The sequence below is a fragment of the Pseudomonas agarici genome (assembly GCF_001543125.1).
Taxonomy (GTDB): domain Bacteria; phylum Pseudomonadota; class Gammaproteobacteria; order Pseudomonadales; family Pseudomonadaceae; genus Aquipseudomonas; species Aquipseudomonas agarici.
The window spans coordinates 1,392,109-1,449,779 of the sequence record NZ_CP014135.1 but is presented as its reverse complement, the minus strand read 5'-3'; the positions used below and the strand labels follow the sequence as shown (position 1 = coordinate 1,449,779).

At 58.2% G+C, this 57,671-nt stretch carries 47 protein-coding genes, 1 pseudogene and 1 riboswitch (2 of these 49 only partly in view); of the genes and pseudogenes, 22 read left to right on the top strand and 26 right to left on the bottom strand.

Annotated features, from left to right (window positions below):
- The 3 genes in view from AWM79_RS06295 to AWM79_RS06285 are tightly spaced (at most 18 nt apart) and all read right to left on the bottom strand, a layout consistent with a single transcriptional unit that may run on beyond the window.
- A protein-coding gene (locus AWM79_RS06295; RefSeq protein WP_017133824.1) for a DoxX family protein crosses the window boundary here: on the bottom strand, nt 1-311 show its 5' portion. The gene continues 94 nt to the left of window position 1, outside the view; 311 of the gene's 405 nt are visible here — the first part of the coding sequence; the start codon lies at nt 309-311; its stop codon lies beyond the left edge, outside the window.
- Between the two features lie 18 nt (nt 312-329).
- Nucleotides 330-1,004 carry an alpha/beta hydrolase gene (locus tag AWM79_RS06290; protein WP_060782429.1) on the bottom strand — a complete coding sequence of 225 codons (675 nt, stop codon included), beginning with the start codon at nt 1,002-1,004 and terminating at the stop codon, nt 330-332.
- A gap of 1 nt (nt 1,005) precedes the next feature.
- A complete protein-coding gene (locus AWM79_RS06285; protein ID WP_060782428.1) occupies nt 1,006-1,839 on the bottom strand; it encodes a DODA-type extradiol aromatic ring-opening family dioxygenase in 834 nt (277 codons plus the stop codon).
- 228 nt (nt 1,840-2,067) lie between these two features.
- Between AWM79_RS06285 and AWM79_RS06280 the strand changes: the two genes are divergently transcribed.
- The 4 genes from AWM79_RS06280 to xopG all read left to right on the top strand — a co-directional run bounded on the left by AWM79_RS06280 (nt 2,068) and on the right by xopG (nt 5,416).
- Nucleotides 2,068-2,982: a LysR family transcriptional regulator gene (locus tag AWM79_RS06280; protein WP_060782427.1), complete on the top strand. Its 915-nt coding sequence runs from the start codon at nt 2,068-2,070 to the stop codon at nt 2,980-2,982.
- Nucleotides 2,983-3,279: 297 nt separating this feature from the next.
- Entirely contained in the window at nt 3,280-3,882 is a 603-nt protein-coding gene (gene wrbA, locus AWM79_RS06275) for an NAD(P)H:quinone oxidoreductase (RefSeq protein WP_060782426.1), read from the top strand.
- A 377-nt stretch (nt 3,883-4,259) separates the two neighbouring features.
- A complete protein-coding gene (locus AWM79_RS24885; protein ID WP_156430086.1) occupies nt 4,260-4,727 on the top strand; it encodes a type III secretion system chaperone family protein in 468 nt (155 codons plus the stop codon).
- Nucleotides 4,728-4,744: 17 nt separating this feature from the next.
- Nucleotides 4,745-5,416, top strand: a complete 672-nt coding sequence (gene xopG, locus AWM79_RS24165; RefSeq protein ID WP_082712582.1) for a XopG/HopH/AvrPtoH family type III secretion system effector — start codon at nt 4,745-4,747, stop codon at nt 5,414-5,416.
- A gap of 366 nt (nt 5,417-5,782) precedes the next feature.
- On the opposite strand, the gene AWM79_RS06270 is transcribed toward xopG, so the two are convergent.
- Both AWM79_RS06270 and AWM79_RS06265 read right to left on the bottom strand, forming a co-directional pair.
- Nucleotides 5,783-6,631: a hypothetical protein gene (locus tag AWM79_RS06270; RefSeq protein WP_017133830.1), complete on the bottom strand. Its 849-nt coding sequence runs from the start codon at nt 6,629-6,631 to the stop codon at nt 5,783-5,785.
- 101 nt (nt 6,632-6,732) lie between these two features.
- Nucleotides 6,733-9,090, bottom strand: a complete 2,358-nt coding sequence (locus tag AWM79_RS06265) for a YadA family autotransporter adhesin (RefSeq protein WP_017133831.1) — start codon at nt 9,088-9,090, stop codon at nt 6,733-6,735.
- A gap of 28 nt (nt 9,091-9,118) precedes the next feature.
- Here AWM79_RS06265 and AWM79_RS25545 point away from each other — a divergent pair, with 28 nt between their 5' ends.
- Nucleotides 9,119-9,472: a hypothetical protein gene (locus tag AWM79_RS25545; RefSeq protein WP_244159621.1), complete on the top strand. Its 354-nt coding sequence runs from the start codon at nt 9,119-9,121 to the stop codon at nt 9,470-9,472.
- Here AWM79_RS25545 and AWM79_RS26040 read toward each other — a convergent pair.
- The 11 genes and pseudogenes from AWM79_RS26040 to shc form a co-directional block, all read right to left on the bottom strand.
- Nucleotides 9,418-10,065: pseudogene (locus AWM79_RS26040) on the bottom strand (hypothetical protein); the annotation flags it as partial. The gene AWM79_RS25545 and the pseudogene AWM79_RS26040 sit on opposite strands and share 55 nt — an antisense overlap.
- Before the next feature lie 209 nt (nt 10,066-10,274).
- Complete coding sequence (locus AWM79_RS06255; protein WP_156430085.1) at nt 10,275-11,246, bottom strand: hypothetical protein; 972 nt, start codon at nt 11,244-11,246, stop codon at nt 10,275-10,277.
- Between the two features lie 36 nt (nt 11,247-11,282).
- Complete coding sequence (locus AWM79_RS06250; protein ID WP_143063248.1) at nt 11,283-11,759, bottom strand: type III secretion system chaperone family protein; 477 nt, start codon at nt 11,757-11,759, stop codon at nt 11,283-11,285.
- A gap of 356 nt (nt 11,760-12,115) precedes the next feature.
- Nucleotides 12,116-12,457, bottom strand: a complete 342-nt coding sequence (locus tag AWM79_RS06245) for a hypothetical protein (protein WP_017133835.1) — start codon at nt 12,455-12,457, stop codon at nt 12,116-12,118.
- 219 nt (nt 12,458-12,676) lie between these two features.
- The gene (locus tag AWM79_RS06240; RefSeq protein WP_017133836.1) at nt 12,677-13,399 is read right to left on the bottom strand and encodes an alpha/beta hydrolase; all 723 of its coding nucleotides are present in this window, start codon (nt 13,397-13,399) and stop codon (nt 12,677-12,679) included.
- 70 nt (nt 13,400-13,469) lie between these two features.
- Complete coding sequence (locus tag AWM79_RS06235) at nt 13,470-14,381, bottom strand: site-specific integrase (protein WP_026013390.1); 912 nt, start codon at nt 14,379-14,381, stop codon at nt 13,470-13,472.
- Between the two features lie 158 nt (nt 14,382-14,539).
- Nucleotides 14,540-14,770, bottom strand: coding sequence for a DUF465 domain-containing protein (locus AWM79_RS06230; protein WP_017133838.1), 231 nt, complete (start codon nt 14,768-14,770; stop codon nt 14,540-14,542).
- A 74-nt stretch (nt 14,771-14,844) separates the two neighbouring features.
- Nucleotides 14,845-16,992, bottom strand: a complete 2,148-nt coding sequence (locus tag AWM79_RS06225; protein WP_060782425.1) for a hypothetical protein — start codon at nt 16,990-16,992, stop codon at nt 14,845-14,847.
- Nucleotides 16,979-18,181 carry a DUF3142 domain-containing protein gene (locus tag AWM79_RS06220; protein ID WP_060782424.1) on the bottom strand — a complete coding sequence of 401 codons (1,203 nt, stop codon included), beginning with the start codon at nt 18,179-18,181 and terminating at the stop codon, nt 16,979-16,981. The genes AWM79_RS06225 and AWM79_RS06220 overlap by 14 nt, the downstream gene beginning before the upstream one ends.
- A 64-nt stretch (nt 18,182-18,245) precedes the next feature.
- On the bottom strand, nt 18,246-19,292 hold the full coding sequence (locus AWM79_RS06215; protein WP_074861969.1) for a squalene/phytoene synthase family protein: 1,047 nt from the start codon (nt 19,290-19,292) through the stop codon (nt 18,246-18,248).
- 8 nt (nt 19,293-19,300) lie between these two features.
- Nucleotides 19,301-21,268 carry a squalene--hopene cyclase gene (gene shc, locus AWM79_RS06210; protein ID WP_060782422.1) on the bottom strand — a complete coding sequence of 656 codons (1,968 nt, stop codon included), beginning with the start codon at nt 21,266-21,268 and terminating at the stop codon, nt 19,301-19,303.
- A gap of 388 nt (nt 21,269-21,656) precedes the next feature.
- Between shc and idi the strand changes: the two genes are divergently transcribed.
- From idi to AWM79_RS06170, 8 genes are all read left to right on the top strand, one after another.
- Nucleotides 21,657-22,223, top strand: a complete 567-nt coding sequence (gene idi, locus AWM79_RS06205) for an isopentenyl-diphosphate Delta-isomerase (protein WP_017133843.1) — start codon at nt 21,657-21,659, stop codon at nt 22,221-22,223.
- A gap of 11 nt (nt 22,224-22,234) precedes the next feature.
- A complete protein-coding gene (locus tag AWM79_RS06200; protein WP_017133844.1) occupies nt 22,235-23,170 on the top strand; it encodes a polyprenyl synthetase family protein in 936 nt (311 codons plus the stop codon).
- A gap of 20 nt (nt 23,171-23,190) precedes the next feature.
- Nucleotides 23,191-25,110 carry a 1-deoxy-D-xylulose-5-phosphate synthase gene (gene dxs / locus AWM79_RS06195; RefSeq protein WP_060782421.1) on the top strand — a complete coding sequence of 640 codons (1,920 nt, stop codon included), beginning with the start codon at nt 23,191-23,193 and terminating at the stop codon, nt 25,108-25,110.
- Nucleotides 25,107-26,039: a 4-hydroxy-3-methylbut-2-enyl diphosphate reductase gene (ispH, locus tag AWM79_RS06190; protein WP_017133846.1), complete on the top strand. Its 933-nt coding sequence runs from the start codon at nt 25,107-25,109 to the stop codon at nt 26,037-26,039. Before dxs ends, ispH begins: the two co-directional genes overlap by 4 nt.
- 25 nt (nt 26,040-26,064) lie before the next feature.
- Entirely contained in the window at nt 26,065-27,039 is a 975-nt protein-coding gene (locus tag AWM79_RS06185) for a terpene synthase family protein (RefSeq protein WP_017133847.1), read from the top strand.
- A gap of 78 nt (nt 27,040-27,117) precedes the next feature.
- Nucleotides 27,118-28,101, top strand: coding sequence for a terpene synthase family protein (locus AWM79_RS06180; protein WP_060782420.1), 984 nt, complete (start codon nt 27,118-27,120; stop codon nt 28,099-28,101).
- Complete coding sequence (gene ispG / locus AWM79_RS06175; RefSeq protein ID WP_017133850.1) at nt 28,101-29,405, top strand: flavodoxin-dependent (E)-4-hydroxy-3-methylbut-2-enyl-diphosphate synthase; 1,305 nt, start codon at nt 28,101-28,103, stop codon at nt 29,403-29,405. The genes AWM79_RS06180 and ispG overlap by 1 nt, the downstream gene beginning before the upstream one ends.
- Before the next feature lie 15 nt (nt 29,406-29,420).
- Nucleotides 29,421-30,593 (top strand): 1-deoxy-D-xylulose-5-phosphate reductoisomerase, encoded by a 1,173-nt coding sequence (locus AWM79_RS06170; protein WP_060782419.1) that lies wholly within the window; start codon nt 29,421-29,423, stop codon nt 30,591-30,593.
- Here AWM79_RS06170 and AWM79_RS06165 read toward each other — a convergent pair.
- The 5 genes from AWM79_RS06165 to AWM79_RS06145 all read right to left on the bottom strand — a co-directional run bounded on the left by AWM79_RS06165 (nt 30,570) and on the right by AWM79_RS06145 (nt 39,145).
- Nucleotides 30,570-32,819: an ATP-dependent DNA helicase gene (locus tag AWM79_RS06165; protein WP_060782418.1), complete on the bottom strand. Its 2,250-nt coding sequence runs from the start codon at nt 32,817-32,819 to the stop codon at nt 30,570-30,572. The two genes, AWM79_RS06170 and AWM79_RS06165, sit on opposite strands and share 24 nt — an antisense overlap.
- The gene (locus tag AWM79_RS06160) at nt 32,816-34,468 is read right to left on the bottom strand and encodes a VRR-NUC domain-containing protein (RefSeq protein WP_060782417.1); all 1,653 of its coding nucleotides are present in this window, start codon (nt 34,466-34,468) and stop codon (nt 32,816-32,818) included. Before AWM79_RS06160 ends, AWM79_RS06165 begins: the two co-directional genes overlap by 4 nt.
- A gap of 107 nt (nt 34,469-34,575) precedes the next feature.
- On the bottom strand, nt 34,576-36,021 hold the full coding sequence (locus AWM79_RS06155) for an aminotransferase-like domain-containing protein (RefSeq protein ID WP_017133855.1): 1,446 nt from the start codon (nt 36,019-36,021) through the stop codon (nt 34,576-34,578).
- An 11-nt stretch (nt 36,022-36,032) separates the two neighbouring features.
- Nucleotides 36,033-37,523 (bottom strand): hypothetical protein, encoded by a 1,491-nt coding sequence (locus AWM79_RS06150; RefSeq protein ID WP_060782416.1) that lies wholly within the window; start codon nt 37,521-37,523, stop codon nt 36,033-36,035.
- Nucleotides 37,524-38,122: 599 nt separating this feature from the next.
- Nucleotides 38,123-39,145: a zinc-dependent alcohol dehydrogenase family protein gene (locus AWM79_RS06145; protein ID WP_060782415.1), complete on the bottom strand. Its 1,023-nt coding sequence runs from the start codon at nt 39,143-39,145 to the stop codon at nt 38,123-38,125.
- Between the two features lie 335 nt (nt 39,146-39,480).
- On the opposite strand from AWM79_RS06145, the gene AWM79_RS06140 reads away from it, so the two are divergent.
- Both AWM79_RS06140 and AWM79_RS06135 read left to right on the top strand, forming a co-directional pair.
- Nucleotides 39,481-40,395: a LysR family transcriptional regulator gene (locus AWM79_RS06140; protein ID WP_017133858.1), complete on the top strand. Its 915-nt coding sequence runs from the start codon at nt 39,481-39,483 to the stop codon at nt 40,393-40,395.
- Between the two features lie 32 nt (nt 40,396-40,427).
- Nucleotides 40,428-41,051 carry an HAD family hydrolase gene (locus tag AWM79_RS06135; protein ID WP_060782414.1) on the top strand — a complete coding sequence of 208 codons (624 nt, stop codon included), beginning with the start codon at nt 40,428-40,430 and terminating at the stop codon, nt 41,049-41,051.
- Nucleotides 41,052-41,115: 64 nt separating this feature from the next.
- On the opposite strand, the gene gltS is transcribed toward AWM79_RS06135, so the two are convergent.
- On the bottom strand, nt 41,116-42,327 hold the full coding sequence (gene gltS, locus AWM79_RS06130; protein WP_017133860.1) for a sodium/glutamate symporter: 1,212 nt from the start codon (nt 42,325-42,327) through the stop codon (nt 41,116-41,118).
- 662 nt (nt 42,328-42,989) lie between these two features.
- On the opposite strand from gltS, the gene mexE reads away from it, so the two are divergent.
- The 4 genes from mexE (at nt 42,990) to AWM79_RS06110 (ending at nt 50,181) form a co-directional block, all read left to right on the top strand.
- Nucleotides 42,990-44,243, top strand: coding sequence for a multidrug efflux RND transporter periplasmic adaptor subunit MexE (gene mexE, locus AWM79_RS06125; RefSeq protein WP_017133861.1), 1,254 nt, complete (start codon nt 42,990-42,992; stop codon nt 44,241-44,243).
- Between the two features lie 12 nt (nt 44,244-44,255).
- Entirely contained in the window at nt 44,256-47,435 is a 3,180-nt protein-coding gene (locus tag AWM79_RS06120; protein WP_060782413.1) for an efflux RND transporter permease subunit, read from the top strand.
- Nucleotides 47,432-48,859 carry an efflux transporter outer membrane subunit gene (locus AWM79_RS06115; RefSeq protein ID WP_060782412.1) on the top strand — a complete coding sequence of 476 codons (1,428 nt, stop codon included), beginning with the start codon at nt 47,432-47,434 and terminating at the stop codon, nt 48,857-48,859. Before AWM79_RS06120 ends, AWM79_RS06115 begins: the two co-directional genes overlap by 4 nt.
- Nucleotides 48,860-49,125: 266 nt before the next feature.
- Nucleotides 49,126-50,181 carry a tetratricopeptide repeat protein gene (locus tag AWM79_RS06110; protein ID WP_060782411.1) on the top strand — a complete coding sequence of 352 codons (1,056 nt, stop codon included), beginning with the start codon at nt 49,126-49,128 and terminating at the stop codon, nt 50,179-50,181.
- A 52-nt stretch (nt 50,182-50,233) separates the two neighbouring features.
- On the opposite strand, the gene AWM79_RS06105 is transcribed toward AWM79_RS06110, so the two are convergent.
- The 4 genes from AWM79_RS06105 to AWM79_RS06090 form a co-directional block, all read right to left on the bottom strand.
- A complete protein-coding gene (locus AWM79_RS06105; RefSeq protein ID WP_017133864.1) occupies nt 50,234-50,611 on the bottom strand; it encodes a response regulator in 378 nt (125 codons plus the stop codon).
- Between the two features lie 44 nt (nt 50,612-50,655).
- Nucleotides 50,656-51,861 (bottom strand): hybrid sensor histidine kinase/response regulator, encoded by a 1,206-nt coding sequence (locus AWM79_RS06100; protein ID WP_060782410.1) that lies wholly within the window; start codon nt 51,859-51,861, stop codon nt 50,656-50,658.
- A gap of 127 nt (nt 51,862-51,988) precedes the next feature.
- Complete coding sequence (locus AWM79_RS06095; RefSeq protein ID WP_017133866.1) at nt 51,989-52,804, bottom strand: CheR family methyltransferase; 816 nt, start codon at nt 52,802-52,804, stop codon at nt 51,989-51,991.
- Nucleotides 52,804-56,274 carry a response regulator gene (locus tag AWM79_RS06090; protein ID WP_017133867.1) on the bottom strand — a complete coding sequence of 1,157 codons (3,471 nt, stop codon included), beginning with the start codon at nt 56,272-56,274 and terminating at the stop codon, nt 52,804-52,806. The genes AWM79_RS06095 and AWM79_RS06090 overlap by 1 nt, the downstream gene beginning before the upstream one ends.
- A gap of 254 nt (nt 56,275-56,528) precedes the next feature.
- Here AWM79_RS06090 and AWM79_RS06085 point away from each other — a divergent pair, with 254 nt between their 5' ends.
- The 3 genes from AWM79_RS06085 to AWM79_RS06075 all read left to right on the top strand — a co-directional run.
- Complete coding sequence (locus AWM79_RS06085; protein ID WP_017133868.1) at nt 56,529-56,885, top strand: response regulator; 357 nt, start codon at nt 56,529-56,531, stop codon at nt 56,883-56,885.
- 142 nt (nt 56,886-57,027) lie between these two features.
- A riboswitch (cobalamin riboswitch) is annotated at nt 57,028-57,252 on the top strand.
- Nucleotides 57,253-57,349: 97 nt separating this feature from the next.
- Nucleotides 57,350-57,535, top strand: a complete 186-nt coding sequence (locus AWM79_RS06080) for a CbtB domain-containing protein (protein WP_017133869.1) — start codon at nt 57,350-57,352, stop codon at nt 57,533-57,535.
- A gap of 30 nt (nt 57,536-57,565) precedes the next feature.
- A protein-coding gene (locus AWM79_RS06075) for a CbtA family protein (protein ID WP_060782409.1) crosses the window boundary here: on the top strand, nt 57,566-57,671 show its 5' end (the start). It continues 596 nt past the right edge of the window; 106 of the gene's 702 nt are visible here — the first part of the coding sequence; it begins with the start codon at nt 57,566-57,568; its stop codon lies beyond the right edge, outside the window.

Below are 57,671 nucleotides of genomic sequence, written 5' to 3'. Positions count from 1 at the left end.
CAACCGCCGTTGGCATTGGTGAAGCTCCAGCCATTGCCGAAGTGAACGGTGGATGCGACGAACAGTTGGACCACGGCCACAGCGGCAATCCAGCGGGAGTACACCCCCAGAACGAGCAGCAGACCACCGATGACTTCGAATGCCATGACCGGGTAGGCGAGGAAGCCCGGAAAGCCTATGGACTCGAAGAACCCCGCAGTGCCGGCAGGCGTGAAAACAAATACCTTGGTCAGGCCGTGGGCAAGGAACATGATGCCCAAGGCCAAGCGCATTACGAGCGCTGCATATGGAGCAGTGCGAGAATCGATCATGATGGAGACTCCTGATATTCAGTTGGACAAAGAAAGAGTTTTTGTTAGCCACGCCGAGAAATCAGCCAACTCCTCGGCAATGATCTCGTGTCCCATAGCGTAGTAGTGCGTCTGATGGGCAACACCTATGCGCTCAAGCCAAGCATCTGCTTCGCTGGCCCAGGAAACCGGTAGCACCGTATCGGAATGACCATGAGCGATGAATGCCGATACAGCTTTAAGTTTTTCCGGCTCCGCGATGAGAGGGCCGATTTCCCTCAACATCCGGCCACTGAGCAACGCAAAGCCTTTCACTAGCTCAGGCGCTGTCAAGCCCAGGCTCGAACTCATGATTGCACCTTGGCTGAAACCGGCGATGACCGTAGGCAGCTGGGGTTGTCCCTTGATAAAGCGCGCCAACAACTGGCGGCTCGCCTCAGCCTGTTCCTGATTGAACGAAGGGCCATCGTTGGTGAAGGTTACCTGATACCAGGCAAAGCCCTGTGGGCCGAGCTGCAGAGGTCCGCGAAGGAGTAACACCTCCAGATCGTCCGGCAGCGCAGCAGCCAGTGGTGCCAGATTGGCCTCGTTCGATCCAACCCCATGGAGCAACAACAGCCGCGCCTTAGGGGTAGAGCTAGAGCGTGCCTTCCTGAAGATAATGCCCGATTCAGGCTCGCGCTCCGGATCGGAAAAGAGGTACTGATTCACCATGCTATTCATTACCTGTGATCATTGGAACGGGCTCCAAAACGTTTTTTCCAGGCGAGGTAAAAAGGTAGCTGTCCATCGACAGCACCCCATAGGTAATGCCCCCTTCGAGTACCTGGGTATCGTACTGTTCGCCTGCTGCCCCTAGAGCAATGAATAACGGCAAGAAGTGCTCGTCCGTCGGGTGCGCCCGCTCGGCGGAGGGGGCGTACTGCCGGTAGTCCAACAACTGGTCGGTGTTGCCGCTCTTCAGGGCTCGCGCAGTCCAATCGGCGAAACGCTTCACATAGTCAGCTCCATGCGTGGAATTGCCGCGAAACTCATAGAGGTTGTGAGTGAGGCTGCCTGAAGCCACGATGAACACATTCATCTGTCGCAGGGGCTTTAGGGCTTGACCGAGTTTCCAAGCATCCCGGGTGTCCAAGGTTGCAGGCATTGACACTTGAACTACCGGAATGTCTGCGTTGGGAGCCAGGTACAGAAGCGGCACCCAGGCGCCATGATCCAGCCCTCTGACAGGATCGAGCTGGGACTTCCAGCCGGCTCCCTGCAGCAAGTTGACAATGTGCTCAGCCAGCTCTGGGGCACCGGGCGCAGGGTATTGCAACTCGTACAATGCGTCGGGAAACCCTCCAAAGTCATGGATGGTTTTCGGGGCGGTGCTCGCGGTCACGCTGACTTCATCGCGCGTCATCCAGTGTGGAGACAGGACCACGATGGCGTCGGGCTTCGGCAGTTCGCGGCTGAGCTCGGTCAGCCGTTTACCGGCGAGACCAGGCTCGATTGCGAACATCGGAGCACCGTGAGACACAAACAGCGGCGGGTAGAGTGTGCTCATGGAATGATCTCCAAAATGAGTGACTTGCTCAGCCAAGCGGGAGCAGGGGGGTCAGGATCCGCACTGAGATATTCAGGCTCAAGATAACGGGCGTTAATCAGGCCACCGATATCATAGCCAGCTCAATCGCTTAGGTTGCTTGGCGCTTCAATAGGTTCATTTTGATAGGTTGATCAGATGGGATAAATAAGCTCAAATGGGATGAATTGTTCCACCAGGAGAGACAGTTTGGACAGAGCTTTGGAGATGCAAGTTTTCTGCACTGTTGTCGAGAAGGGCAGCTTCATTGGTGCCGCAGAGCCGCTTGGGATGTCCAAGGCCGCCATTTCTCGGTATGTGAGCGGCCTGGAGGAGCGCCTTGGGGCACGGCTGCTTCACCGCACAACGCGGCGTTTATCCATGACAGAGGAGGGGCGGCAGTTTTTCCAGCGCGCCAAGGAAGTCTTGGTCATGATGGATGCCGCTGAGGAGGCGGTTTCCTCAGCAAGCCCCGAGCCCAGCGGTGTGCTAAGAATCAATGCGCCGCAGAGCTTTGGCGTGCTGCATCTCTCCTCTTTATGGGCCGACTTCATGAAGGCTCACCCCAAGGTCGAACTCGACATCAGCCTGAATGATCGTATCGTTGATCTCGTGGAAGAAGGATTCGACCTGGCTATCCGAATCGCTCGACTGGAGAATTCCTCGCTGGTGGGGCGACAGCTTGCCAGCACACGAATGTGCCTATGTGCCGCCCCCAGCTACTTGGCGACGCACCCTGCGATCAAAACGATTGCAGATATTTCCGAACACGGCGTGATCGCATACACGAACTTTTCCAGCGGCAACGAATGGTTCTTCGATGGAGTAGGAGGGCGTGAAAGCGTGCGCACCCGATCAATCGTTCGCTGCAACAACGGCGATACGTGTCGCAGCATCACGCTGGCAGGCGAGGGCATTTCGTTGCAGCCAAGCTTCATGGTGGCACAAGACATACGTAAAGGGGATCTCGTAGAAATTCTGCCCGAATACCAATCCGTGCAACTTGGGATCTATGCCGTCTACCCCACTCGCAAACACTTGCTGCCTAAGGTGAGGGCATTGGTTAATTTCCTCGCTGAGCGATTCTCCACGCCGCCCTGGGAAAACGCTGCTTCACCATCGTAGAGCGCCAGAGCGTCCGCACACACGAATGGCTGACGAGTCACCGAATTATCAAAAAAACTGATTGATCTACAGCAAAATTTACGCTTTTAGTTTTGTTTTTTTGAAAGGATGATAGCTAAAGGCTTCTGGGCAACCTGGAGAACCGACATGATCGAGCTACGTTGCTCCTGCATCTGCGTCGACACCAGGTAACAAATTTCGTTTAACGACAGAGGTTCCAGCATGGGGTGGCTCAGCGATTTACTAGCCAAGGTTGTTGGCAGTGACAATCAAACTCCACACAAAGAGGAAGTAAAGATGGCAAAGTTATTGGTACTTTATCACTCCATGTACGGTCATATTGAGACCATGGCTCATCAGGTCGCCGAGGGAGCCCGCAAGGTGCCGGGCGTAGAGGTCACCGTCAAGCGTGTACCGGAAACCATGGATGCCGAAGCATTCAAAGCTGCCCACGGCAAAATCGACCAGCAGGCAGCGATTGCCAGCCCGGACGAGCTGGGTAACTACGATGCAATTATCTTCGGTACCCCAACACGCTTCGGAAATATGTCGGGCCAGATGCGCAACTTCCTGGATCAGACCGGCGGACTGTGGGCAAAAGGCGCATTGGTTGGCAAGGTTGCCAGTGTGTTCACCTCGACCGGTACCGGTGGCGGCGAAGAAATGACCATCGCCTCGACTTGGACCACCTTGGCTCACCACGGCATGATCATCGTTCCTCTGGGCTACAGCACACCTGCATTGTTCGATATTTCACAGGTTGGCGGCGGCACCCCATATGGTGCTTCGACCATCGCTGGTGGTGACGGCTCGCGTCAACCGGATGCTCGTGAACTGGACATTGCTCGTCACCAGGGCGAGTACGTTGCCAAATTCGCTGCCAAACTGGCAAACGCGTAATTCCGAGGCGGCATCGGATCGTGTTCGATTAAGGTGACGCCTTCGAACTTCTGGCTGCACACTAACGCTACCGCCTTTATTGGGTAGCGTTAAATATTTCATGGTTAGTCGTTGCACTCGTTAATCCCGCTAATTCGACCCATTCAAGCAGGCAAGGGCGACACTCCCACAGGAATGCTTTCTGTCGGAGTGATTGGACGAGCTCCCTGAAAGTGAGCAGCAGGCAGTTACCCTCGTAGCACTTAATTTAACATAATATACATTATGCGTACTTAAATGCACGGATCTGAGGGCAGCCCTAACGCTAACGACACTGAGGGAAATGGAACTAATTTTCGGGAGCGACCACTCACGCATCTAAATTTGAGAGATTATCCATGATTAATCATGAATATTATAAACAAGCCGTGCACGATTTGTTCCGAGCGTTGAAAAGAGAACCTCCGCTTATAGCATCCGAAACGGAAGTAAAAATTTCTTTGCGGTGCGGTGTGGACGTCCATATCCAACAAATTAACGAACACATAGCGCTAAGCTCATCTATCGGTCTTCCTGAAAAATATACGGCAGAATTTCTTTTAGAACTTTTACAAGCAAACCTAGATATAGATAATAACCCTACAATTGTGGTAAGTGCGCTCGCCCAAGATAACGAAATCGTCGTTTGGGGGAAACAGCTGCTGCAACTCTCTTTGGGAGGAAATTTTACAAATTTTTTCGGTAGGTTTTCTTATTGCACAGATTTAATATATAGACGCTCTACGCATATTTCCCACAAAAATACAAAAGCGATGCCGCGAATTCATTCGCTCAACCAGATGGCAGGCGAAGGTAAATTTAATTAAATCAAAGGCTTTATATAATGCGCATTCAAAGCCAAATCTCACCTCATATTACTATCGAAGCTATAAGCCAATCTCATATCAATAAAGCTGAAACAGCCTTGCAACGGCTAGCAAGCAAACCCAACGGAGCCTGCTTGCTTGATGAGATTAAGCGATTCAGTAAAAATGGTAGATCGTTACGAATTAATGTAGTCGATGCTACGATTAATACATCGGTTCGGGCAGCACTTACTACAAAACAAGCTAAAGCTCACAATCTCCCCGTTGATGATTTAAACCCCAGAAGCTATTCTAAGGCGGTAGCTTTAGCGAATAAGAAAGGCTTTTTAAAAGGTGAAGGGACTTCAGCTATTATCGACTGGAACCCTGCTCAATATCCGGATATAGCTAACGATGGCAGGCCTCGTTTGGTAGAAAATGAAGAGCTAGCTTTTGTTTCTCTGGCGCATGAGATAGTGCACGGATATCGCATCATGAAGGGGACGTTTACTGGAGGTCAAACAAATCGTTATTCTCCAGGTACCCCCGCCGCCGCTGAGGAAGCCAGAGCTGTTGGAATTGGTAAGTATTCGGGAGAGTCGCTTAGTGAAAATGGCGTTCGCCAAGAGCATAATCTACCACTCCGTGCGTATTATCGTGCGGCCTCCCCCGTAATCGAAGATGATTTAAGTAACATGAGTGTTGGTTGATGTAGTCGTGCTGACTACAGCTTTTCCTATCTGCTGGCGCTTTGTCGACTGGAACATAGGAAAATTTATTCCTACTCTGTTTTTTTGTTTAGCTCAACTAAATAGTCATTTAGTTGAGCTAAAATTAGATATTCGGATTTTTACGGCGAAATTCGATTGGGCGCCGGAGACTGATCTGAAATTTAGCTGCTAAATCGACAACGTGTTGAGCCAAAACTACGGCGAATCGAGCCATGTTAGTATCCAATGATGTGCGACTGGAGGAAACTTTCTGCCAACACCCCCTCCTCCCCTTACTCCTATCAGTGTATCAATAGGAGTAGCCACGTCCTCGTGCTGACGTGCCGCAAGCGCCACCTCAACTCATTACATTAAGCCAGTTTCAAAATAAGCGGCATCCAGAAAATACGTCTTGCCCAACAGCTTACCTCCCCCATACCAAGAGGTACGATTGAAGCTCAGGTTTAGCCCGTCGTACCCATACTCAAAAAGATAGCCGTTGTTACTGCGGAACTTGAAGTTGCTATCGGAGTATTCAAGCAAAATAAATTCGATACCCTGACCGCTGCCGTAGAGTTCCTTAACGCGCCTCAAGTAATCCGGGGCGATTGCAGTAAATAGTTTCTTTACGTGCAGGTTGTATTGATCAAGTGTAAGTCCCGGAGTCTTTTCCAGCTCACTGGCAATGAGTGCGAATAGGTCTGTGTCAGCTCTGGCGACAGCAAGTTGTACACTGAGAAAAAGATTGAGTTTCTTTGGGTCAACAACCAGTGTTTTGGGTTTGGTAATCCCGGCAGCTTCGGGTTTCGCTTCGACCATGAATTCGCTGGTTTTCGGCAAGGTCATGGCTGATGTGGCTATATAGGCGGCACAAGCGGTCATTCTCGAAGGTAGGTCCGGATTCACCAGCAATGAAAGCGGGTGGCCTTGTGCTGGGATGTTGTTGAGCTCGATACCTTGTTGATGCAGTGTCTGGTTAACCTGTTCCTGCGAGCTTTCTCCACGGGCCAGTGCACAGACTTGGCGCATCACCAGGTCATTGCGCTGGCCTGCGACGGTCGGTACCAGGGCCATTACTGCGCCCTGAATGATAGGCAGTGCTGGCAACGCCACATTGTGTGAGGCGGTTTTTTCAGCCCGATGGAGGGACGAATCATCGCAACCAACCAGAAAGATCAGCGGCAAAACCCAGCCGGGCATCTTCAGTAATGACATGACACGGGTCTCGTGTGGGAACGTATAAAACCAGGCTGGCACGGGGCAGCCTGGCCGTCAGCTTTAAACAATGTTTGCAATGATGCGAACGCTCCGGCTACCTACCACTGGTAGCCCACGCCGATACCAACCCCTGCATCCCTCCGCGTGTTGGTCGTGGCCTGCAGTTTGGAGACCCAACGGCCATTGTCGGAGATTCTCGAAACGCCAAACGACAGCGCCGATTGCCCGCGATAGCTGGCCCCAGCGATTGATGTCATGCTGGCACCGGGCGAGTAAGGCTGGGGCAAGCTCGCCATGGCCATCGCACCGGCAATACCCGCACTCAAGATGTCGTCTTGTTTTTTCAGATCGCGCTTGAGCTCGAAGTAACGCTGGTCGGTATAAGCATTGGTGTTGTTGGTGATGTTGGACACGCTCTTGTTGAGCTGGTCTAAGTTCACCGCATCGGTCCCTTGGGTTGCAGCCGCCACGTTGGTGATCTGCCGCTCATTACCAGTAGCGCCTACTGAGACACTGTTGTCACGATCGGCCACCGAGTTGGCTCCCAGCGCAGTACTGTTTTTCCCACTGGCAGTAGCGCCGTTACCCAAGGCAACCGAGTTTTCACCGGTTGCCTTGGCATTGGTGCCCACTGCCGCGCTGTTGTTGCCGGATGCCACCGAGCCGGCACCGCCCGCTACCGCATTGACGCCGGTTGCGGACGGCTTGGCGGCAGCGGAGGTATTGTTCACTTGGAACATGCCATCGGTACCGTTCTGGACCTTGGATATATTGTCCTCTACCTGGGTGACCCTGTTGTCCACATTGGTGATGGCACTGCCGATGTTGCTGATGGAGTTGTTCACATTGCGCAGTGAGTCATCCGTGTACTGCTTGGACTGCGCCACTGCCCCATCGAGTTGCCTCACGTTGACTGCATCGGTGGGCTCCTGACCATCGGCGACGTTACTGATCGTGCGGGTTTCACCAGTGGCGGCATTGCCCACCGAAACAGTACCCACAACGTTGTTGTTGCTGGCATTAGAGTATTTACCGGTATAGGGCGCCTGTGCACCGCGTCCGTTGTCGCTGGCATTCTGGCCAAGTGCCACGCTACCATCCGCGCTGGCAATGGCGCCGCTACCCATCGCCACTGAACCTGTACCCGAAGCTACGGAAGCGTTGCCTGAGGCCACCGAAGAGGCGCCTGATGATTGGGCATTAGGCCCAATGGCTATCGAATCGGCACCGCTGGCCACCGAATCGGCCTGGGTGGAGTTGGCGTGGAAGTATTTCACGCCGCCGCCATTGGTGATGTTATTGATGTTGCCTTCAATGGTGGTGACGCGTCCGCCAAGGTTGGTGATGTTGGTGGTGTTCTGTGCCACCTGGTCACCGACTTCCGTCAATTGCGCGACGTTGACCGCATCGTTGGCGGCAGAGCCCGCTGCTACGCCGGTAACTTTGCGATTGCCGAGGGCGGTACCGACCCCCAGTTCTCCGACCGAGGTCTGTGGAGCCGTGAGGCCATAGGCGGCGTAGGCGTCCTGGGCGCCTACGGTGGTGATCGAGCTGGAACCCAGCGCAATGCTCATGGCGTGGCTGGCCATCGCCCCCGCGCCGAGGGCCAGGGACTGTTCACCCTGAGCCTGGGCTTCGGAACCAATGGCGATGCCGGAGGCCAACTGCACCTGCGTGTTTCGACCGATGGCAATGCCGCCAGGGGCGGCTTGAGCGACGGTGGCCTGGTTGCCGATACCAATGCCGTTGTCGCCATTGACCACAGTCGCCGGTCCTACGGCTATAGCTTCCTGGCCTACTGCCAGCGAATCTTGCGGATTGGCTGAGTTGGTGTGAAAGTACCGGGTACCCGTAGCACTAAGGGACCCAATAGCACCGCTCAGTTGGCGCAAGGTCACGGCATCATGAGCGTCCGTTGCGTCTGCTACGTTGGTGATTTGCCGGTATTCACCGCTTTTACCGACGGACACGGCACCCAAAAGCGTTGCGTCGGAGGTGTCATAGCGAATGATGCCGTTACCCACCGGAATCTGGCCAGTGCCAGGGGCGATGGCCCGATCCGACACCGAATCTTGGCCCAGTGCCACACCGCCCACCACTTGCACGCTGCTCCGGTTACCCAGTGCCACGCTGCCATCGGTTGTTGCTGCCGCACCAGCTCCAGCCGCCAGGGATTGGGCGCCGCCCGCTAACGATTGCGGACCTACCGCGACGCTGTCAAGGCCGCTGGCGGCGCTGTCTGCCAGGCTCGAATTGGCGTGAAAATACTTAATACCCGCGCCGTTGTTGACGATGTTGTTGAGCGTGGTGCCGACAGCCTCTACCGCGATGTTGGTGGCAAACAACTGGCTGCCATTGACCGCATCGGTGCTGGTACCTGTGACTTGGCCAGCCGCGACGTTGCTGATCTGTCGTTCGTTGCCCGAGCTGCCAACACTCAGAACGCCGCCTGCCACAGGAGCGCCGCCTGCAAAGGTGTAGGTGGTGCCGTTGATAGTCGCATCGGGCGTTGCTTTAGCAGCTGCAACGGTTGAGTTATTGCCCAACACAACAGCACCGTCCAGACCTGCCGCAACATTGATGTTGTTGCCTAGCGCAAATGCATTGTTGGCACTGATGATGTTGTTGTTACCCAGCGAGTATGAGCCTGCACCCGTGATCGTCGTCGGGTCGCCAATGGCTCCTGAGTTTGCCCCGCTGACGTTATTCCCGCTACCGATGCTGATGGCGTTGGCAGCAGAAGCCGTTGAACCATTGCCTATTGCGATGGTGCCCAGTTGGCTCGCGGACGCTCCATTGCCTATGGCTGTGCTACTGGCGCCCGACGCCGAAGTATGACTACCTATTGCGACAGCATTACTCTGTGCGGCATTAGCCAGCACACCTAACGCTGTCGCAGAAGCGGCGCCGGCGCCGCTCTGAGCGCCGATCGCTATGGCGTCGGTACCCGTTGCCTGGGCTCCCTTTATATTATTGCTGCCGATTGCAATAGAGCCTGTACCTGAAGCTGTTGTGGAGTTCGCGACAGATAGGGCTGTTGTGCCATTACCGCCTGCTCCGCCAATCGCAACAGAGTTCAGCGCTGTCGCGTTACTACCAAAGCCCAAGGCAGTAGAGCCAATACCCGTTGCAACGGTCTCAAGGCCGAAGGCGCTACCCCATTTCGCCACACTGCTATTGAAGCCAAAAGCCGAGCCGCCATCACCGCTTACCGTGGCAAATGAACCGTATGCAGAGGCGGCGCTAAGCGCATTACCGTTAGCGTTGCATCCTGCCACTGTCGAATAGGTTCCACTGCCATCGGTAGGCCCGGCCGTATTTACGCCAGTAGTAAGTCGACCCACCGTCACGGCAGGTGCTACTGCTCCGACACAGCTTCCGTTTGGAGTAATGGTGTTAGCCCAAACAGGCTGGACACTGCTCAACGCCATAGTAGTGCTCGTTGCAACCCAGAGCCCCACCTTTTTAATATTGCATGACTGTCCAGCAGAAGATGCTAATTCCGAGGCTACCATCTTCCAGCCATGACGGCTAATACACCAGACAACACGATAAAATCTATCCATTTCTCGCTTCCTTACCTAAGTCGGACACATTTCAACCGGCATAAATCCCATTACCCATCCGCTTTCAGAGATATCTAAATCCCCTTGAACCGCCCATACAGATCCGGGTGAGTCTGAACCTTCTGTTCGTACTCACGAACCACCGCAAGTTTTCCGGCCAACTGATTGCTGCTCATCCTGTCAAAGGATTCTGGATGTTGGTGACCGTCGGTGTATTTCATGCTCGGGTCGGCAGATAGTGTGCGCACATCGTAAAAAAACTGGCCTTCCTCCTTAAGACACTCAGCCAACTCCTGGACCAACGCAGGACCGATTGCCGGAAACCCCTGGGCCTGCATGCGTTGATTGACCTCCACGCTCGACATCGGCCGTATGCCACTGAGCACAGCCTGCGCATCGGGATTACCCGAGCGGCTATTAAACTGCTTCTTCACGACCAGATCGTTGGGATTGATAAGTGAATTGCTTAGCGTCGTCGCGACGGGGATACTCGGCCATGCGTCGACCAATGCCACGTTTTCACTGCTTTCGCGCGGATCGCCGAGCATCACCAGGATGTGGTCGTTCCTGTACGAAACATGGAACACTGGCGTATTGGCGCCGCGCGCGGCAAGCAGTGTATAAGCGATGTCAGCAAACTCCTGGCAGTTACCGCCTTGCAGGGTTGCTGCTGCTCTTGCGCTGTTGTAAGTCCTGTCTATCTGGGGATTTTGTTTACGAAACTCTGGCTTAAGTTCACGAGTCAGGTGCCCACGGGAATAACTTTCACCTTGAGAGCTAAGCACCGACAGCCACTGGTTGCCGGCGCCGTGGGGCAATAGGCGTTGTGTGTGTCTCTGCACCTTATCTGCCAGATGCAAGTTCTCTAAAGTTCTCGGTTTCACTACAACCACTGCATGACTGTACCGGCCCTGCATCCGCAAGCTCGTTTCGGGCATGGCGGCATGTACCGTGGAGGGCTGCGCAGGCGCCACCGGCGCTGGACTGTTGTATTGATTGTGATGAGCGTAGCCGCCGCTGTGAGACGGAATACCATTGTTGTTCATGATAATGAATACCTAGGATATTGGATGAGCAGGTTTTTACGCAGACACAGCCAGCCGCTTGTTCACGGTTTCGGTGTAGTGAGCAAAACGTTCATAAAGGCTGATCAGTTGATCGGGCGTCAATCCTTCCCACGCTACACGAGCCCACAGCACAATCTGATCACCTACGCTATTGGCAGCAATCACAACGGGTGGAGACAGCGGGTTCATGACATTGGCCTGGAGTAATTCCAGCAGTACTTTCCCCGCATCTTTTGGCGCGACTTCAAACGGCAGACTGCTGCTTAGCGTCAGCGTGCCGAGTGGGTAATTGTGCAATTCAATCGAACGCTGGGAGCGCAGCATCAGCTCAAAAGCCTCTTCATGCCCGCTCACCGAAGGCGCCATTCCCAGGTATTTGAACAGCGGCTTCAACACATCAGTAAAGGTCGGTTGCATCACTCGTTTCTCTTTGGCAAAGCGCTTGTAGCGGCTTAAAACGAGTGAGTGGCAATGGGCTTCAAGAGGTTCCATCGATTAGCTGCATAGGCGAATCAGCAGGTGCCCGCCTCCCTTTTTGCATGAGTAAACCCATATAGCATGAATATAAAACATGACTAAATGTAACAATTATTTAGTTGAGTTATGTCCTGGCGGGCCGGGGCGATTAGTTCGTTAGCCCAAGTTCGAGCACGAAAGCTGGGGCTGGAAAATAGCTATGGGACTGAACAAACAATGAGATGGCGCGATAGATGGGTATCGGCGTATGGGCGGCGCAGGCCATCCGTCCGAGCACTCGACGCAAATTCAACCTCGATAAGCCTTCGGCCTTGGCTCATCAAATGTGTCATCGATTATGGAGCCGGCGCCCCACGACCTCGCCGCTGCTGTTACAGGCAGTCCTGCGCGGCGCGTTTGAACTTCGAGGGCTCGAAGGTAGACGCCAGCAGCTGGCGCTCGTAGACGAACACTTTCCCTCCGCTCGGAGCCTTATAGGCCTCAAGCACATTGTCTGCCGCGAATTTGCTGGCGACGACGATCTTGTAGTGTCGCTGAGTCTGCGACACCATCGGGTTGAGGGCGTTTTTCTGCAACTTCGGTACAACGCATTCCTTATACTGCTCCGGTGTCTTGCTGGTCTGTAAGGTCAGGGTCGGATCGTTGGGTGCCGAGGCACACGCAGAAAGCAGCAACGAGGCCAGGGCCAGAACAGGGAGAAGTAGAAAGCGCATGGGCGGTTCCTGAAAAAAGACAGTGGGTCATTTCGATGACGGCGATTGTCCGGGTTTTCCAGGAAAACAGAATTTGCAATGTTTAATGGTCACTATCATCAGAACCGATACAAGCCCCTGTAACATCAGCGCATCGAAACCAGCAAAGAAACAGGCGGACCCGGCTTAATCGCTGGCAATGTGCCTCGCTTGTTTGCCAAAGCGCAGTCGAAAGTCTTGTCAGGGTTTCAACGAGGTACTGATCCAGTTTGCCAGGTCTGTGACTTCGGGACCGTTGATGGTATGCCCGACACCGGGATAGGAATGGAACCGTGGCTCGATGGACAGGCTCTTGAGGAACGCCTGGGCATCGCTTGCCCCTGTGTAGGGAACCTGCGGATCGGCGGTGCCATGAGCGATAAACACACTCAGGGACTGGTAGCTCGACGGTGTCTTGACCTGTGTCCTGACCACCGGTAGCAGCCGCCCGCTCAACGCCGCCATACCGCGCAGCACTTCTGGGTGTCGCAACGCGACCTCGTAGGTCATCATCGCCCCCTGACTGAAACCGACGAGGAACACCTTATCCGGCTGGGTATGGTACTTCTCGGTGACCCGCTGGATAAAATCGGTCAGCGCCTGGGCACTGAGCTTAAGGTCATCGCTGTTGCCGTCGTACTGAGCTATACCGGTACGCTTGTGAAACCACTGGTAACTGCCCGAGTCCAGCTCCAGGCGACCGCGTACCGATAGAACGGTGTAGTTGGCCGGCAGGTTGTCCTTGATGCCGAACAGGTCCCGTTCGTTGCTGCCATAGCCATGAAGGAAAATCACCAGCGGCTGGTCTTGGGTCTCGAGGCTGGTCTGCTCGAGGTAATTCAGCGGCATATCCGCGAGCAACTTGGATTGCGCCTGTGCCAGGGAGCAAGTCAGCAGCAAGGCAAGGACAAGGGGTCTGAACATCTTCGCTCCTTTTTGGAGTGGTCAGTCTGTGGGGTGACTGGAGCTTAACACCGCCCACCCCGTCGGACCTTCACAACAGGAGGCGGTCGGTGACATTGCGCCGCTCGTTGTCGTCACGCGTGTCGTAGCCTGCCGTGGTAGCGATATTGGCGTGGTGTGCCAGTTTCTGGGCAATCGACACGTCGTATTCCTCGATCACTCTGGTGATAAACGAACGCCGGAAATCATGGGGCATGATCTCGACGCCGACTTGCCGCCCACGTTGCTTGGCAATGTAGTAGATCGCGTGTTTGGTCAGACGCTCGCGAGTAATGTGGTGGCCGCGCCGAATGCGGTTGAACAGAAAGTCATCGTCGGCGACTCCTTCGGGCAATTGCTCGCGACGAAACTTCAACCAAATGTCGAGCTTGTCGAAGGCCCAGGCCGGGGCGAACTTGATCAGTTCGCGATTGCCCTTGCCCATGACCCGCAGGCTACGCTGGGCCATATCGACTTGACGCAGCTCGATGTTCACCGATTCGGACTTGCGCATGCCGCTGCCATAGAGGATCGCAATGATCGCTGCATCGCGCAGACCCTGAGGGCGTGGATCGGCGGCACACACGTCCATCAGTTCACGGATCAGCGTGCGCCGCAGGTTGCGCCCCGGGCTCAGGCGCGAACCGCCGGTTGCCTTGACCGCGCGGATCTTCATCAGTTGCTCGGGGGTGATCAGGTCCTGCTGCCAGGCCTGGTTCATCACCCCACGAATAGCGTTGACGTACAGCGAGGAGGTATTGGGAGCAAAGCCGTCTTCGCGCAAGGCCGCCACCAGCGCGGTGATATGCGCCGGTTGTAGCTGGTGCCAGGGAATCTCGTCGATTGGCGTGTCGTCCAGACCCAGGCGATCCGCCGCATCCTGCAGCACATAACGCATGGTCTGTCGGCTGGAAGGCGCCAGGCGCGCCAGGTAGAGTGTGACCGGTGGAAGGACTTCCGCCAGCGGGTTGACGGGCGCAATCAGAGATGGAGAAGACAAAACCTTCGCTCAGGCGGGACATGAATCCCGCAGTATAATCCACTGTGTGATTATACAGTACCGTTGAACTATAGGGAGACCGACGTTCCCGCGCCCGAGCGAGGGAACGATCAATGTCAGGTTTATTGAGTGCTAAGCTGCTGCACGATCTTGTCCTTCACCAGCAAGCGCTTCTCCTTGAGCCTTTTCAGTTCATCATCTGCCGCCAGGGCCGACTCGGCTGCCAACACACGTTTGTCAATATCTTCATAGTCGTTGAGCAACTGATTGAGTTTGTTGTCCTGAGCCCTACTCTCCTTGATCTGCTCCCGGGTCAAGTTCAGGTCTGCGAACAAATCGTGCTTAACCGGCATATCGTCACCTCTTGTGGCTGATGGCTGTTCAGGGCGTTGCCCTTAAGCAATAGCACGCCCTGAGCTCGATTGCTTCACCGTGTGGCTTTACGACGACGAACCCACCGCCACGCTACACCACCGAGCAATACCAGGGCGGCCACCGGGAGCAGCGCCTTGTAAGGTCGCAATGCCGAACGCACGCTATTCAATGGTTGGGTCAGGTAGCGTTTATTGGCCTCATCGAACTTTGGCTCCTGGCACTGCTGGCCGAAATTCGCCGCCCAACTGACATACGGCCCCTGCTCGACATAACGCTGGTAATAGCGGATTTCTTCGTCGCTACCCGCCACCCAGCCAGCGGCGTTGCAAAGCACCGCGGCGAAGGCCTGGCTGCTGCGAGGCAACTGATCGGCGGCGTGGTTCGCCAGGTCCGCCGCGATCCAGCGATAATGATAACGCTGGTTGGGCCTGGCTTCGCTGCCCTGTTGGCGCCGCACCTCCGCTGTTTCCAGGAATGGTCCCGGTTTCACCTCCAGTTTGCCCAGGCTATATCCGCCGCCCAGCCAGCGATAATCCGGCGACATCTCGTAACCGAGTATCTCCATCCCCGACTTGCGCGCCAGGGTCGCCGCCGCGAACAGCGACTCGGCCCGGCCAGTAGCGGTCCAGCGCGATGCGGCGTCCTGGCGGGCCTTGCCGTATGCGTGGGCAGCAGCTTGCAGTTCCGGGCTTTCGAAGTAGGCCGGTGCTTCATCGTAGCGACCTTCACGCAGCAAGCGTCGCCCCAATAGTTCGCGCAATTGCGCGGCTATCGGGCGCAGGACATAGTTGTCCCGATCTTGCGCCTTGGCCAGCGGCGGCGCAGCTACCTGGGTATCGACATAGATCTTTAGTTCATCAAGAGTCAGGACCCGCTCGGCCACAGTTGCCGCATCGGGCCAGTAGATGTCCTGGCTACGATAGAGCTGGTCGAAGGCTTGCAGGTAGTCGCCGCGATCCAGGGCCAGGATCGCGCTTTCACCCTCGACCCGGCAGCCGGGCTGGACATTTTCCCAGGCCCCGTCCGCGTTACGCCGTGGCCCCCACACCTCGTCCTTGGGAAACGCCTCGGCTGCCTTGGCATAGGCGGCAGCTGCCTGGAGCTTGTCGCCGTCGCGCAAGGCCAGCTTGGCCCTCACCCACCAGGCCAGGCCGCCGTCACCGGCGTGATCGAGATAGGCTCTGGCGGCGACGAAGTCACCCTTCTGATAACTCAGCGCCGCCAGGCGATCGGCGTTGTCGAAACTGGCGGTGACACTCGCTAGCAGCAACCGGGTCAGGCGTTGCTCCTGCGCCGGCTGCTCGTCGAAGAACCAGCCGACACGACTCAATAGGTAGGCGGTGAACAGCTTCTGCACCGTTGGGTACTTCAATTGCTCCAGCAACTGCTCGTCCGCCAGCGCCACCAGTTCTCGGGCCACCTGCTTGAGCGAGCTATAGCCTGTACCCGCGCCCAAGCGGCTCTGACTGGCGTACAATTGGACCGCGCTTTCCCAGTCGCCGTTGAGTTTGGCCAGCCGGGCTTCTTCCCCGAGGCTGGCAATTCCCAGCTCCAACGGGTCGCTGAAGTCCTCGGCACTCAGTTGCCGCGCCTGCTGGAAGGCCAATCGCGCCTGGGCCCGCAGCGCCGCCGAGGTCACTTGCGGATCGACACTGGCCTCGATGCTCAAGGCCACCAAGGCGCGTCCCAGGGAATAGGCTGCCCAGGTGCTGCGCAGTCCGCGCTGATCAGCCGGTAACGCGAGAACTTTGCGAAAATACTGCGCTGCCAGGGCTTGATTGCCAATGTCGAAGGCCACCGCCCCGGCGATATACAGGCGTAATTCGTCAGGCAGCTCCCGCCCTAGAGCCTCCACCTGTTGCGGGTCCTGCAACGCCCGCAGCTGCGCCACCTTAGCCCGTAGGTTTTCCGGCAGTTCAGTAGCCTCGACCTTGTCGCGCTGCTCACGGTAGGGCCGAGTGCTGTCGTCACTGTCCCAGGAGGGTTGCAGCGTGGCGTCGGTGGCAGTCTTGAGACCGGCCATAGCCTGGCCGAGACGGCTCACCTCAAAGGCGAAGTTGGTTTCCGGCAGCTCGGCCAGGGATTGTGCGCGATCGTCGAGCAAACGTAACGGGAAGTCCGGACCGCAGGCCAGAGCCGATCCGAGCGGCAGTCCGAGGGACAAGCACAGCAAGTGCCGGGGCCAGTTACGGGTAGACATTCCAAGCTCCTTGATCGATTCGGATACAGCGTGCCCAGCCGAGCACGCGCTGGCCCCCAGCGGCAATGCGCGCACTGGATCGGCGGGTAAAGATCAGATGTCGTGGCGTTTGCTGCAAGGTGTAGCCATTGAGTCCGTCGACGCCATCACATTGCTCAGCCGTGAGTTCAATGCGCTCGGGTAGCGCTCGATCGAGATTGCCGACGTTCTCCAGTCGTATGTCATAGAGGCCGTCCTGGGCCAACAGTTCAACCCGCCACTGACTCGCCAGGGCATCGCCGCGAGCCACCGCCTGTAAGGTGGATAGGCTCCAGGCACGACGGTCGCCGGGCAACGGCAGACGAAACCAGATCAGCCCGGCCAGGTGGGCGGGTGGTTGGGTTCGCAGCTGTTTGGCCAGGGTCACCAGTTGCTGCGGATCGGCCAACAGTTCGCGGCGCTCACCGCCACGGCTCAGCGGCGTTTCGCTTTCCACCACAGGTGCGCCTTCGGCGCCGGGCAGCAAGGCCACGCCATAAGCCGGCAGTGCCAGGTAGAAAGGTTTATCGCTGATCTGCCCCCAGCGCTCGGCCCATTCCCTGGCCAGCCCCGGATTAAACAAACCGAGCCTCGGATGACTGACCGCATGAACCTGCAACACACTGCTGTCGACCGCCTGCAACAAGGCAGGTAGTTGGGGGCTGTCGAGCCAAGCAGGCAAGGCGGTAATGCTCAGTTTCAACGAAGACGGTAAGTGCTGGCGCAATTTCCACAGAAAGTCAGTATAGCCCGATAGGCGTGCACTGGCGCTGTCATGGTCGATTTCCAGTCCTGTCGGTACCACGCCCGCCGCCCGCCAGTCCGCCAGCAGTTGTGAAATCTGCGCGCGCGCCCTGTCTGGATCGAGGGCCGGCAATTGGCCGTCAAGGCGCACCACCGCGATGACCGGACGGCCATCGGCTTTGAGCTGCGCCAGATTGACCAGTGCCCTGCTCCACCCGGCCTTGGGTTGGACCTGCAACGCCAGCACCCGCAGGGTGGAAAAGTCTGCCCGGCTCTGGGCCAGGGCCTGCTCGTGGGCTGGCCGCCACTGGCGTTGCCAGACATAAAGTTGCTGGTCGAAAGGTGTGGGCGGCTCCGGCTGACAGCCACCAAGCAGCAGGAGCAAACCCACCGGAATTAGCCCGCGAGCAAGAAAAGTGACGGACATACGAGCCTTTATCGAACGCAACGAAGCTATTTGTCGGCCGCCATAGTACCTGAAGAAACCACGCTCAGAGATGGGCCAGCGGCAGCCGCCGTGCCGCCCGTTCGAACAGCTGGCGTAACCCGGCATCATCAGCGCTCATCGACTGCAAGGTGATAAAGGTTGCCGTCGCTAATGTGCGTGACACCTTCACTTGTGATCCGGCCTGGAAATCTGGACGTCGATGCAAGTTGCGCAGCGTCAGTATCGCCAGGCCAATGGCATGCAGGCAGAAAAACCTCAGGCTGGAATGTCGTGGCGCGATCAACAACGCATAGTCCATGGCGCGACGTAGATGGGCATGGGCGAAGCCGATCAGTTCGATCATCGCCGGCCCATAACCCGGCTGCGTATTCGGGTGCAATGACAACAGGCTTACGCCGTGCCTCTCGAACAGGTCCCGTGGCAACCGGCATATTCCGACCTGACGGTCTTCCCATTGATCCTTGAGAATATTGGCCAATTGCAAGCCTTCGCCAAAAGACAACGCCAGTGACAACATCCGCTCCCGGTGAACCGCGTGTTCCTGATCGAAATCCACCAGCAGCTCGGTGAACATGACCCCGACCACGCCAGCGACGTAGTAGCAATAGCGCTCCAATTCACCCAAGGTCGCCAGCCCGACAGGACCGGTAAGCCGATAGAACTCGGCCATGCCCGAACACATGGTAGTCAGGCATCTCAAGATAGCCTCCCGTTGAACCGTGCTCAGGGTATGGAATACTTCCAAAATCAACGGAAATTGGCGTAGCAAATCTCTTTCCGCTGGCGAACTGGCCTCGGAAAGCCGTAGAGACAGCTCATCGCAGAACTGCCGGGCATCAATATCACCGGCCATCGTTTTCAGGTATTCGGCGCCATAGTGCAATTTATCGACAACAGGCAGCGCCGGTTCGTCTTCAATGGTATCGGCGATACGACAGAGCAAATAGGCGTTGGTCATGGCCTTGCGTAATGGGGGGGGCAACGCCGGAATGCTGAGGGCGAAGGATCGGGACACGCGGGGGAAAATCGCCTCTTGATAAGCAAGGGCGCTTTGCGGTGTCGATATTTCAGTAGCGCTAGTCAGCGTCATGGTCAGGCTCACGGGATAAGATTACGATAACGCGCCAGCGCCCACAGCGGAAAATATTCGCTGTAGCCGTGATAACGCAAGTACATCACCTTCTGCACTGCGGCCCCAGTAAAGCCTGACTCGGCCCAACCGCCCTGATCGCGCTGTGTCGCGATCAGGTAATCGGCCCCGCGCGACACCGCCGGGTGCCCGACGGCTCCGGCCGCCATCAGTCCGAGCATGGCCCAAGCCGTTTGTGAAGCCGTGCTCGCCGCGCGATAGTGCCCAACGTCGCTCACCTCATGGGCGCCGGCGCTCTCGCCCCAGCCTCCGTCCTGATTCTGAATCGACACTAACCACCGAGCGGCGCGTTGCATACGCGGGTCCTGATGGTCGACACCGGCGGTGTCGAGCGCACACAACGCCGACCAGGTACCGTAGATATAAGTGACGCCCCAGTGGCCCAACCAGCTACCATCGGATTCTTGCATCGCCCATAGACAATCGACTGCATCGCGCACCACCCTGGCCTCTTCCGCATCTTGCTGAAAAGGCGCCAGCAATGACAAGCAGCGACTCGTCACATCCGCTGTCGGCGCGTCGGTCATGGCGGCGTGATCGGCAAACGGCAGATCGTTCAGGTACTCGGCGGTATTGTCTCTATCGTATGCGCCCCAGCCACCATTGCGACTTTGCAAGCCGGCCACCCAGCGACAAGCCCGTCGGGTCGCTTCCAAGCCTGCCTTGTCGGCATTCAACCGGCTGGCGCGATGGAGGGCTGCCGCCACCACGGCGCTATCGTCGACGTCGGGATAACGCTCGTTACGGTACTGAAACGCCCAGCCGCCAGGAGGCAAATCAGGCGCTTGCTGCGCCCAATCGCCGTGCACTTCGAGAATCTGTAGCGTGCGCAGCCACTGCGCGCCTTGCAATGCGGCACTGCAACCACGAAGGGTCTGTGTCTCCAGCAACGCGTGTAGCGCCCACGCGGTATCCCACAAAGGCGACTCGCTGGGTTGGCAATAGGCCTGTTCCTCCTCGATCACCAGCAGCTTGTTGCTCGCCTGCCGGGCCATGACTCGCATAGGGTGTTCGAAGGGAAAACCCACCGTCTCGTACATCAGGCTCGCCAGCATCGTTGCGACATGCAGTCCGCCCAGGCCACTTTCGCCGTTCAAGCGCTCACCGACAAAGGTCAGCGCCGTATCGATGGCCCTTTGTTTCAGTCGTTTGGGCCATGCCTTATCGAACAGGCCCAGTAACCTGTCCACTGCCCACAAACAGGCAAACCGCGCCGGTTGTTGGTGGGGCGCTCGCGGCGGCAATCCCAGACGTGACGGCAAATGGATAAACAGTTCTTCCAGGCCGGTATTCTGGAGGTTTTTTGCAAGAGGGCGCTGATTGCTGATCACCAATAGCGGAACCAGAACAAGCCGTGCCCAGGAGGCCATTTTTGCTAGGTGAAACGGAAACCAGCGCGGTGCCAGCAAGAGGATGACGGGCATGGTCGGCAGTGCCCGCCAAGGCACCAGGCCAAACAGCGCGAGCATAAAGCGAGCAAAGACATTCGAGCTTTCGGCGCCGCCATGGGCGCGAATCGCCGTACAGGCCCGGCGCATATGCGGCGCGTCCGGAGCGTCTCCCAGCAGTTTCAAGGCAAAATAAGCCAGCACACTGCTACTGACATTGATCGGGCCATCGGCATCAAGCGGCCAGCCGCCCTCGGGCAGTTGGCGAGCGCGCAGATAACCGGCGATTTTTACCTCGACCTCACACTCTATGGCTTCGCCAAGGTAGCGTGCGGCCAGAAGATAGTGGGCCGTGGTTGCCACGTCGGACTCCAACGGATAATGCCAATGGCCCTCAGGGAGCTGGCGTGCCAGCAGTGCATCAGTGGCTCGATCGACAGCCTCCGTCAGGTCAGCGTTCGATGTTGCCCCGGACGATTGCCCGACAGCGATTGAAAGGTTGTCGCGAGGAAAGGGCTGGTTGTGCATTGACTGTCTACCCGCTCGCGGGACCGCGAGCCATCAAGCCGAAAAGACTCGTCCAATCTCGCGACAACCGTTTCCTTGGGAAAAGCCGGAAATACAACCAGAGGTACCGAACAAGCGCCAGGTCATGACGGGCGTAATGGCGAAAAAGAGCATCACACCCCAACGCTCGCAAGTGTTGAAGCTCAATCGGGTTTTGTCAAATGAGTGCATCGCCAGCCGGCCGACCTGCTCTTTCGATGAACGGACAAACCGAATGTCCGTCTCCCCTTGCGCTGGGACAACGCTGATCTAATGTCTATCAACACAGGTCAGGAACATCTGAGTTGCCTTCTCACCTACTCTGGTCCGCAGTTCCGTCCAGCGATACCGTTAGCCTGGAGTCTGAGTCATGGAAGAAACCCTCATCTTGGTCGATGAGGATGATTGCGAAACCGGCAGTGCGCATAAGTTGTTCATCCATCAACAAGGCCTGCGACATCGGGCTTTCTCGATCTTCATTTTCGACAAGCACGGCTGTTTGCTGCTGCAACAACGTGCCCTCGGCAAATATCATTCGCCAGGATTGTGGACCAACACCTGCTGTGGTCATCCACGCCTGGGCGAACAGACTCATGCCGCCGCGCAACGGCGACTGTTCGAAGAAATGGGGTTGGCCTGTCCACTGATGAAAGTGGCGTCCCTGCTCTATCGGGAACAGGTCTCGAACGATCTGATCGAGCATGAGTTCGATCATTTGTTCGTCGGCACCAGCGATATGCCACCCGTCGTCAATCCCGATGAAGCCCTGGCCTGGAAGTGGATGCTGCTGTCCGACATCCCAGGGTGCATCAGCGCCGAGCCGGAACGGTATACGGTCTGGTTCCGCAGAATCTTCGAGACCTACACCCTCGCGAGTTTGCGGGCCTGGCACCAACTGGCGATCGCGGCCCCTTCGACCAGCCATCTGGCGCTCTAGAGGTTCACCTCATGACACAGAACGCGCACGATGCGTTGGCGATCTCGTTGCCGACCGAGAACGCCCTGCCCGCTTTTGAAGACTGGTGGCCACTGATACTCAATGGAATCGAACAGCAGCTTGAAGATGAGTTGCCGTCGCCGGGAGTTCCACCGTCACGCTTGCATGAGGCCATGCGTTATGCAGTGTTGAATCCGGGAAAACGTCTGCGTCCCCTGTTGTGTCACGCCAGCGGCACGGCCTTTGATGCACCGGCCCAGGCCTTGGATATCGTCGGCGCCGCTTTGGAAATGGCGCACGTCGGTTCCCTGGTGTATGACGATCTGCCGGCGATGGACAACGATCACCTGCGCCACGGGCGCCCGACCCTGCACATCCAGTTCGACGAAGTCACCGCCATTCTGACCAGTACGGCCCTACTGGCGCAGGCATTCACCGCCCTGAACTATGTGCCGCTACCCGCCGCTCGTAAAGCGCTGTTGATGGCAGAGTTCGCGGTCGCAATAGGCTCGCAAGGCATGTGTGGCGGACAAATGCTCGACCTGAGCAGTCAGGGCGTAGCGCTCGACAGTACGGCCCTGGAGCACATGCACCAAATGAAGACCGGCGCGCTGATCCGCGCCTCCGTGCGCATGGGAGCACTCTGTGCCCAAGCGAGCGTTCCCAGCCTCAATGAACTAGATCGTTACGCGGCGGCCATCGGCCTGGCCTTCCAGGTCGTCGATGACATTCTCGACGTCACTCAGGACTCGGCGGCACTGGGGAAAACAGCCGGCAAGGATGCCCGGGATCACAAACCAACCTACGTCTCGCTTCTGGGCCTTGAACCCTCACGCAACCTGGTTCGGCAGTTAAATGAACAAGCCCATATTGCCTTGGTGAACTTCGATTTCCGGGCGATCTATCTGCACGACCTGGCTGACTTGATCGTCAACCGTCTGCGTTGAGACACATGGAGGAGTCCGAGATGTTCCAACTACTGAATACCATTGACAGCCCTCTCGACCTTCGAGCGTTGCATCCCAGGGCACTCTCGACCGTCGCCGACGAACTGCGGGCTTTTATCCTGCACAGCGTGTCACGAACCGGTGGGCACTTGTCGGCGAATCTGGGAACCGTAGAGCTAGCCATTGCGCTGCACTATGTGTTCGATACCCCCTATGATCGGATCGTCTGGGACGTTGGCCATCAATCCTACCCGCATAAGATCCTGACCGGACGCCGCGAGGCGATGGCCGGTATCCGCCAGTTAGGCGGGATATCCGGTTTCCCCCGACGCCAGGAGTCCGAGTACGACACCTTCGGCACGGCCCACTCCAGCACCTCGATTTCCGCAGCGCTGGGTATGGCTCTGGGAGCTAGGAACAAAGGTGAGCAGCGGCACGCCATCGCCGTCATCGGTGACGGCGCCCTGAGCGGTGGCATGGCCTACGAGGCAATGAACAACGCCGGCCTGCATCAGGACCTGCCATTCCTGGTGATCCTCAATGACAACGACATGTCGATCTCCCCGGCCGTCGGCGCGCTACGCCATTACTTGGGGAAATTGACGGCCCATCGCTGCACACCTCCGGCCAAGGCGGCGATCAAACGCATTCTGCGAGAACAAGCCGCAAAAAATGAAGGGACTGGGCACCCATTCGAAACACAGCTCACCGGGCTGAAACTGTCGGCGACCCTGTTTCAGGCGCTGGGTTTCAACTACATAGGCCCCGTCGACGGTCATGATCTCAATGAGCTGATTCCGGTGTTGCAGGCGCTGAAAAACCTGCGCGGCCCGCAGTTGTTGCATATCGTCACCGAAAAGGGCCATGGCTACAGCCCGGCGGCCAGCGATCCGGTGCTATACCACGGGCCTGGGAAGTTCAATCCGGAACAGGGCATTCAACCTACAATACCTGGCCGGCCGAGCTACACCCAGGTCTTCGGCAACTGGTTGTGCGATGAAGCAGAACTCGATCCGCGCGTCATGGCAATCACCCCGGCCATGCGCGAAGGTTCGGGTCTGACGGAGTTCGAGCGGCGTTTTCCCGACCGCTACTTCGATGTCGGAATTGCTGAGCAGCATGCCTTGACCTTTGCCGCGGGTCTTGCCAGCGAAGGCTTGAAGCCCGTGGTTGCCATTTACTCGACCTTCCTCCAGCGCGCCTATGACCAGTTGATTCACGATATCGCCATTCAGAACCTGCCAGTGGTGCTCGCCATCGACCGCGCCGGGATTGTCGGTGCGGACGGCGCCACCCACACCGGAGCGTTCGATATCGCCTATCTACGCTGTGTGCCCAACCTGATGATTATGGCCCCGACGGACGAAAACGAATGCCGACAGATGCTGCACACCGCTCTGCTGCAGAATGGCCCCGTGGCGGTGCGTTATCCACGCGGCGCCGGTAGTGGCGTCACCACGCAAGACGAGCTGAATGCCCTGCCCCTGGGCCGCGGTGAAATCCGTCGGCAATCGAGCCGCCCCTGGGGCTTGCGCATTGCTATCCTCGCCTTCGGCTCCATGCTGCTGCCCAGCCTCAAGGCCGCCGAGACCCTGGACGCGACAGTCGCCAACATGCGTTACGTCAAACCCCTGGATGTCGAGCTGATCGAAGCCCTGGCCTGTAGTCACGACCTGCTGGTGACGGTTGAAGAAGGCTGTGTGAAGGGCGGCGCCGGTGCCGCATGCCTCGAACATCTGGCCGTTTCAATGTTTTCCAACCCGGTTCTACAACTGGGGTTGGACGATCAATTCATCGAGCATGGCACACCGGAGCAACTGCTGAGCGCCTGCGGCCTGGACGCCGAAGGCATCGCCGCCGCAATCCAGATTTTCTCCGGGCAAGTGGCCATGGCACGCGGCGAATCCCGGCGGCAACTGACCATGGGAGGTTGCTCATGAACGTCATCCTGGCCCAACCTCGGGGCTTCTGCGCCGGTGTGGTGCGGGCGATCGATATCGTCGAACTGGCTCTGGAACAGTACGGTGCCCCGGTGTATGTCCGCCACGAAATCGTCCATAACCGTCATGTGGTCGACAGCCTCAAGGCCAAGGGCGCGATCTTCGTCGAGGAGCTCGATGAAGTTCCGGTGGATGCCGTCACCGTATTCAGCGCTCATGGCGTGGCCAGAGTCGTCGAGGACGCCGCGCGCCAACGCCAGTTGCGGGTGCTGGACGCCACCTGCCCGTTAGTCAGCAAGGTGCACAACCAGGGCCGCCAGTACGCCGCCAAGGGCCACCAGGTGATCCTGATCGGCGAGGCGGGGCATCCCGAGGTGATCGGCATACTCGGGCAAATTCCAGCTCCGGTGATGGTCGTGCGCAACGTGGAACAGGTGCAAACACTGCCCTTTGCGCCCGATACGCCGATAGCCTATATCACCCAGACCACTCTCAGCGTCGATGACACCAAGGCCGTGGTCCAGGCCCTGCGGCTGCGCTACCCGCAGATCGTCGGACCGGATACCCGGGACATCTGCTACGCCGTGCAGAATCGCCAGACTGCGTTGCGAGTCCTCAGCCAATGTGTCGACCTGGTGTTGGTGGTGGGCGCCGCAAACAGTGCCAATTCGCTGACTTTACGCGCAATCGCCGCCGAAACCGGCGTGCCTGCTTATCGGGTGGCCGATGGCGCCGAACTGGATCGGCAATGGTTTCAGGATATCGAGACCGTGGGTATCACCGCAGGAGCTTCCACCCCCGAAGCCTCGGTCGACAACGTGATCGCCGCCCTTGAAAAGCTGGCTCCTCTGACGATCAAAACACTGCCGGGTCGCGAAGAGCGAGTCCAGTTCAGTCTACCGGCAGGACTGATCGTCCGTAGTCGCTAAGCTGCCCAGCACAGGAACTAACGTTATGCCTACATTCGATCTTTCCCTGTTTTCCATCCCCTTTGAATCACGCATCAATCCTCACCACGAGGCCGTCACCGAGGCTTCTAGATCCTGGTTCCGGTCGATGGAATTCGAGAACCACGAGTACGTCATGCAGGAGTATGAAAACAATCGCCCCTGCGAGTTGGTAGCCAGAGGGTTTCCTGATATCGGGCCGGTTGAGTTGGAACGCGTGACGAATCTGACCTTTTGGTTCTTTCTGCTGGATGACGGCCTGGATCAAGGTGCTAAAAGTTTGCCGCCCGCCGCTGCCAGACAACGCCTCGAACGGATGCTTTCCCTGCTTAGGGGACCTGCCGACGCAATATCTCCAGACACCGCCCTTGAACGTTCAGGTGTGTCATTGATGACATCGATGCTCGATGAAATGACCCCGCGAGGCCGAACACGCTTTCTCGATGAGATAGCCGGTCTGTTCAGTTGGGTATCTCATGAAGTGGAGGCCCGCGCCAGCTCGGGCGTGCCGGATCTATTGAGTTTTGTGCGGCAGCGCAGATCCACTTGCGCCGCCATGGTCATCTTCAGGGCCGGTGAATATGCCAACCACGCGGAACTACCGGACGCCTTTCACCAAAGTCGGCTGTTTGAAACGCTACAGAACTGCGCCACCGATGTGATCGCCATGGTCAACGACCTATTTTCCTATGACAAAGAGATGCTGCACGCCGAGAGCAACAACTATGTACCAGTCTGTCGGCACCTGCTGGAGGCGCCCATTGATGAATCGGTGGCGTTTCTCCACCGATTGCTGGCTTCACGTGTTAACTGCTTTCAGAAGGCCCGAAAGCGATTGAAGGCATTGATCGAAACTCTGGCCTTCTCAGCCATCGAGCAACGCGCGATCCGTCTCTTCGCGGACATGCTGGAGCACTGGATGCGCGCCAATCTGGACTGGTCGCTACAGGTGCCCCGCTACAACGACTTTCATCAACGATAGAAATTGAGTCAATGAACACTCACATTTCTAGTGCACTCATTGCACTCGGTCGAACCCCCAATTATGAGGTCCGAGATTATGTCTTACGTCGATCTTCCATCGATCCACATTCCCTTTGTCTCACGCATCAACCCACATCAGGACGAGGCGGCCCGCGCCTCCAGTGACTGGCTGGAGTCGATGGGGTTGCTCAACCCCCAAGCGCACCGCTCGCTTGAAGCAGGCCGATTCTTCGAGCTGGCTTCCAGATCTTATCCTGAGGTGCAAGTGCGGGAGCTTGAGTGGATGATCAGTCTGATCAGCTGGATTTTCCTATTGGACGACGCGCTCGACCAAGGTGCCTTGAGAAACCGTGTCGGTGAGGCGGAGGCATTGTTGGCGCGCCTGTTCTCGCTATTATCCGCCGATCAGGACGTGGCCCCCGCCACGTCAGGGCTGGAGCAGGCAGGAGTGGCCTTGATGGGGTCGATCGGCAGTGCGTTGAGCCCCCACGGCCAACAGCGGTTACTCGCCGATATCCGCGCCTACTTCGACGCCGTATTGAAAGAGATTGAGGCCAGGGTCAGCGGCGAACCCCTCGATCTCCTGGCCTTCGCCGAGGTCCGTCGCTATACCGGCGCCACTCACCTGATGTTCTGCGCCGGTGAAGCCGCCCGGCATACCGAACTGCCTGACGCCTTCTGCCGTAGTTGGCCTTTCCAGGTCCTGCAGGACACTGCCAGTGATGTGGTGGTGTTGGTCAATGATATTTTTTCCTATGGCAAAGAAAGCCATTACGACGAAATCAACAACTACATGATGGTCTGCCAACACCATCTGGGTCTATCGCTGCAGGAAGCCATGACGTTCGTCAACGACTTGCTGAATGACCGTGTCCGGGCCTTCCAGCAGGCGCGAGCGAGGCTGCCGCTATTCATTGAGCGCCAGCGGTATCCACACGCGCAAAGAGTGGCGATTGAACGCTACGTCGACACGCTGAAAAACTGGATGAGCGGCAATCTTGTATGGTCATCGCAAGTGCCCCGTTACAATGATGTGCGTGTCCGACAAGGGGTGAACTGATGAATATCACTCTTCCACGGCGCAAAACCCGCGAGGTGGTTATCGGTCCCGTCACGATGGGCGGCGACAGTCCGATCGTGGTCCAGGCCATGACCAATACCGATACCGCCGACGCCCGAGCGACTGCCGCCCAGGTCGAGCAATTGGCCCTTGCTGGCGCCGAACTGGTACGGATCACGGTTAATGGGCATGAGGCGGCATCCCAGGTGGCGAAGATCCGCGAGTTGCTCGACGCACGGCAGATCAACGTGCCCCTGATCGGCGATTTCCACTTCAATGGCCATCGCTTGCTGGCAGCCTACCCCGATTGTGCCCAGGCGCTGGACAAGTATCGGATCAACCCCGGCAATGTCGGCAAGGGCGCCAGGCGCGACTCGCAGTTCTGCGAGATGATCGAAATTGCCTGTCGCTACCAGAAACCGGTGCGCATTGGCGTTAACTGGGGCAGCCTCGACCCAGACCTGTTGGCACGTATGATGGACACCAATGCAATGTTGGCCGAGCCGCAGGCCGCTGACGCGGTGATGCGCGAGACCTTGGTGGTCTCGGCGCTGGAGAATGCGCAACGGGCCATTGAGGTCGGTCTGCCGGCACAACGGATCGTGCTGTCGGCCAAGGTTAGCCACGTTCAGGACCTGATTGCCGTGTACCGCAACCTCGCCGCGCGTTGCGATTTCCCGCTGCACCTGGGCTTGACCGAAGCGGGCATGGGTTCCAGGGGGATTGTCGCGTCCACCGCCGCCTTGGCGGTTCTGCTGCAAGAAGGCATCGGTGACACGCTGCGCATCTCACTCACCCCGGAACCCGGCGGTGATCGCACTCGCGAGGTGCAGGTTGCCCAGCAGATCCTACAGTCCATGGGCCTGCGGGCGTTCACCCCTGCGGTGGTGGCTTGCCCCGGCTGTGGACGTACCAGCAGCAGCTTTTTCCAGGAATTGGCCCGGCAGATCGAGGATTACCTTCGCGAGCAGATGCCGATCTGGAAAGGTCTTTTCACCGGGGTCGAACAACTCCAGGTGGCGGTCATGGGGTGCGTGGTCAACGGGCCGGGGGAAAGTCGCCTGGCCGATATCGGCATTTCCCTGCCAGGGGCCGGGGAACATCCGTCGGCGCCGGTGTACATGGATGGCGAGCGGGTGCTGACCCTCAAGGGCAGCACCATCGGCGATGATTTCACCTGCTTGCTCCAGGCCTATGTCGCGGCCCGTTACGGCGGGCAAGCCGCTGCACGCGAACGGCTGGCGCAGATGGTCAGCCAATACACGGCCCATTCCCATGAGCTGATCGCCCGTGGCGATCAGTAACCACGGAGTTAGCATATGCACCAGCGCCTGACCCTGCTCGGGGCCACCGGCTCCATCGGCGACAGCACCCTTGACCTGGTAGCGCGGCATCCCGAGCACTTTTCCGTGTTCGCGCTGACCGCGCACCGCAATATCGACAAGCTTTACCGCCAGTGCCTGAGCTTCAAGCCCGCCGTGGCGGTGGTAGCCGGTGCCGAGGGCGCCCTGCAGTTATCGACCCGACTGAAAGCGTCGGGCTACAACACCGAGGTACTCCACGGTCCGCAGGCGTTGATGGCGGTGGCTGTGGCCAACGAATGCGACACCGTGGTCGCGGCCATTGTCGGGGCTGCCGGGCTGGCTTCGACACTAGCCGCCGCCAACGCCGGTAAACGCATCCTGCTGGCCAACAAGGAAGCGCTGGTAATGTCCGGCGCCCTGTTGATGGGGCGTGTCGCTGCGACGTCGGCGCGGTTGCTGCCGGTGGACAGCGAACACAACGCGATCTTCCAGTGCCTGTCGACTCACCCAGGCGTGTGCCCCGAACGCCTGATCCTGACGGCTTCCGGCGGGCCGTTCCTGACCCGTCCGTTGGACACCCTCGGCAGCGTCACCCCCGACCAGGCCTGTGCCCATCCGAAGTGGCGCATGGGCCGCAAGATCTCGGTCGACTGTGCGACCATGATGAACAAGGGCCTGGAGGTGATCGAGGCCCACTGGCTGTTCGATATGCCCGCTGAACGAATCGAGGTGCTGATTCACCCGCAAAGTATCGTGCACTCGATGGTGGTGTACGCCGACCAATCGGTACTGGCGCAATTGGGTAATCCCGATATGCGTACCCCCATCGCCCAGGCCCTCGCCCACCCACGGCGTATCGACTCCGGTGTCGAGCCGCTGGACCTGACACGCTGCGAGCCGCTTGCCTTCAGCAAGCCGGACCTGTTGCGCTTCCCCTGCCTGCATTTGGCCCTTGAAGTAGCGCGCGGCGGTTGTGAACTGAGTGTGGTGCTCAATGCGGCCAATGAAGTGGCGGTAGCGGCTTTTCTGGCCGGCGCGCTGGCCTTCAGCGATATCACCCGAGTCGTCTCGCAAACCCTGGAACAGACAGCCTCGGTGGCCATAGACAGTCTTGAGGCAATCGAGGAGACCGACCGCCGTGCACGCGCCAGGGCGCTGCAATTGTCAGACTTGCCACCAGCGCGGTAACAGTTGCCGGACCCTGGCCTCGGCAAAACGATCGTCGATCAGCATCACCACGCCACGATCCTGCTGGCTGCGAATCACCCGACCTGCGGCCTGCACGACTTTCTGCAACCCTGGGTACAGGTAGGTGTAGTCATACCCGGCACCGAACAGCGCTGCCATGCGTTGTTTGATCTGTTCATTGACCGGGTTCAGTTGGGCCAATCCCAAGGTCGCGATAAACGCGCCGATCAGGCGCTGGCCGGGCAAATCGATGCCCTCGCCAAATGCCCCACCCAACACTGCGAAGCCGATGCCTTGGCTGTGCTCGGTGAACTGTTCGAGAAAAGCTTGGCGTTGGCTTTCATCCATGTGTCGCGATTGCTCCCAGAGTGGAATCCGTGGATGCCGTTCAGCCAACAACCGCGCCACCTGCTGCAAGTAATCAAAGCTGCTGAAGAACGCCAGGTAGTTACCGGGGCGCTGCGCGAACTGCTCCGCCAGCAACTCGACAATGGGGAGCAACGACGCCTGACGATGGACGAAACGGGTGGAAATCTCGCTGACCACCCGCAGTTCAAGCTGCTCGCGTCGGAACGGCGACTCGACATCGATCCAGGCGGTATCGGCCGGCAGTCCCAGCAAGTCGGCGTAGTAATGCCTGGGGCTCAGGGTTGCGGAGAACAGTACGCTGCTGCGAGCGGCTGCCAGCCGTGGGCGGATAAAGGCTGCGGGTACCACATTGCGCAGGCACAACTGTGACAGACGTCGCCGGCCATGCTCGCGCAGGCTGATATCAAAGAGAAAGTGTTCGTCGAACAGCTCCCCGACCCGAGCGAATTGCAGGAGGTCGAAGTAGAACGTTTGGAGTTCGGCTCCCAGTCCTTGCGGATGCTCGTTGAGGTAATCGCCGAGGGTCGAGATGCTGCGCGACATGGCCTGAAGCAGCCGGGTCGGCGCTTGGGCATAGGCCTGATAGGCCACGACCGACTCCTTGTGCAAGGCATTCCACTCGCGGTTCAGCCGTTGCAGCGATTTTTTCAGGGGCTCTGGCGCGTTCTGGCGCAAGCGATTGAGGTTCTGCTGGTCCAGGCTGGCGCTGTACATCTGCCGACCGCGCTCCACCAGGTTGTGGGCCTCGTCCACCAGCGTTGCCACTCGCCACCGGTTGGCCTGGGCCAGGCCGAACAGCAGCGCGCTGGAGTCGAAGTAATAGTTGTAGTCGGCGATCACCCAATCCGCCCAGCGCGCCATTTCCTGGCTCAGGTAGTACGGACAGATGGCGTGGGTCAGGGCGATTTCCCGCAGCGCCCGGCGATCGAGCAGGGCGACACCGCTAGCCGCCTGGCGCGCAGCCGGCAAACGATCGTAGAAACCCCGCGCCAGCGGGCAGGCATCGCCATGGCAGGCCTTGTCCGGATGTTCGCAGGCCTTATCGCGGGCCACCAATTCCAGCACCCGCAAAGGCAGGCCGGGGCTGCTGTCGTACAGGACCTGTGCCGCATCGAGGGCGAGCTGGCGCCCTGGGGTCTTGGCCGTCAGGAAAAACACCTTGTCCAATTGCTGTGGCGCCAGGGCCTTGAGCAGCGGAAACAGGGTGCCGAGGGTCTTGCCGATACCGGTCGGCGCCTGAGCCAGCAGGCAGCGCCCGGTACTCACCGCCTTGTACACCGTTTCCGCCAAGGTGCGCTGGCCGGGGCGAAAGTCACCATGGGGGAACGCCAACGCCTGCGCCGCCAAGTTACGAGCAGTGCGATGACCTGCTTCCTGATCGGCCCAGTGCAGGAACAGCGAGCACTGCCGCTCAAAGAAAGCCTTGAGATCGGCGGCCTTCCAGGTTTCGCGCAGCAGGGTTTCCTTTTCGCTGAGAATGTCGAAGTACACCAGTGCCAGGTGGATTTCCGTCAACCGCAAGTGCTCGCAGGCCAGCCAGCCATAGATCCGCGCCTGGGCCCAGTGCAACTGGCGATGGTTGGCCGGCTGAGTGGCGAGATCGCCGCGATGGGCCTTGATTTCCTCCAACTGGTTTTGCATCGGATCATAGCCGTCCGCTCGCCCCCTGACCGACAGGCCCTGGTAATGCCCTTCCAGCGCCAGTTCGGCCCGATACCCCTCGTTACGCCGCGCCGTCACGGTGCGATGCCCGACAATACCCTCCAAGGCGCTCGGTGACGGAGTGAAGCGTAGGTCCAGGTCGCCGGTCTTGGCGGTGAATTCGCACAAAGCGCGTACAGCCACGCTGTAGTTCAAGTGAGCAGCTCCGCCCATTGAACATGGCACACGGCAACCGGCATCTGGTGCTGGTGACAGAACTCCAACCAGCGCAATTGGTTATCCTGCAAGCGATCACCCGGTCCCTTCACCTCAATCATCCGATAGGTCTTGCGTGCTGGCCAGAATTGGATCAGGTCGGGCATGCCGGATCGGTTGGCCTTGATATCCAGCAGCAGGCGTTCGAACCAGTGTTTCAGGTGGACCGCCGGCAGGCACTCCAGGGCCTGTTCCAGCAGCTCTTGGGTCAGCACGTTCCAGAAGACAAAGGGTGATTGCAGCCCCCATTTGCTGACAAAGGTGTGACGCATGGTCTGCTTGTAGCGCAGGTCCGCCAATTGCTCCAGGCACTGGGCGAACAGCTCGGCCCGGCGCGGATAAAAATCCTCGCTGTGCAGATCGGCCGGCCCGCTTTGGAAGGGATGGAAGAACGCTCCCGGCAACGGCGCGAAGATCGCCGGCCAGCACAGCAGGCCGAACAGTGAGTTGATCAGGGTATTTTCAACCACGTGTACCGGCGCATGATCCTCATGCAGGTGCCGGGCGACCCGTTGTTCGACCGATTCATTCGGCTCGTGGCTCAGACTCAAGTCCAGCCGCGTCACCGGCGTCGGGGCTTTGCGCTCCTGCACCGCCAGCCCAAGCCGACGTCGCAGCCGTGGCAAGATTCGCAGCAGATGCTGTTGCTCCTCGGCACTCTCTGGCCTCGCTTCGGCTTCGCTGGCGAGTGCCATGGCCCGCGTGGGCTCGCCCAGGCGTTCTAATACCCGGATGCTGCGCAGGCGGGCACCGGGATAGCGGCATCCGCCATAGATCGCCAAGGCACCAGGCAGGTCCTGCAGCCGCTCGCTGTATTGTCCCAGTTGAAACAGCAGCTTATGCCGTCGCCGCTCCAACCAGGGGTTGTCGGTCTGCAATCGCTGGATATGCTCCAGCACCTGAACGGTCTCCACCCCAGCTTCCAGGGCCTCACGGGCGCTATGCAGGTGCAGGTAGCCGTCCACGTCGGCGCGGCTGCGCAAGCTGCGCGACTCGACGCTGAACTCGACCTTTTCATAACTGAAGATGCCCAGGTCAGCCAGCACGAACTCGGACCAGTCCTGATAGAGATTGCCGAAGAACATCAGTCGCAGGCGCTCGCACAATGTCATGACTTGCAGGCTGTAGAGTCGATCAGTCAGTTGCGGACACCACTGGGCGAACGAACGTGTCTCGTCCTTGAAGTGTGCGCCAAGGACGGCCAGCAATTCGCTTTTTCTGGCCTTGGGTTGCCCGATAAAGGCCTGGAACGCTTGCACGATCTCGGCTTTTTGCAGTACCGCGAACAAAGCCTCCAACTCCAGCGAAGTGTCGTCCCGGACCCAGCCCAGGGCCAGCAAGGGCACCACCGCCACTTCGCTGTCGCCGATTTCGCCATAGTTCAGCTTGCTGGCGCGAAAGTGCTCGCCCTTGCGCATCACCAGGCGCACCAGCAGAGCCCGCGAAACTTTGGGCAAGGCTGAAAAATCTTCGATGAACGCCCATTCCTGCTCGTTCAATAGATCGGCATAACGCTGCGCCAGCCAGTCGAGTACGTGCTGGAAGTTATTCAGGTAGTAAAACGGATCGGCAAAGGGCTGGATCGTCACAGGCGGGTAGGACCACGGTTATCAAATGCTGGTTATACATACAGATAACAGCCCTCCCCCACGCCTGGCAAATACAATCGGACCAAAGGATTTCCAGGCGCCCGCTTTCAGGGAATCGATTCCAGGCGCAAGGCGTCGGCCAACGCCCCCAGGGCTTGCTCCAGATGGCGATGGCCGTTGGAGGTGGTGCTCAGGCGTAGGCAATCGCGGTGTAAGCCATGCAGGCTGAACAATTCACCGGGGGCCATGACGATCTTCTGCTCCAGCAGGCGTTCGAATACCTTACGCATGTCCGTCGGACGCGAAGCTCGTGCCCAGACGGTTGCGCCGCCCTGAGGTGTGACGAAGTCCAGGCTGTCGGCCAGGCGTGCGCGCAACAACTGGCTGACCTGCAACATCCGTTCGTTGAGCAGCCGCCGTAGCGTGCTCAGGTGCTGATCGATGCGTCCGCTGTTGTACAGGCGGGCAATCGCCTTCTGTCGCGTCGGCGACATGCGAAACGAGCGCAGCAGGAAATGCCGCTGCAACTCCATCCCCAGATGCCGTGACAACAGATAGCCGAACGGTGCCTCGCAGCCCATGAAACGCTCGAAACTGGCGAATACCAGCAGGCGATCCGGATCGACCAGATCGCGCATGCACACCCCTCCGGTTTGAAAGGCGAGTTCGCCATGACTGTCGTTCTCCAGCAGCCAGACCCCGAAGTGCTCCAGCAATCGGGCGATCTGCTGGCGCTGCTCCAGTGGCATCAGGCTACCGTGGGGCATATTGATTCTGGAAGACATCAGCAACAGTTTGACCGATTGGGTCTGCAACAGATGTTCAAGTCCCTCCAGATCAAAGGCACCGTGGCTGTCCAGCGGTAGTTCGACCACATTCACCCCGCCGGCCTGCAACAACCGCAGAATCACCCAATCGCCAGGCGACTCGACCAATACCGTTGCCTGTTTCAGGGACAGCGCGGCCATCAGCGTTTCCAGGACACTGCGCAGGTCGGCACCGATATAGACATCGTCGGCATGCCAATAGCGCTGCGCCGAGGTGGTGTAACGTACCGCCAGGGCGGTGCGCAGCTCCAGTTCGCCAAATGGTTGGAACTGCGGTTGCTGCTGTCTAGGATACTGACGCACCAACTCCCGCTCAAGCAGCAGCAGTGGATTGTCCAGCGACAACAGCAACGCAGGCTCATCGCTGCTTAGCACCAGAGTGCCGGGGCGGCGCGAATGCACGTACATCCGCTCCAACAGGTCGGCACCGCTGCTGATGAACGCATTGCCGGAGACCGGCAATGCGTAATAGCCCGATTTGGCCTGGGAGTAGACCCGACCCTCCTTCTCCAGCAAGGAGTAGGCGTACTGGATAGTCGAGATCGACACGTTCAGGCGTTCGGCCAGATGCCGCAACGAGGGCAGCTTGACCCGCGCATCGGTTTCCACCTCATTGATCAGGTTGAGCAGATAACGGTAGACCGACTGATAGGCGAAGTCCGAATGCTTGCGCCCTCTGGTCGTTCGTGGAACCGCATCGGGTTCGGGAGTTTCTGAAGCTATCAATACCAATCCTTTTAGCGTCCCGACAGGACTTCTTTGCAGATTTCACCGTTATCGGGATTGATGATGTCAATACGATGTTTATCTGGATCACCGGCCCGGATCCGGGCAATCAGCGAGACGGAGCTGTTGAAATCGACCTGGGTTTTCCGATACAACTCCTGCAATAGCTTAAGTGTCAGGCCGCTGACATTCGTCAACCACTGTTCCACCTGCTCGCCAGTCGGCTGGGCCGACAGGGCTCTGTGCAGGTCCGGCAATGCCACCAGCATGCCCGGATGGCAGTGGCGCAGAAAAGGCTCCAGGCCAAGGCCCTGATTGACGAACGGCGCGAACAGCAAGCAGATCAGTTGCTCTTCTCGCAGGCCGTAGGCCTCCTGGGCATACGCCCCGGCCAGGGCGCGACGGTTGAGAAGTTTTTCCGGCGTATCGTAGGCGACCATGGCCTGCTCGATCAGACGTGTCGACATGCGTTTCTTACGCATCATCACCGCGGCCAGTTGCAGGTATTCGGTAATGCCCGTCTGGTAGCTCAGCTCCCGGACATATTGCGCCTGCAAGCCACGCATATGAGCCATCAGCAAGGGGTTGGCGCAATCCGATTCGCTGAAGTGGAAGGCCAGGTCCTCAAAGCGGAAGCCGAGGAACTCCGTCAGCAACGGCCAGCGTTGCTCGATGTTGCTGCCCACCAGGTCATAGACACTCACTAGCATCGGTGCATTGGCGTGACCGATGGCCGGACCCTGGGGTTGCGCCGGGGTGTCGCCATAAAGCTCTCGATAGTACTCAAGACTCAGCTCATTGCAGTTGTGCACAACCTCTTCGAACTCCAGCGGCCCCCTGCTTTGCTTGTTCCGATCAGGGCCGGCGGTCGAGCGCAGCAGCCAGGTCAGGTACTCCTTCTGTTCCCGTGGGGAATCACCGATGATCAGGGCACTGCTACCCTTGTCCCAGGCACTGGCGCGCTGGTGAAAGTCCGCCATCGACAGGTAGCAACTGTTGCAGAACATTGCCCGGCCATCACCCGCTGTCAGATGGCCGTTCATAAGCAAGTTGCGTCGATTGAAATCGCGATTGAGATCGGACATCGGCGTCCGGTGCTGAAACGGGCGGACATGTCGGTTGTCCACCATCAACAACTCCACGCGGGGGTCGTCGTAGACGAACAGCGCGCAGTAACCGCGGTGAATATTATCCATGACCGTAGCGGTCACGCCGGCATGCCGCAAGGTGGCGATACGCAGCTTGAACGTGGCTGGCGAGCGCCCGGCGATGCTCAACTGAGCGGCCCGCAGGAAGGCCAAGGTGTAACTGCTGTCCTTGCCCCCGCCATGGGGCACCATGACCTTGAACTCGCCGATGCGCTCAATGCCGCCTGCGGCCACGATTAAACGCTGGATCAACAACTGCAATGCGATACGTTCGGCACGTGAGAAGTAACTCAACAACCGTTGTAGAACCTGTTGATAGACATAGTTCATTGCCTGCTCGTGAATAGAGCTCATAGCCTTTACACCTGGATTGGGTTCAGTGTCGGGCAACCGGCGCTCGTAATTATCAACGCATGTTATGTTCAGGAGTGTATTCACCGTCCACAGTTGGACAAGTCGAATTACAATTAAGAGTATGACTCCAAACCTGTAACATCCACAGCAAGGGTATGCGAGTGTGACCTAAGTCACGGATTGCCGGTCAATAATGGGGAAATCTTTGCGGCGATAAGAACATCCTAGGAATATTCTTACACTTACCTACAACTATTGATCACACGAATAAGTTCAATATAAAGAGAGCCCCTATTCGTACTCATCCTCTTCCCACCCGTTCCCCGTGAACACCCTGATTGAAAATTGTGCAATTGCATCGAACGGTACAACAACTGAAACTCGATCATGACTCGTTCCTTGAGCTGAAAGTTACCGGTTAATTATCAGTGTTTACAAGGCGATTAACAGATACAGAATTTGGAAAAAAACCGGTTCAGTTGCCCAAATAATCACTTTTTTCGGCAACTTTCTTACAAAAAAATCAATCATTTGTTGGACAAAACAAAAAGCCCCGTATCAGTTGACTGATACGGGGCTTGATAATTGCTTGCATGACCTCAGACGGGATCGACCTGCAGTGCCACCCGCCCACGGCATGGACAAGCGTCCATGAGCCGATGAGCCTCGACAAACTCATCGAAAGGGAACGCACGGATTTCCAGTGGCGACAGGACACGGTCCGCTGTCAGTTGGTTGATATCGCGCAGTGCCTGGCGTACCGCCGGCTGATCCTGAGCAATGCCCAGTTCTGGCTTGCCGGTGAAGTTGCCGATACAGTGTACGAAGAACTGGATGTTCTTCTGGAAAGCCGCACAGGCCGGGAATGGCGTCTGATTACCGCCCTGCAGGCCATAAAGCACCAAGCTGCCACGCGGTGCGAGGACATCGCCAAGCATCGACATTTGCGGGCCACCAAGGCCGTCGAAGACCATGTCGACGCCACGACCATCGGTGTACTTGGTGATCTGCATCAACAAATCCTGCTCTTCGGTGACGATAACTTTCTCGGCACCCAGGGCCAGCAGAAAATCACGCTCCTCGGCGGTCTTGGTCGCAGCAATCACTTTCACACCCAGGGCCTTGCCCAGTTGCACGAACGCCGGGCCGGCACAGTGGCTGGCGTCGGTGACCAGAGCAAACTGCCCCGGCTTGACCTGGGCCAGGTTGACATAGGCGAAATAGGCGATCAGCAACGGTGTGTAGTGGACGCTGGCCTCAACCGGAGTCAGCACATCCGGGTAATGGGCCAGGGCCGAACGCGGCAGCACAATTACCTCACCGTAGACGGGGTAGTCGTTGGGGCTCTGGGCCGGGAAGCTGGCGACTCTGTCGCCGATCGACAGATCGTCCACTCCATCACCGATAGCAGTGACCACACCGGCCATCTCGTGACCGATACCCGCCGGCAGCAGAGCACGGGAGGAGGCCAGATTCTGCCGCCAGAGAACATCATACCAGCTGATGCCAATCGCTTCGACACGTACCTGCACTTCACCCGGTGCAGGCACAGGGGCCACATGCTCTTCGCATTTGAGCACCTCGGCTGAACCAAATTTGTGAAAACGGATCGTGCGTGACATCGCAAACCTCGCCAAAATGAACCTCTGATGACACGAACTCTATCCGGGGTTTCCCTTGAAGACTATCTGTGCCCATTAATAGTCGACATGCCTGTCATTGATTGGCGAGCATTGTACACAATGTTGGCAATCTAGGCCGGGGACCGCAAGCAAGGTCGCTTTTTCCTGCCAATGAGCCCCTCGGCTCAGGGTTTCAGGCGCCGACGTGACCCCGCGCATCACTCTGGCATAAACCCTGACATAAATAGGAAAGTTTATTTTCCCAGTGCGAATCAGGTGTCTTTGCCCGTATTATTGACCTTATCCGTCATTGACCGACCAGTGAAGCGAGCCCGATGAACCGTAACGACCTGCGCCGCGTCGATCTGAACCTACTGATTGTATTCGAAACCCTGATGCACGAACGGAGCGTGACCCGAGCGGCGGAAAAGCTGTTCCTCGGTCAGCCGGCCATCAGTGCGGCACTGTCGCGCCTGCGCGGCCTGTTCGATGACCCATTGTTCGTGCGTACCGGGCGAAGCATGGAACCTTCGGCCCGTGCCGTGGAGATCTTCGCCCTACTCTCGCCAGCGCTGGACTCGATCTCCACTGCGGTGAGCCGCGCCTCCGATTTCGATCCGGCGACCAGTACCTCGGTGTTTCGCATCGGCCTGTCGGACGACGTCGAGTTCGCCCTACTGCCGCAGTTGCTCAAGCGGTTACGGGCGGAGGCTCCGGGTATCGCCCTGGTGGTCCGCCGCGTCAATTACCTGCTGATTCCAGCCAAGCTGGGTTCCGGTGAGATTTCCATCGGTGTCTGCTATACCACCGACCTGCCTGCCAACGCCAAACGCAAGGTCTTGCGTCGCAGCTCCTCAAAACTGCTGCGCGCCGATACCGTGCCCGGCCCGCTGTCGCTGGACGACTTCTGCGCGCGTCCGCAAGCGCTGGTGTCGTTTGCCGGCGACCTGAGTGGCTTTATCGATACCGAGCTGGAAAAGCTCGGGCGCAAGCGGCATGTCGTGCTTGCGGTTCCACAGTTCAACGGCTTGAGTACGCTGATCAGCGGTACCGATATTGTCGCCACCGTGCCCGACTACACCGCCGACGCCCTGACCGCCGCGGGTGGCGTGCGGGCCGAGGACCTGCCGTTGCCGGTGCAGACCTTCGAACTGCACATGGCCTGGCGCGGCTCCCAGGACAACGATCCGGGCGAACGCTGGTTGCGCTCGCGGATCCAGATGTTCTGCGGGGATCCGGATAGCCTCTGACCATACCGCACTCGCCCCAACAGGAGGATACGATGACGATTCGCGCGGTGGTTTTCGATTTCGGCGGCGTCTTGTTCGATTGGAGCCCGCAGTACCTGTACCGCCAATTGATCGCCGATGAGCACGAAAGGCAGTGGTTTCTTGACAACATCTGCACCCAGCAATGGAACACCGAGCAGGATGCCGGTCGCTCGCTGGCCGAAGCCACTCGCAGCTTGATTGCCCGACACCCGCGACATGAGCCCCTGATCCAGGCCTATTACGACCGCTGGCACGAAATGTTACGCGGTCCACTGCCAGGAGGCGTAGCCATCCTGGAAGCGTTGCATAGCGCCCAGATGCCGTTATTCGGGTTGACCAACTGGTCGGCCGAAACCTTTCCCTATGCCCGTGCCCATTACCCCTTCCTGCAGCGCTTTCGCGACATCGTGGTGTCGGGCGAGGTGAAGCAAATCAAGCCCGATGCCGGGATCTACCATATGAGTCTGGATCAGGTGCGGGCGCACCTGCCGGATATCCAACCCAATGAAGTCGTGTTTATCGATGACGTCGCAACCAACATAGACGCGGCCGTTGCTCTCGGTTGGCAGGGTATTCACCACGTGTCCGCCGAAGTGACGCAAGCGTGCCTGCATGAGCTAGGTGTGCGTTTTTAGGACCGCGCGATGCCGACAGTTGGCCCCAGCGGGGCCGACACCTCCCATCACCCGGCCCCGCTCATCAGCTAACGTTGCCTATGAATGGCAACGCCAGGTATAGCTTGATCACGATGGCATTGGCGATATCGATAAAAAACGCCCCGACCATAGGCACCACCAGGAACGCGATCCGCGACGGGCCGTAACGCTGGGTCACCGCCTGCATATTGGCAATCGCCGTGGGCGTCGCGCCCAAGCCAAAGCCGCAATGCCCGGCGGCCAGGGCTACGGCATCGTAGTTGCGGCCCATCACCCGGAAGGTGACGAAGATCGCGAATAGCGCCATCAGCACGGCTTGAGCCGTCAACAGGATAAAGATCGGCAAGGCCAGCGCCGCCAGATCCCAAAGCTTCAGTGACATCAGCGCAATGGCCAGGAACAGCGACAAGCTGACATTGCCCAGTACCGATACCTCGCGCTCGAACACCTCATGCCAGCCCAGCGCCGATAGGCCATTGCGCAGCACCACGCCAACAAACAGCACACAGACGAAGGTCGGTAGCTCAAGAGCCGTACCCTTGATTAATTCACTCAGAAAGGTACCGGCCAACAGACTGATGGCAATCAACGCCAGTGTCTCGATAAAGGAACCTGGGGTGATCATCCGCTCGCGCTCGGGCTGCTCGAAGCCCTTCGGCACACTCGGGACTTCATCGATCAGCTTTTGGGCCTTTACGCGCTTGATTAACAATCTGGCTACTGGCCCGCCGATCAGACCGCCGAGTACCAGGCCAAAGGTTGCCGAGGCCATGGCCAGCTCCGAGGCGGACGTCACCCGATACTGCTCGGTAAACACCGAACTCCATGCGGCACCCGTACCGTGGCCGCCCGACAAGGTGATTGAGCCTGCCAACAACCCCATCAGCGGATCCAAGCCCAAGGCGGCGGCCAATGACACGCCGAGGGCGTTTTGCACCACCAGCAACCCGACGACCACCAGCAGGAAAATACCCAGGACCCGCCCGCCTTTCCTCAGGCTGGCGAAATCGGCGCCCAGGCCGATAGAGGCGAAGAAGGCCAACATCAGTGGCATTTGCAGGGAGGTGTCGAAGCTCACCACAAAGTCGGCGAAGACCCGCAATAGCAACAGCATCAACGCTACCACCAGTCCGCCGGCGACAGGCTCGGGAATATTGTAGGTGCGCAGGAACCCGACACGGGAACACAGTCCACGGCCGAGCAGCAACACCAAGGAAGCGGCTACCAGCGTGCCGTAGAAGTCGAGTTGAACCATATGGATAATCCTCGGTAATTATTTTTGTCTGACGATGTTCTGGACAAAGTCGAGCCGCCCCGACAATACGAGTGTCGAGGTGTGAATCAGCGGGCTCCTGTATTTAATCAACGTAATCAATAATCGAAAGGAGACGTAATGAGCGGATGTCAGAAATGTGGTCGTAGTCTGAAATCGCACACCTGCAAGGGCTGACGATGTTTTTACCGGTCTTGTGGGTAATACTCTGCTGCTGTATTCGCCCGTCTGCCGCCCCGCCATTTTACTGAAGCCTATCGGCAGCGATGTAGGCTTTATTCCTTCACAATGTCGGATAATTCCGAATATTCAGACCGATAAGCATGCCATTACCAACTGTCGTCAGGCCTTTTCTGGAGGGGCGGCACATTTCCTACATCAGGCCAACGTCATGGCAGACTGCGCGACGCGAAAAAATAGCCTATATCGGTCTGTAGGGGCTGTGTCACCGCCCTTTCTCTTATTTACTGAAACAGTGATTTGCGATTTAAGCCATGGATAGACACCTAACGGAAGGCGCATGCTAGAGAGCTAAGTCTGCGTTGCTATCATTCCGAATGATAGTTACCTTCGCTTCATTCGATTCGTGTGTGATCAACGCTCACAGCATGATCCGCTCATCTCAATAGATTGGCGGCTTCTCCATGGAACATTCACTTAAGCTTTTGCGCTTTCCCCTGGCTACCCTGGCAGTCGTCGTGCTCAGTGCCTGCGGCAAGACACCCGTGGCGGGTGGCGCAATGCCGGCGAGCAAGGTCAGTGTGGCCAAAGTCATCGAACAGCCTGTCAACGAATGGGACGAGTTCACCGGACGCCTTGAGGCCCCGGAAACCGTGGAAATCCGCCCACGGGTTTCCGGGCAGATCGACCAAGTAGCCTTCACCGAAGGTGCGTTGGTGAAGAAGGGCGACCTGTTGTTCCAGATCGACCCGCGCCCCTATCAAGCTGAAGTCCATCGTCTCGAAGCCCAATTGCAACAAACCCGTGCCACTGCCAGCCGCACGGCCAACGAGTCCGAGCGCGGCAAACGGCTGTTGAGCAGTAACGCCATCTCCGCGGAGTTGGCCGACAATCGCACCAGCACCGCCCAGGAAGCCAAGGCGGCCGTCGATGCGATCCAGGCACAACTGGATTTGGCCCGCTTGAACCTGAGCTTCACCCGCGTCACCGCACCGATCAGCGGCCGTGTCAGCCGTGCCGAAATCACCGCCGGCAACATCGTCACTGCCGATGTCACACCGTTGACCAGTGTGGTCTCCACCGACAAGGTCTACGCCTATTTCGACGCCGACGAGCGGGTCTACCTCAAGTACGCCCAATTGGCGCGCCAGGGTAAGCGGGGCCAGACCACTCCGGTCTACCTGGGCCTGTCCAATGAAACCGGCAACCCGCACCTGGGCCAAATGAACTTTGTCGACAACCAGGTCAACCCCCGGACAGGCACCATCCGTGGTCGCGCCGTGTTCGACAACAGCGACGCCAGCTTCACGCCCGGCTTGTATGCCCGCGTAAAGCTGGTCGGCAGCGGCACCTACGCCGCCGTGCTGATCAATGACGAAGCGGTGGGCACCGACCTGGGTAAGAAGTTTGTGCTGGTGGTGGACGCCGACAAGAAGATCGCCTATCGCTCGGTCGAGTTGGGCCCAAAAATCGAAGGACTGCGAATCGTGCGCAACGGCCTGAACAAGGATGACGTCATTGTCGTCAAGGGCCTGCAACGTGTGCGTCCGGGCTCGCTGGTAGATCCTGAGGTGATCCCGATGGCCAGCCAGGAAACTCTCGCTGCCCTGGCAGAACAACGGCAAGTGCTGGAAGCCAGCAACCTGCCGCAGGTTACCCCGGCCAAAGATGCTTCGGCCCAGGCTAGCAAGCTGGCTGCAGCGACCCCACGCGGTTAAGGGATATACTCGATGAATTTTTCCCAGTTCTTCATATCAAGACCGATTTTCGCGGCAGTATTGTCGCTGTTGATCCTGATCGCCGGTGCGATCTCGCTCTTCCAGTTGCCGATAAGCGAATACCCGGAAGTGGTTCCGCCTACCGTGGTGGTACGTGCCAACTTCCCCGGCGCCAACCCCAAGGTCATCGGCGAGACCGTGGCCGCGCCCCTGGAGCAAGCCATCACTGGCGTCGAGAACATGCTTTACATGTCCTCGCAGTCCACTGCCGACGGCAAGCTGACCCTGACCATCACCTTCGCTCTGGGTACTGATCTGGATAACGCGCAGGTGCAGGTGCAGAACCGTGTGACCCGCACCGAGCCGAAGCTGCCGATTGAAGTGACTCGCATCGGTATCACCGTCGACAAAGCTTCGCCCGACCTGACGATGGTGGTGCACCTGACTTCGCCGGACAAGCGCTACGACATGCTCTATCTGTCCAACTATGCGTTGCTCAATATCAAGGATGAGCTGACGCGTCTGAACGGTGTCGGTGACGTGCAACTGTTCGGTATGGGCGACTACTCCCTGCGGGTATGGCTAGACCCGAACAAGACCGCGTCGCGCAACCTGACCGCCAGCGATGTAGTGAACGCGATTCGCGAGCAGAACCGTCAGGTCGCGGCCGGTCAACTGGGGGCGCCTCCGTCGCCCTCTGCTACCAGTTTCCAGATGTCGATCAACACTCAGGGTCGCCTGGTCTCGGAGGAAGAGTTCGAGAACATCGTGATTCGCGTAGGCGACAACGGCGAAATCACCCGTCTCAAGGACATCGCTCGAGTCGAGCTTGGCTCTAACCAGTACGCGCTACGCTCGCTGCTGAACAACCAGCCGGCGGTGGCACTGCCCATCTTTCAGCGTCCTGGCTCCAACGCCATTGAGGTGTCCAACCAAGTTCGCGCCAAGATGAACGAACTGAAGAAGGACTTCCCGCAAGGTATGGACTTCAGCATCGTCTACGACCCGACGGTTTTTGTGCGCGGCTCCATCGAAGCCGTGGTGCATACGCTGTTCGAAGCCCTGATCCTCGTGGTTCTGGTGGTCATCCTGTTCTTGCAGACCTGGCGTGCCTCGATCATTCCGTTAGTCGCGGTGCCAGTGTCGCTGATCGGCACGTTTGCGGTCATGCATATGTTCGGCTTCTCGCTCAACGCCTTGTCGCTGTTCGGCCTGGTACTGGCGATCGGTATCGTGGTGGACGACGCCATTGTGGTGGTGGAAAACGTCGAGCGTAATATCGGCCTGGGCCTCAACCCGGTCGAGGCTACGCAGCGCGCGATGCGTGAAGTGACCGGCCCCATTATCGCCACGGCGCTGGTGCTCTGTGCGGTGTTCATCCCGGCGGCGTTCATCTCCGGCTTGACCGGTCAGTTCTACAAGCAATTCGCCCTGACCATCGCCATTTCGACCGTGATCTCGGCGTTCAACTCCTTGACCTTGTCGCCGGCGCTGGCTGCCGTATTGCTCAAGGACCACCACGCGCCGAAAGACCGTTTCTCGAAAATCCTCGACGCGTTGTTGGGCGGCTGGTTGTTCCGTCCGTTCAACCGCTTCTTCGAACGAGCCAGCCATGGTTATGTCGGCGCCGTGACCCGGGTCATCCGAGTCAGCGGCGTCGCCCTGGTGCTCTACGCCGGACTGATGGTCCTGACCTGGCTGGGGTTTTCCACCACGCCGACCGGCTTCGTGCCCGGCCAGGACAAGCAGTACCTGGTAGCCTTTGCCCAACTGCCGGATGCGGCCAGCCTGGACCGTACCGAAGAGGTGATGAAGCGCATGTCCGACCTGGCGCTGAAGCAGCCTGGCGTGGAAAGCGCGGTGGCCTTCCCCGGCCTGTCGATCAATGGTTTTACCAACAGCCCGAACGCTGGCATCGTGTTCGTGACCCTCAAGCCCTTCGACGAGCGCAAGGACCCGAGTAAATCGGCCGGTGCCATCGCCAGCGCCCTGAACGGCAAGTTTGCCGGCATCCAGGAAGCCTATATGGCAATCTTCCCGCCACCGCCCGTTCAAGGCCTGGGCACCATCGGTGGCTTCCGCCTACAGATCGAGGACCGCGGCAACCTGGGCTACGACGAGCTGTACAAAGAAACGATGAACATCATCACCAAGAGCCGCAGCGTGCCGGAACTGGCCGGGTTGTTCACCAGCTATACCGTCAACGTACCGCAAGTGGATGCTGCCATCGACCGTGAGAAGGCCAAGACCCACGGTGTGGCTGTCAGCGATATCTTCGACACCCTGCAGGTCTACCTAGGTTCGCTGTACGCCAACGATTTCAACCGCTTCGGCCGCACCTATCAGGTCAACGTTCAAGCCGAACAGCAATTTCGTCTCGAATCCGACCAAATCGGCCAGCTGAAAGTACGCAACAACAGGGGCGAGATGATTCCGCTGGCTACCTTCATCAAGGTCAGCGACACCTCGGGGCCGGACCGTGTGATGCACTATAACGGTTTTATCACTGCGGAAATCAACGGCGCCGCGGCACCGGGCTACAGCTCTGGCCAGGCCCAGGCGGCCGTCGAGAAACTGCTCAAGGAGGAATTGCCCAACGGTATGATCTATGAGTGGACCGACCTGACCTATCAGCAGATCCTCTCGGGTAATACTGCTTTGCTGGTGTTCCCGCTCTGTGTACTGCTGGCATTCCTGGTACTGGCGGCACTGTATGAAAGCTGGAGCCTGCCGCTGGCGGTGATCCTGATCGTGCCGATGACCCTGCTGTCGGCCATTGCCGGGGTGATTGCGTCTGGTGGCGACAACAACATCTTTACCCAGATCGGCTTGATCGTATTGGTGGGCCTGGCGTGCAAGAACGCGATCCTGATCGTCGAATTCGCCAAGGATAAGCAAGAAGAAGGCCTCGACCCGTTGAGCGCGGTGCTGGAAGCCTGCCGTCTGCGTCTGCGGCCGATCCTGATGACCTCCGTCGCCTTCATCATGGGCGTGGTACCCCTGGTGGTTTCCAGCGGTGCCGGTGCCGAGATGCGTCATGCCATGGGTGTGGCGGTGTTCTCCGGGATGCTCGGAGTGACCTTCTTCGGCTTGCTGCTGACTCCGGTGTTCTATGTATTGATTCGCCGCTCTGTGGAGCGCAGTGAGAATCGTAAGGCGGCACGGGCCCTCAAGCTGGAGGCGCAACAATGAGCCGTGTAAAAGTCTTTCTACCCAGCCTGCTGGTATTGGCATTGAGCGCCTGTGCCGTCGGCCCGGACTACAAAACGCCTGACACGGCGCCGGCAAATATCACCTCCGCCACCGATGGCAGCGCCGGCCAGAAGAACTTCGATCGTGCCCACTTCGAAGGTCTCTGGTGGCAGCAGTTCGACGATCCGACCCTCAACCAGTTGGTGACTCAATCCCTGGCTGGCAACCGTGAGTTGCGTGTCGCCTTCGCCCGCCTGAAAGCGGCGCGGGCGATCCGCGATGACGTCAGCGACGACGCCATGCCGACCATCACCAGCCGTGCCAGTGCCGATTTGGGCAAGAGTCAGGTACCGTCGGGTCAGAGTGACAAGCGGGTCAATAACGACCGTTATGACCTCGGTCTGGACATGGCCTGGGAAATCGATTTGTTTGGCCGCATCCAGCGCAACCTGGAAGCCGCCGACGCCGATCAGCAGTCGGCGCAGGCCGACCTGTACCAGTTGCAGGTAACCATGATTGCCGAGCTGATGGATGCCTACGGGCAACTGCGCGGCGCGCAACTACGGGAAAAAATCGCCCTGGCCAACCAGAAGAACCAGCAGGAGTCCAAGGGCATCACCGAAAGCCTGCGCGATGCCGGTGTCGGCGAACAGCTCGATGTGGTCCGCGCCGATGCCCGCCTGGCGGCGGTCGAAGCCAGTGTGCCGCAACTGCAAGCCGAACAGGCGCGCGATCGCAATCGCATCGCGACGTTGCTCGGCGAGCGTCCGGATACCTTGTCGGTGGACTTAAGTCCCAGGGACCTGCCGGCGATCTCCAAAGCCCTGGCCATCGGTAATCCGGGCGAGTTGTTGCAACGTCGTCCGGATATTCTCAGCGCCGAACGCAAGCTGGCGGCCGCCACCGCACGGATTGGCGTGGCCAAGGCCGACCTGTTTCCACGGGTCAGCCTCAGCGGTTTCCTCGGGTTCACCGCCGGACGCGGTTCGCAGATCGGCTCCTCGGCGGCCAATGCCTGGGCCCTCAGTCCGAGTATCACCTGGCCGGCGTTCAATCTGGGGAGCGTGCGGGCTCGCCTGCGCGGCGCCAACGCCGAAGCCGAAGCTGCCCTGGCGACCTACGAACAGCAAGTATTGCTGGCCCTGGAAGAATCGCAGAATGCGTTCAGCGACTACGGCAAGCGCCAGCAACGCCTGATCTCGTTGATTCGCCAGAGCGAATCGAGCCGTACCGCGGCGGACCTGGCGGCGATCCGCTATCGCGAAGGCACCGTGGACTTCCTGGTGTTGCTCGATGCCCAACGCGAGCGCTTGGCTGCCGAAGACAGTCAGGCCCAGGCCGAGACCGACCTGTATCGCGGCATCGTGGCCATCTACAAGGCCCTGGGCGGCGGCTATGCGCCGCAGACGGTGGCCAGTAACTGATTCAAACTCTCCTGGTTGGATGCTCCCCCAACCTCTTCGACCCCGCGCCCATTCGGTCGTGGGGTTTTTTCGGCCGCGAAAACCTTGGGAACAGCAACAGGTACCTGCACGGTCGAACGGGAGATTTTGGCAAGCCTCGGGGAAATCGAGCTGATGTTGCCTCGAACCGATCGAGTGCGTGCCCGATTGATCACGAGTTTGACTCCGAAGCGCTCCTAGCCGAAGCTGTCAGTTTTACAAAAAGCTCGCCAGCTCACGGACACTGCATGACGAAGCCTCACCGCTACCTGATCATCAGCTTATTTGCACTTCTGATCCTGGCGCTCGCCGGGTACTGGTTGCGCAGCCCGTCGGCGACACCCACGAAACCCCCACATGTCAATTACAGTCAGGCCCTGGAACAGGCACACAACGGCCAGCCAGGCGCTGCGCGAGTGCTCTACCAACAACTGGGGCGCACCGATCTGTCGGATATCCGCCGCGCCGCGCTGCACGCCGAACTGCCCAACTACCCCAGTCCCCAGGCGTTGAAATTGGCCGATGCGGATTTGCTCAATCCCTCGGCGTTGGTACGTGAAGCCGCAATCCAGAGCATTGTCGGCCTGGTACCGAAAGCACAACGCAGCCTGTTGCTCGGACCGGTGCTGGAAGACAGCGAGCAGGAGGTGCGCTTTGCCGCCGCCAATGCCATGCTCGGTTTGTCACCGGACGATCAAGGGCTATATTTCGGCCCATTGCAACAGGTGATCGATAAGTATGAGCGAACGCTCAAGGCCCAACCGGAGAGTGCCGATGCCCAGTTCCAGCTCGCTCGGTTGTACCTGCACGAAGGGCAACTTGATAAGGCTCAGCAGTCGCTCGAACGGGTTTCACAGCTGGAGCCGAATAACCTCGAAGCGTTGGTCGCTCAGGTTGAACTGCTGGATAAGCGTGGCCAGTCGGATCAGGCCCGACAACTGCTGGCCAAGCAATTGGAACAGCAACCACAGTCGGCGTATCTGCAACATGCCCTTGGCATTTGGCTGCTGCATCATGACCAGGCCGAGTATGCTCTGCTGGGCCTGGCCAAAGCCGTGGAGCTGGAGCCGGACAATAGCGAATACCGCTACAAGCTCGCTACCACCTTGCATGAGCTGCACCAGCTCGAAGCTGCCCAGCGTCAGCTCGAAGAGCTGGTCCAGCGTCGTCCGGCAAACCGCAAAGCCCGGGTAATGCTGATCAACTACTGGAAAGAAAGCGGTCAGTTGCAGAACGTACAGATCCTACTGGCCCAACTGGAACAGCAGAATCCCGATGATCCGGCTTTGCAACAGGGACTTTGAAACGTCGATAAAAAGGCGGAACCGCTCAATCAGGTCCTGGACATTGATTGCCTCAGGCCAGTAAGCGCCGGATCTGATTTTGCAGTGAGTCCAGATCGAAGGGCTTGGCCAGGATCGGTGCGATCCGGGTGATGGGGCTATTGGTCTCGAGAATCTCGGCCGGATAACCGCTGATGAAAATCACCTTCAGGTCTGGACGCAGCTTGATCGCAGGCTCCGCGATGTCGACTCCGCAGACCCCACCGGGCAAGCGAAAATCCGTCACCATCAGGTCCAGGTTCGGCTTGGTCGCGAGGATCTTGAATGCTTCCTCGCCGTTTTCGGCCTGCAAGACCCGATAACCTTCACCAGACAGATAGTGCGATAACACCATCAGGATCGCGGGATCGTCTTCGACGATCAGGACGACGTCTTGTGCATCTTCACTCATGGAAAGCCTTCATTCTTAAGGTTGCTGCCAATATGACTATCCATTCAGCGAGAAATTGCCTGGTTTTCCTGCAGCGGTAGACAAACACAGAAAGTGGCGCCTGCACCAAGAGTACTTTGTAGCCTGATAGTGCCACCATGGGCGCTGACAATCTGTTCGGAAATAAACAGCCCCAAGCCGAGTCCGGCGGCCACATGGCTGGCCGAAACCCGCTCGAACTGCCGGAAGATCCGCTTCTGATTGTCCTCGCTGATCCCGATTCCATGGTCGCGGACTTCAATCCGCGCCTCACCGTCCTGAGCATAAACCCGCACATCGATAGGGCTTTTGGCGCCATAGCGCAAGGCGTTGGCCAACAGGTTGGAGATAACCTGCTCGATGCGAAATTCGTCCCAGTTGCCCACGACCGGTTCCGCGGCCTGGAAGTTGAGGGTCGACTCAGCGGCCTGCACCTGGGCGGCGAACCCTTCCAGCACCTTGGCTACCCGCTGCGAAAGATCGAAGCGGCTCGGGCGTATCGACAGTTTGCCGGTGCGAATGCGTGACACATCAAACATGTCGTCGATCAGCCTGATCAGACTCTTGATCTGCCGTTCATCGCGCTCGACCATGGCGTGCACCTTGTCCAGGGTGAACGCCGCCGCGTTATCCTTGGCCAGATGCATCTTGCGTAGCTGGGTCTCGAGGATCAGCCCATTGAGGGGTGTGCGCACCTCATGGGAAACGATTGACATGAAGTCATCGCGCGTGCGGATCGCGCACTGCAATTGCTCCTGAGTTGCCCGTAGCTCCTTGAGTAGCGCCTCCTGCTCGCGCCTGCTCTGCTCAAGGGCCTCGACCTGCTGCTTCATCGCCTTGCTCTGACGATACAAATCGACGAAAACATTGACCTTGCTTTTCACCGCATAGGTATCGAGGGGCTTGTAGAGGAAGTCCACCGCACCGCTTTCATAGCCCTTGAAGGCATAGTTGAGCTCACGCCCGGCGGCACTGACAAAGACGATGGGAATACTGCGGGTCTTCTCGGTGCTGCGCATCAGCTCCGCCAGTTCGAAACCGTTCATGCCCGGCATCTGCACATCGAGAATGGCTATTGCGAACTCGTGCCGCAACAGCAGGGACAAGGCCTCATCGGCCGACAAGGCCTTGTAGACGGCGCGATCTTCGCGCCTGATCAGTGCCTCCAGCGCCAGCAGATTTTCCGGCAGATCGTCGACGATCAGCAGTTTGGCCTGGATAGTATTTAGCATTCGATTCGTTCCGGCTCGACAGACAGACAGCTGATGCCGTGTAAAGGGAGAATATACTCCGGCTCGTGCCCGCCGACCGCAATGACACCCACACGCTGTTGCCGGGTTAACTCGAGGGTCTGTCTACTCATAGCTTGCGATAAATCCGCTCTTGCTTGATCAGAGGTTCGAACTGCTTGTCAAAGGGAGAGAAATCCAGGGTTTCCTTGCTGCCAAGCGCCAGGAAACCACGACGACAGAGCGATTCATGGAACAAATCAAAGGCACGGTTTTGAAGTTTTTTATTAAAATAAATCAATACATTGCGACATAAAATTAATTGAGTTTCTGAAAATACGCTGTCGGTTGCCAGGCTATGATCGGCAAAGGTCACGTTCTCGCGCAACGTCTTGTCGAAAATCGCATAGCCATAGGCTGCCGTGTAGTACTCGGAAAACTCTCGCTGGCCGCCAGCTTGCAGGTAATTGTGGGTATAGGCGCGCACGTTATCCAGGGAAAAGATCCCTTGCTTGGCCTTATCCAGGGAGCTGGGATTGATATCGGTGGCGTAGATGATCGTGCGCTCCAGCAAACCCTCCTCACGCAGCAGGATGGCCAGCGAATAGACCTCCTCGCCCGTGCTGCAACCGGCGATCCAAATCTTGATCGATGGGTAGGTCTTGAGCAGCGGCACCACTTCCTGACGAATCGCCAGGAAGTGGCTGGGATCGCGAAACATCTCGCTGACCGGTATGGTCAGAAACTGCAACAACTTCATGAATGCCGTCGGATCGTGCAGCACACGCTCCTGCAAGGCCGAAACCGTCGCACAGTCGAACTGGCGCAAAGCGTGGTTGACCCGACGCCTGATGGACGCGTCGGAGTAGTCGCGAAAATCATAGCTGTACTTAAGGTAAATCGCCTCGATCAAGAGACGCAGTTCGATGTCGAAATTTTGCTCCACTAGGTCCTTTCCATTTTCGGTAACCACACCCGAATCAGCGAGAACAAGCGATCCAGGTCGATGGGTTTAGCCAGGTAGTCGCTGGAGCCGGCTTGCAGGCAGCGCTCCTGATCGTCCTTCATGGCCTTGGCCGTGATCGCGATGATCGGCAACTTGCGCCAGCGTGGGTCCTTGCGAATTTCCACGGTGGCTTCATAGCCATCCATTTCCGGCATCATCACATCCATCAGCACCAGGTCGATGTCGTCGACTTCATTGAGTTTTTCAATCGCTTCGCGACCGTTACGACCGATCTCGACAATGGCGCCTTTGTGTTCCAGGGCGCTGGTCAGGGCGAAGATATTGCGCACGTCGTCGTCCACCAGCAGGATCTTGCGACCCTCGAAGACCTTGTCGCGGCTGCGGGCGGTCTTGAGCATGCGCTGACGTTCATGGGACAACTGCGATTCGATTTTGTGCAGAAACAATGTCACTTCATCGAGCAGGCGTTCGGGCGAGCGAGCGCCCTTGATGATGATCGAGCGCGAATATTTGCGCAGGTAGGCTTCTTCATCACGGGTCAGGTTGCGACCGGTATAGACGATCACTGGCGGGAAGGCGCGGATGTCTTCAGTGGACATGCGCTGGAGCAGTTCGTTACCGAGCATGTCGGGCAGCTTGAGATCGATAATCATGCAGTCATAGACATTCTCGCGTAGCAACTCAAGGGCATTCTGGGCAAAGCCGACCGCGGTGATTTCGATATCCTCGTCACCGATCAACCGCGCGATACTGTCCCGTTGCAGATCATCGTCTTCGACCAACAGTACACGCTTGACCTTCTGCGTCAGCTTGGCTTCGAGCCGGGAGAAGATCTCCTTGAGCTCATCGCGGCTCGTCGGCTTGACCGCATACCCCATGGCGCCCATATGCATGGCGGCTTCGATGCGATCCTCGACGGAAATCACATGCACCGGAATATGCCGGGTCGCCGCCAGTTCCTTGAGTCGTTGCAGCACCGTCAGACCGGAATGATCGGGCAGGCGCATGTCCAGTAGGATTGCATCTGGAACAAACTGCGCCGCCAACCCGAAGCCTTCATCGGCCCCACAGGCAACCAAGCACTGGTAACCCAGCTCATGGGCCAGGTCGTAGAGAATTTGGGCAAAACTCAGCTCGTCCTCGATCACCAGGATGCGGCGCGTGCCGAACGGCGCCTTGTCACGATCATCGGCAAACCGGGCAATCGGTGTTTCGCTCGCCACCGGCGGTTCGTCGCGCACCACCGGAGCCATAACCGATGGTACATGGGCCGGGGCCTGGACCGCGGGGGTTCCCTCAACGGCTTCGACATAGTGCTCCGGCAACGCCAGGGTGAATACGCTGCCCTGCCCTGGTTCGCTCGCCACACTGATCGAACCACCGAGCAAAGCGGCCAGGTCGCGGGAAATGGACAAGCCCAGGCCGCTTCCGCCGTAACGGCGATTGGTGGTGCCATCGGCCTGACGGAACGCCTCGAAGATGCTTTCATGCGCTTCGGGCGCAATCCCGATCCCCGAGTCGCGGACTGTAAAGGCAACCCCCACGCCTGGCTGACGAAAGACGCTCAGGCTGACCTGGCCTTTCTCGGTGAACTTCAGCGCGTTAGACAACAGGTTCTTCAGTACTTGCTCCAAGCGCTGGCGGTCGGTAAACAGCATGGCCGGCGCGCCCTCCTGAATCTCCACGGTGAATGCCAGTTGCTTGTCGCTCGCCAAGGGCAGGAACAAGTCGTGCAACCCCTCCACCAGCCGCACCACACTGGTGTTCTCCGGGCGCACCTCAAGCTTGCCGGCTTCGACCTTGGAAATGTCGAGGATGTCGTTGATCAGGTTCAACAGGTCATTGCCCGCAGAATAGATCGACTCAGCGAACTTGACTTGCTCGCCGGTGAGGTTGTCCTGAGGGTTTTCCGCCAACAACTTGGCCAGGATCAACGAGCTGTTGAGTGGTGTGCGTAGCTCATGGGACATGTTAGCAAGGAACTCGGACTTGTATTTGCTCGAACGCTGTAGTTCCTCCGCACGTTCTTCCAACTGCGCCTGAGCCTGATTCAGCTCGCCATTCTTGCGGTCCATGGCATCGCGCTGTTCGGCCAGTTGATCGTTGGTTTGTTCCAGCTCAGTTTGCTGGGTTTCCAGATGAGCCTGGGACTCCTTGAGCACCCGCGACTGTTCTTCCAGTTCTTCGTTGGCGGTTTTGAGCTCTTCCTGCTGGACCTGCAATTCTTCATTGAGCTGCTGGGTCTCGGCCAGAACCTCCTGCAAGCGCTGGCGGTAGCGAGCGGCTTCGATGGATGTGCCGATATTGTCTGCGATCAGTTCCAACAACTCGATGTCACGCTCGTTGAGCTCGCGCAAAAAACCCAGTTCGATCACTCCGTTGACCTGCTCGTCATTGGTGATCGGCACCACCAGCACGCTACGTGGCGAGCCATTACCAAGACCAGAGCTGACCTTGAAGTAGTCAATCGACACTTCGTCGAGGCGAATCAATCGCCCCTGGCTGGCGGCCTGACCGACAATGCCTTCGTCGGTATAGATCGATTGCTCCTGCTGCTCCTGCTCGCGGGAAAAGCCATAACACGCCACCCGCTTCAGGCTCCCATGATCTTGGCGCACATAGAGCGCGGCAACCGAGCTACCCAGATATCGGGCGCAGAATTGCAGGATATTGCGCCCCAGCAGGTGGAGGCTGAGTTGGCCGAGGATCTGCTCAGCCAATTCGGTCTGGCCGCTACGCAGCCACGCCTGCTTCTCCAGACGCTGGGAACTCTTGAGTTGCGACGCGATATTTTTGCTGTAACTACCTGAAAGATTTATTAAGTCTTTTCGCCCCACATAGGCGAGCAAAACGCTCAGCCCGAGTACAAAAAACAAGTAGAGAGCAGTGACCCAGATCGTGGTGTGACTGACATCCTCGTTCCGAGCAAGGCGCAGTTGCTGCTCGGTGTCGACGGCACTCTCATATTCACTGCGAATCTCGTCGCTCAGACGCTTGCCACGCCCGGCCTTCACCGCTCCACGATAGTCGCCGTCGGAACGTTGCAGCTCGATCATCGATTGCGCGTATTCGGTCCAGGCCTCTTGCAGGGCTTCGATACGCTTGAATCGCTCGACCTGCTGGGGGTTATCTGCCACCAACTGTTGCAACCCGCGCAGCTCGGCGATGAGCTTCGGCTTGGCGACTTCATAGGGATCGAGGAAATGCTCATCGCCTGTGATCAGGAACCCGCGCATGCCGGTTTCCAGGTCGACAGACAGCTTCATTGCCTCGTTGGTACCGCTGATTACCCGGTCGGTATGCTCGACCCATTGGATCACCGACAGCAGATAAGTGATCAATGAGACGAAAAACACCGCGCTGAGTACCCCAACACCCAGTGGCAAGCTAATGTTGCGACTCAAGATTGTGCGAAAACTGCGCTCATCAACCGAAGACGGTGAGTTCATGTCGGGCCTCGGACGGGGTGTTGAAGTAAAGAAGTTTGCCGTAATTGCAAAAAAAAAATCTATTTTTCTCACAACTATGAAGGCAATTTCAGACCTCGTACTGCCTTCCATCAAGGAGAAGCGCTATCCTGTCAGCTTTGTACAGGTCGCGTTTTTTTGTACAACGGCGCCAACGTGCCGATCGGCGGCTTACTGATGCAAGAGGCGAACGTTCTTCATCCTCCTGCTCGCCTTCATTTTTTGGGAAGCCCACTATGTGCACAGCAAACTCCACCATCCTCGTTGTAGAAGACGACAGAATTGTCCGTATGCTGATTGTCGATGTACTTGAGGAACTGGAGTTCAAGGTACTACAAGCCAGTAGAAGCGATTTGGCGCTGGAGCTGATCAATGACACCGGCATACCGATCGACCTGCTGATGACGGATCTCAGCCTGCCTGGAATGAATGGACGAGAACTGGCGGCAGCGGCGCGCCGGGTCCGGCCGGGGCTACCGATCCTGTTTGCCAGCGGTTATGCCGAAAGCATCGAGGTGCCAACAGGCATGCACTTGATCGGCAAACCTTTCTCTATTGATCAATTGAGGGACAAAATTAAGTTAATTATATAACTTACTGATTATATGTGAATTTGTATTGTTATAAATCACTTTAAGTTCCACAACCGGGTCATTCAAAGCACCCGTTACCCGCAGCGACACAACCCGTGCCCTACGACCGGCTTTATTGACTCGCCGGGTAACCGTATGCTTTCCTGTCCGTCTTGTTCTGGGTGCCCTTCACAGGGTGAAACGGGAAACCGGTGCGTCGGTCGATTGTTATCGAGCCTGGCAACTCCGGTGCTGCCCCCGCAACGGTAAGCGAGAGAAGCGTCAGATCCACTGTGCCGCCAGCGGCATGGGAAGGCGACGCTTGCAGGTTCAAGCCAGGCTCGAACCCCTTGCAAGCCCGGAGACCGGCCCGGAAATATCGAAAACAAACCTGCGGTGGGCGGGCGCTGTTGAAACCTGCGGGCACTTGCTCGCCGAGGTTTTTTCACGCCTGGCCGCCCGCTGACGTTTCAGAGGGAAAGGCCATGTCAATCACCACCACCAACCACTCGAACGCTGCCGCGGCAACCTCGATCCATCGTATCGCCGTCGCCATCGGCGCCAGCGTATTCGGCGCACTACTGGTCTATTTCGCTGGTTTCTCACCAATCGAAGCGGTTCACAACGCCGCCCATGATACCCGCCACAGCTCCGCCTTCCCGTGCCATTGAGCTACGACTTGACATAATGAGCATACCGACATGATCAAGCGTATCGCCCAAACAGCAGGTTTCACCGGTTTGCTGGCCGCGCTGCTGCTGACCCTGCTGCAGAGCTTCTGGGTCGCGCCGCTGATTCTCCAGGCCG

What these genes read in the sequence shown, in the direction of transcription:
- AWM79_RS06290 (WP_060782429.1), bottom strand. Translation starts at nt 1,004, where the DNA reads ATGGTGAATCAGTACCTCTTTTCCGATCCGGAGCGCGAGCCTGAATCG.
- AWM79_RS06285 (WP_060782428.1), bottom strand. Translation starts at nt 1,839, where the DNA reads ATGAGCACACTCTACCCGCCGCTGTTTGTGTCTCACGGTGCTCCGATG.
- wrbA (WP_060782426.1), top strand. Translation starts at nt 3,280, where the DNA reads ATGGCAAAGTTATTGGTACTTTATCACTCCATGTACGGTCATATTGAG.
- AWM79_RS24885 (WP_156430086.1), top strand. Translation starts at nt 4,260, where the DNA reads ATGATTAATCATGAATATTATAAACAAGCCGTGCACGATTTGTTCCGA.
- xopG (WP_082712582.1), top strand. Translation starts at nt 4,745, where the DNA reads ATGCGCATTCAAAGCCAAATCTCACCTCATATTACTATCGAAGCTATA.
- AWM79_RS06270 (WP_017133830.1), bottom strand. Translation starts at nt 6,631, where the DNA reads ATGTCATTACTGAAGATGCCCGGCTGGGTTTTGCCGCTGATCTTTCTG.
- AWM79_RS06255 (WP_156430085.1), bottom strand. Translation starts at nt 11,246, where the DNA reads ATGAACAACAATGGTATTCCGTCTCACAGCGGCGGCTACGCTCATCAC.
- AWM79_RS06250 (WP_143063248.1), bottom strand. Translation starts at nt 11,759, where the DNA reads ATGGAACCTCTTGAAGCCCATTGCCACTCACTCGTTTTAAGCCGCTAC.
- AWM79_RS06245 (WP_017133835.1), bottom strand. Translation starts at nt 12,457, where the DNA reads ATGCGCTTTCTACTTCTCCCTGTTCTGGCCCTGGCCTCGTTGCTGCTT.
- AWM79_RS06240 (WP_017133836.1), bottom strand. Translation starts at nt 13,399, where the DNA reads ATGTTCAGACCCCTTGTCCTTGCCTTGCTGCTGACTTGCTCCCTGGCA.
- AWM79_RS06230 (WP_017133838.1), bottom strand. Translation starts at nt 14,770, where the DNA reads ATGCCGGTTAAGCACGATTTGTTCGCAGACCTGAACTTGACCCGGGAG.
- AWM79_RS06225 (WP_060782425.1), bottom strand. Translation starts at nt 16,992, where the DNA reads ATGTCTACCCGTAACTGGCCCCGGCACTTGCTGTGCTTGTCCCTCGGA.
- AWM79_RS06220 (WP_060782424.1), bottom strand. Translation starts at nt 18,181, where the DNA reads ATGTCCGTCACTTTTCTTGCTCGCGGGCTAATTCCGGTGGGTTTGCTC.
- AWM79_RS06215 (WP_074861969.1), bottom strand. Translation starts at nt 19,292, where the DNA reads ATGACGCTGACTAGCGCTACTGAAATATCGACACCGCAAAGCGCCCTT.
- shc (WP_060782422.1), bottom strand. Translation starts at nt 21,268, where the DNA reads ATGCACAACCAGCCCTTTCCTCGCGACAACCTTTCAATCGCTGTCGGG.
- idi (WP_017133843.1), top strand. Translation starts at nt 21,657, where the DNA reads ATGGAAGAAACCCTCATCTTGGTCGATGAGGATGATTGCGAAACCGGC.
- AWM79_RS06200 (WP_017133844.1), top strand. Translation starts at nt 22,235, where the DNA reads ATGACACAGAACGCGCACGATGCGTTGGCGATCTCGTTGCCGACCGAG.
- dxs (WP_060782421.1), top strand. Translation starts at nt 23,191, where the DNA reads ATGTTCCAACTACTGAATACCATTGACAGCCCTCTCGACCTTCGAGCG.
- ispH (WP_017133846.1), top strand. Translation starts at nt 25,107, where the DNA reads ATGAACGTCATCCTGGCCCAACCTCGGGGCTTCTGCGCCGGTGTGGTG.
- AWM79_RS06185 (WP_017133847.1), top strand. Translation starts at nt 26,065, where the DNA reads ATGCCTACATTCGATCTTTCCCTGTTTTCCATCCCCTTTGAATCACGC.
- AWM79_RS06180 (WP_060782420.1), top strand. Translation starts at nt 27,118, where the DNA reads ATGTCTTACGTCGATCTTCCATCGATCCACATTCCCTTTGTCTCACGC.
- ispG (WP_017133850.1), top strand. Translation starts at nt 28,101, where the DNA reads ATGAATATCACTCTTCCACGGCGCAAAACCCGCGAGGTGGTTATCGGT.
- AWM79_RS06170 (WP_060782419.1), top strand. Translation starts at nt 29,421, where the DNA reads ATGCACCAGCGCCTGACCCTGCTCGGGGCCACCGGCTCCATCGGCGAC.
- AWM79_RS06150 (WP_060782416.1), bottom strand. Translation starts at nt 37,523, where the DNA reads ATGAGCTCTATTCACGAGCAGGCAATGAACTATGTCTATCAACAGGTT.
- AWM79_RS06145 (WP_060782415.1), bottom strand. Translation starts at nt 39,145, where the DNA reads ATGTCACGCACGATCCGTTTTCACAAATTTGGTTCAGCCGAGGTGCTC.
- AWM79_RS06140 (WP_017133858.1), top strand. Translation starts at nt 39,481, where the DNA reads ATGAACCGTAACGACCTGCGCCGCGTCGATCTGAACCTACTGATTGTA.
- AWM79_RS06135 (WP_060782414.1), top strand. Translation starts at nt 40,428, where the DNA reads ATGACGATTCGCGCGGTGGTTTTCGATTTCGGCGGCGTCTTGTTCGAT.
- gltS (WP_017133860.1), bottom strand. Translation starts at nt 42,327, where the DNA reads ATGGTTCAACTCGACTTCTACGGCACGCTGGTAGCCGCTTCCTTGGTG.
- mexE (WP_017133861.1), top strand. Translation starts at nt 42,990, where the DNA reads ATGGAACATTCACTTAAGCTTTTGCGCTTTCCCCTGGCTACCCTGGCA.
- AWM79_RS06120 (WP_060782413.1), top strand. Translation starts at nt 44,256, where the DNA reads ATGAATTTTTCCCAGTTCTTCATATCAAGACCGATTTTCGCGGCAGTA.
- AWM79_RS06115 (WP_060782412.1), top strand. Translation starts at nt 47,432, where the DNA reads ATGAGCCGTGTAAAAGTCTTTCTACCCAGCCTGCTGGTATTGGCATTG.
- AWM79_RS06110 (WP_060782411.1), top strand. Translation starts at nt 49,126, where the DNA reads ATGACGAAGCCTCACCGCTACCTGATCATCAGCTTATTTGCACTTCTG.
- AWM79_RS06105 (WP_017133864.1), bottom strand. Translation starts at nt 50,611, where the DNA reads ATGAGTGAAGATGCACAAGACGTCGTCCTGATCGTCGAAGACGATCCC.
- AWM79_RS06100 (WP_060782410.1), bottom strand. Translation starts at nt 51,861, where the DNA reads ATGCTAAATACTATCCAGGCCAAACTGCTGATCGTCGACGATCTGCCG.
- AWM79_RS06090 (WP_017133867.1), bottom strand. Translation starts at nt 56,274, where the DNA reads ATGAACTCACCGTCTTCGGTTGATGAGCGCAGTTTTCGCACAATCTTG.
- AWM79_RS06085 (WP_017133868.1), top strand. Translation starts at nt 56,529, where the DNA reads ATGTGCACAGCAAACTCCACCATCCTCGTTGTAGAAGACGACAGAATT.
- AWM79_RS06080 (WP_017133869.1), top strand. Translation starts at nt 57,350, where the DNA reads ATGTCAATCACCACCACCAACCACTCGAACGCTGCCGCGGCAACCTCG.